Source organism: Paenibacillus aurantiacus, assembly GCF_042431225.1.
Classification (GTDB): Bacteria; Bacillota; Bacilli; order Paenibacillales; family Paenibacillaceae; genus Paenibacillus_Z; species Paenibacillus_Z aurantiacus.
This window is the reverse complement of record NZ_JBHMDO010000003.1, coordinates 229,101-286,771: the sequence shown is the minus strand read 5'-3', so window position 1 is coordinate 286,771 and position 57,671 is coordinate 229,101. Positions and strand designations below refer to the sequence as shown.

Genomic DNA, 57,671 nt, shown 5'->3' with positions numbered 1-57,671 from the left:
CTACTTCCGCAGATTCATCGAGGATCTGCTGCATCGATGAATCGTTGATCGCAAATCACCGGATTATGACCAACAACATTGCGCCCTTTCCGTCTGGAGGGGCGAGGGGAGCGGAATACATATGTACGAGTATAAGACCTTTTGTATAGGTTGCGGAAAACCGGAAGTGCGTGGACCGGAAAGGGAGGTTCCACGATAAAATTACGGTGAAACAGGAGGTCGATGAATCCCTTCTGCCGCTCAAGATTCCGAAGCTGATCGTACAGCCGATCGTAGAGAACGCGATCAAGCACGGGATAGAGAATAAAAAGGGTAAGGGCGTCATCTCGATCCGCGTACAGGAAGAAGCCGATCAAGTACTCATCGTTGTGCGCGATGATGGGATCGGGATCGATCGCGAGAAGCTGGAACGTATCTGCGCTTCACTCTCGGGAACGGGCAAGCATCGTAAAGAAGGTCGGGCTATCGGGCTTCAGAATGTACATGACCGAATCGTGCTGCATTACGGGGAAGGCTACGGCTTGACGGTGGACAGTACGGCAGACGATGGTACGACGGTTACGCTCCATATTCCAAGACATCATGAGCAGACGGAGGCGAGAAGTAATGTTTAGCGTGATTATCGCGGATGACGAATTCGATATCCGACAAGGGCTGAAGCACGTCATCGACTGGTACGGGGAAGGCTTTGTTAGCAAACGGCATCCCGACCTTTGTTGATGAGCTCATTGAAAAACATGGAAGGTCAGCGGGAGCTCGCGTCGATTGATTAACCCAAAGTGGCTCGTTCGAGCCGGATGAAGATCGCCATCGGAGGTCTTTTTTCGTTTAACGGGAACTATCCCTTCTCTTCACCCTTCACCTACTGGAGGATAATACCGATAAAATAGTAAAAGCTAACACGATCAGCGGCCCAATCTTTGGCAGGGCCTACCGGACCCCATTCCTCTCCGCTGCCACTATCCCAAGACTGGAGGTCTCATCTATGAACAACTATGTCTTCTTCTTTCTCTTGTACCTCCTGCCGGCCTTCTTCTCGTTCTACCTGGGCGTCGAGATTCTGTTCCGGGACCGCAATCTGATCCATCGACTCGCCGCGGCGATCGCGTTCATCACGACTGTCAGCTTCGTCATCGACTATTTCATGACCGTTCTTCCCCAGGCCGCGGTAGAAGTACTCCTGATTCAATGGAAGATGCCGCTAAGCATGCTGACGATCAGCCTCGATCTCTGGTTCTACATGGAGACGTTCCGGCCCAAAGCGACCCGGGTGGCGAGGAAGTACCGCGCGATAAGGTGGGTCGTGCCGATCACCTTGCCGCTGATGTATGTGCTCATGGTGCTGTACAACAACGTTCTGTATCCAGACCCGATCGCATATGCGATCGAACGCAACATTTTTTTTACGAACTGGCTCGGTCAGGTCGTCAACCTGCTTATGATCGCCTACATTTTGGCCATTCTTATCGAGCTGTACCTTGCATCCCGGAGGGCGGGCAAGGAGGAGAAGGATGAGAGGAAGAAGATCCGCATTTTGCTCGTCGGCATTCTGGTCATGCTGGCGGTGATCGTCTTCAGCAATGTGCTCCGGAATTTGCGCCTCGTTCCGCACGGCATGAATATCGAGGATTTCGGCCCCCTGTTCGAAATGATTTGCATCCGGTACGTCATGGTGAAATACAACTTCTTGCCGGCCTACCATATGCGGTTCAAAGTCGTGTTCCACAATTCGCCGCACGGCATCTTTATTATCGATGAACGGGGCATCATTCACGATGCCAACGAAGCCGCGGGCCGACTGGTCGGCCGCGAGGCTCCAGAGTTGAGGGAGACGCCGCTTGCCGGGTTGTTTGACGTCGAGCATTATGGTGAGTATCGGGAGCTCATGGGGATTTTCTCGAATAAGGCGCCAAGGAAAGAAAAGGAGACGGTATGGCAAACGCATCGCCGGGAACGGATCTACGTCGTCTATAACGTGGAGCTGATGGAGTTCGAGAAGGAGCGGCTGCTCTGCCTCAGCGTGCGCGACGTGACGGAATTCAAGCAGGTGCAGACGCAGCTCGTGCATCTCGCTTATCACGACCCGCTGACGGGTCTGTACAACCGCTTCTATTATCACGAGAAAATAACCGATGAAATCGCCCGCGCCGCAAAAAACGGACAACAGCTGGCGCTCGTTCTGCTCGATCTGGACAAATTCAAGGCGGTTAATGACACGTACGGCCATATGGCCGGCGACGATGTCCTCCGGCATGTAGCCAGAGCGATCGGGCGCGTCGAGAATCCGGATGTCTTCTCGGCCAGGCTGGGCGGCGATGAATTCGCCATCCTGCTGCGCCATGTAGAGAGCAGGGATCGAATCGTGGATTACATGAGCCGGGTGCTCGAGGGGATTCGAGAGCCGGTTTCAATCGAAGGGCATCTGGTCAGCGTCGGCACAAGTGCCGGCGTCAGCCTGTTCCCGGATGACGGCCAGGATCTGAATACGCTTTACCGCCGTTCCGATCTGGCGCTGTACCGTTCCAAAGGGGCGGAGGTTCGGGGGAGGCTGGAATTTTATACGAAGAGGCTGGAACTGACCGATGAGACGAGCGGGACCGACAGATGAATCCGCCGAGTCTTCCCTTGGCCAACATTCTACTGGATGACCTTGACAAAGAACTGACCAAGCGAGGACTGCAATTCGCCCGTTATGCGGACGATTGTAACATTTCGTGGGAAGCAAGCGCGCAAGCGAACGCGTGTTGAAGACGGTAACCGAGTTTGTGGAAGGAAGGCTGAAATTGAAAGTGAACCGAGAGAAAAAGTGCGGTCGACCGGTCATGGAACCGTCGTGCAGCAAGAGGTGAATGGACTGCTGACGGAATCCCGCGAGCTGAAGGTGCCGCTCGAGGTTGTACAAGAATTAAACCGTCCTAGATAAGGCGGAATGGAAGACGGCGATGGGATCTCCATTGCCGTCTTTTCGTTGTTTATTCGTGAAGGTCGATCCTTAAAATCGCTTTATTTAGTGCAGAATTCAGACCAAAACAGTAGAATCATGGAGTCCAACTAACAGCCGACTGAGGTAGGAGAATCCCTCGTTGTTGTTCGTCATAGTTGCCAAAGTAAAGCATAGCGTCTTGTTAAAAAGTTTAATAAAAGTTGAAATTTCATGGTGCATCGGGGTATAATTCTTCTATTAGACCAAGAGGAGTTTGGAATGATGAAGAAGATAACGCTACAAATGATAGCCGAACGAGTCGGAGTTTCGAAGGCGCTCGTCTCCAAAGCGTTGTCGCATGATCCTGCCGTGAAAGACGACACCAAAGAAACGATCTGGCGTACAGCCGAGGAGATGGGATATAAAGTGAAGTCCCTTCGTAAGCAGCCGGCTGTAAGGACGGGGAATATAGCGGTTCTCATGCCGCGGGCTTACTTAAGCGACTTCGAGTATTGGGGCAAAATTCTTCATGGCGTTGACCAGGAGTTGACGAATAACGGATTCAGCATGCTGCTGTCAGGGATTGATATCGAATTGCATCCGGCAGAAGGAATTCCGCATAGCATATCAGAAGATAAGGTTGACGGAGCGCTTGTACTTGGACATATGCCGGAGCCTTATGTTCAGATTCTAACAGGCAAACGTCTGCCGCTTGTCATGGTGGATTCCAACCATCTTGATCCTGCAGTTGATCACGTTTTGGCCAATAACTTTCTTGGTACCTACCATGCGGTAAGGCATTTGATTGCGGCAGGCCACCGAAGGATTGCATTCGTCGGCGACCACGAAACGGCTTGGAGCTTTCGGGAGCGAAAACGAGGATACGCGGAAGCGATATCGGATGCCGGCGATCGCTTACCCGCTCCATCTTCCGAACTTCTCATCAAGGGCATGGGCGTAAGCGGGAATGGAAACTACGTGAATCCCGAGTTTGCCGACAATTTGCGGCGGGCCCTGATGGCAGAAGAAGAGGCGGTAACCGCACTCATGTGTTCGAACGATATGATTGCTTTCGAGGCGTTGAAGGTTGTCGCAGATCTTGGGTTAAGATGTCCAGAGGATATTTCGGTCATCGGATTTGATGATCTCACGCTTGCAGAGATGCTGAGCCCCCGATTAACGACGGTAAAGGTACCAAAGGAATCAATCGGTAAACGAGCCGTTCAAGTATTATTCAGTCGGTTTGCCGAGCCGGATCGGGATACGGAGCATGTTCTGATCAGCACGGAACTGATCGAGCGTGCCTCAGTCAAAAAGCTGTAATCATTTCGCTACGGCCCTTATTTGCCAATAAAACCGTACTGAGAAACGTCGTATTCTTGTTAATCAAGAGTACGACGTTTTTGCGTTGTAGGCTGCTTTTATTACGCCTTAAAAACGAATTTCTTATTCAGTTTAATAAACTGTATAAGAAACTGTTGATTAAAATATTGGGCGGTGGTATAGTAACAACTGTAAGCGGTATCAATAATTCAAGCGGGGGTAGAAAGATGAAAAAGCAAACTTCAATCCTTCTGGCGACTATGCTGCTCGGCGGCTTGCTCGCCGGCTGCGGCAACAACGGCAATCATGCTAGCAATAGTAATGGCAGCAGCACGGACACGGCTAATTCGGCCAATCAACAGGAAAGTACCGGAGAAGAAATCAGCGGTACGATTACTTATCTAAGCAACCGTACAGATTTGATTGGCAATACGTACGATGAATATGCGAAACGTTTCAACGAAAAGTATCCAAACGCGCACGTGGAGTTCGAGGCGATCAAGGACTTCGATCAAAATGCTAAAGTGCGGCTGTCCTCCAGAGATCTTCCCGATGTTATGAACATTCCGACGATCTCGAATGCCGAACTGCCGAATTACTATGCGCCGCTTGATGATCTCGGGCTGAATGATCGAATCCGCTTCAAGGATTATAAATCGTTCGAAGGAAAAGTATACGGGATCGCCTCCGGTGTAGAGACAGTCGGCATCGTATATAACAAGAAAGCCTTTGCTGACGCCGGCATTACGGAAATTCCAACAACGCTGGATGCTTTCTATGCTGCGGCAGATAAGCTTAAGGCCAAAGGCGTCGTTCCTTTTGCCTCCAACTTCAAAGAGCAATGGCCCTTGTATCCGTTCTCCAAAGAAGTGCCGATCGCGATTGCGGGGGACGGCAACTTCTATAATGACCGGGTGAAGTCCGATACGCCTTACACGTTAGAAGGGCCGTTCGGAGAATCGATGAGTATCATCAGAACGATGTATGAAAAGGGATATCTGGAGGCAGACGTCAACTCTACGAACTGGGAACAATCGAAGAAAGATTTTGCAACCGGAAAATTTGCCATGATGTATCTCGGCCAATGGATTATTCCGCAGCTCATAAGCGCGGGAACGACTTCGGATAACGTAGGGTTCTTCCCATTCCCCTACAATAACGAGAGCAGCCATAATACCGTCCTGTCTCCAAGCTCAGGCGTATACGGCGTGAATAAGGATAGCAAGAACATCGCCGTCGCCAAGGCATTCGTGAAGTGGATGCTTGAAGAGTCCGGTGCAGGCGACGACATGCTTCCAATCTTCAAGGATGCGCAATCTGCTCTGCCGCAGCTTCAGGAATACGAGAGCTTCAAGCCGAACTACATCGAGTTGACCCCGGATACGATCGAGTCAACGGAAAGAACGAATAAGGCGCAAATTACGAAGGAAGCGATCGTGCAGGAGTTTGTGCTGGCGAAGAATCCGCAAGACGTGTTCGATGATTACAACAAGAAATGGACAGAGGCGAAGTAATTCGGAAATAGGAAATCAATCAGGCGAGAGCGAAGCGGCCGGCTAGCGAGGCCGGCTGCCGAGGTCTCGACGAAGGAATGGTGTGGAGCTAATGAGCGGGTTATCGTACCGGACACAGAGAAAACTCATACTGGGAACGTTTCTAGCTATACCGTTATTGATGTTATTGATCTTTACCTACTATCCGGCAGTTCGATTAGTCTATTTGAGCTTCACCGATTGGAACGGCACCAGCTCCGACTACTCGTTTCTTGGATTGGATAATTATAAAGAGATTTTCAGCAATCCTGATCTATTCGGCGTATTCGTTCATCAAATCCCATATGTAATCGGCGGCATTCTGCAAAACGCGATTGCGCTGTTGTTTGCGATCATTCTCAATTCGAAATTAAGGGGAAGAAACGGGTTCCGCGTTCTGCTGTTTCTTCCGTTTATTATGAACGGCGTAGCCGTTGCCTTCATGTTCCAGTATGTGTTTGACACTACGGAGGGCTCCTTAAATACGCTGCTTGGCTATCTGGGACTCGGATCGCTTCAACAAAGCTGGCTGGGCAACTCGGCGCTGGTCAATTATACGCTAGCATCGATCAGCGTGTGGCGATATATGGGGTACACGATGATTATTTACTTGGGGGCGCTTCAAGCGATACCGGGCGATATGTACGAAGCGGCACGAATCGATGGAGCCGGAAGATGGCAGGTGTTGTGGAACTTGACGCTGCCGAGTCTTAGCAAAATCATTCAGCTTAATATGTTCCTGACCTTGAGCGGAGCGTTATCCGTATTTGATCTTCCATTCGTATTGACGAAAGGCGGACCTGTAGGGTCTAGCGAAACGTTCCTCTTCAAGACGATACAAACCGCCTTCCAATTTAATAACTTTGGTCTTGCCTCTGCCATGAGCGTTGTTCTCTTGCTGTTGACGCTGCTCATACTCGCTGCCCAAAATCTAGCCTTAAGCAGAAAGGGAGCGGAGTAGCCCCATGAAAAAGTTTGATCTCCTGAATAGCTTGAAATATATGCTTGTATCCATTGCGGCTCTCGTTGTACTGTTCCCGCCCTATGTGGTCGTAGTCAACGCATTCAAGAGGACCGACGAGAGCTCTAGTCCATTCTCTCTTCCGGACAGCTTTCTGTATTTGGATAACTTCGTTGAAGTATTTGAACGGGCAGATATCCTTCAAGCATTTTCGAATACGTTTATCATTACCGCCGTATCGATTCTAGGCAATATCTTGCTTGGCACAATGGTGTCTTATGCGCTGGGCAGATTCGATTTCAAGGGAAAGAAGCTGGTCGTAGGCGCGTTTCTATTCGCGACCATTATCCCGACCATTACGACCCAGGTGGTCGTATTCTCCATCATTCAATGGCTGGGGCTATTTAATACCCTGTATGCGCCAATCGTTCTCTTCATCGGAGCCGACGTTCTGCAGATCTACATTTACCTGCAGTTTATACGCAATATTCCATACGAGCTGGATGAGAGCGCAATGATGGACGGGGCCAGCTTATTCCGCATCTATCGTTCGATTATTTTCCCTTTACTCGGTCCGGCAACGGCAACCCTCGTCATTCTCAAAACGATCAATATTTACAACGAGTTGTACATCCCGTATCTCTACATGCCGAAGAGGGATCTCGTTACCGTGTCGACGGCGATTATGCGGTTCGCCAGCAACAATCAGGCACAATGGTCCTATATATGCGCGACGATTCTGCTCATTATGATTCCGACCGTCGTCTTGTACTTGTTTATGCAGCGGTTCATTTTCAGCGGGATCACAAGCGGATCGGTTAAAGGGTAGCAGAGAAGGGACATTGAAAATCAGACGCAAGGGTTGGTAGCGACATGGAAATAAACCTTAATCATAGTCAATGGGAGTTAAAAGGCTTCTGGCCATGGGTACCGTGCAAAGGGACCAGTATGGAGATTGGCAACGAGCTAATGGGCGTCACGGAGTGGATTCCGGCAACGGTACCTGGAGGGGTGCATCAGGATTTGTTCCGGGCGGGACTAATAAACGATCCGTACCAGGACCTGAACAGCATGCAATGCGAATGGGTGGAGAATCGTTGGTGGGTCTACCGAACGCGCATCGCAATTCCTTTCCTCAATCCGGAAGAACGTGCAGAGCTTGTATTTAAGGGCTTGGACTATGAGGCGATCATAACCTTGAACGGGATCAAGCTTGGCGAGCATGCGGGGATGTACGAGCCAGCCGTATACGATGTGACGGAGGTTATCCGGGGACGGGAATTCGCCGAATTGCAGGTCATTTTCAAGCAGGCACCCGACGAAATGGGGCAGATCGGCAAAACATCCGAGACCTTCACCCAAAAAAGCCGGTTCAATTACAAATGGGATTTCTCCACACGGCTTGTCAATGTGGGCATATGGGATGATGTATGGCTCCGTATCCTCCCAACCAGCTCCCTTGGCGATATTGCGCTTCATACGGATGTGGATGAAGCCGGTACGGGGTGGATCCGCTTAGCTGCGGAAATCCGGCAGCCGGGATCGAGATCAGAGGTGCTAGTCACCCTATTGAATCCTGAAGGCCATTCTGTCGCATGCTTGGTAGAGCAAATGGATGATGGACGCGTTCATTTTGAAATTCCCATCACCTCTCCGCAGTTGTGGTATCCGAATGGTTACGGCGACCAGCCGCTTTATGAAGTCAACATTCGTTTAGTGTGCGATGACACCGTGATGGATGAACGAAAATTGTACACGGGGATACGCAGGTTGGAATATAGCCAGAATGAAGGAAGCCCTGCGGACGCCTTGCCCTACACGTTCATCGTGAATGGTCGAAGAATCTATATTCAAGGCGCGAATCTGACGCCGCTTGATCATCTCTACGGCAATGTGTGCGCCGAACGTTACGATTGGATCGTCCATTTGGCCAAGCATTCGAATCTTAATATGCTCCGGATCTGGGGCGGAGGTCTGATCGAGAAGACCTATCTGTACGAACTATGCGATCGGTACGGCATCTTGATCTGGCAAGAATTCATTCAATCGAGCTCCGGGATTGATAACGTACCCTCGCAGAGACCCGAGTTTCTCAAGCTGCTTGAACGGACGGCCGTAACCGCTTTGAAGGATCGTCGCAACCATGTCTCCTTGGCGGTATGGAGCGGCGGCAATGAGTTGATGAGCGAGCCGAACCGTCCCTCTACCTATGCGGATACGAATCTGTCCTTCCTTAAGGCGCTCGTGGCAAAGCACGATCCGCATCGGTTATTCCTGCCGACTTCGGCATCCGGACCCGTTCAATATATTACGAGGGAGAAGGGCGTGAGTCATGACGTTCATGGACATTGGAAGTTCGAGGGGAACCCCGATCATTACTCGCTTTATGGCGAAGCGGATCACTTATTCCACAGTGAATTTGGCGTCGATGGCGTAAGCTGTGTCAAAAGCCTGCGGAAATTCCTCTCTGAGCCCCATCTAAAGCCGGTTTCGATGAAGGATAGCCTTGTCTGGCGTCACCATGGGGAATGGTGGGATACGTATGACCGAGATAAAGCGTTGTTCGGTCAGTTCGAGAGTCTGTCCCAGTTCTCGGACGCCAGCCAGTGGATCCAGGCGGAAGGGCTGCGCTTTATACTGGAAGCCAACCGCCGTCGCCAGTTCCGCAACAGCGGCAGTATCATCTGGCAGATGAATGAGCCGTGGCCGAATGCCAGCTGCACCAATTTAGTGGATTACTATATGGAACCTAAAATGGCTTATTACTGGACGCGTCAGTCCTTCAGCAGGAATCATTTCTCGCTGGATTATCGCAAACTGCATTATACGGTTGGCGAGAAGCTGGAGGCAGATGTCTATGTGCACCAGGGTTTACAGCCGGCGTATAGATCTATTCTAGTTGAAGTTCTCGACACGAAAGGAAACGTGCATGACAGAAACACTTTTCGTTACGAGGCAGAGGAATGCTCGGTAGCTAAGGTCGGGCAGTTGCGCTTCATCGTACCGCAAACGGATGACGGATTATTCATTGTCAGACTGCGGGAACAGGGCGAGGGCAGCGCGCAAACGAATGATTACTTCTTCTCAACCCTTGAGCAAGCGATCTATGAGCCAGCCCTACGGATTGAGCCAGCATCGTTGCATATTGAAACTGTTGGCGATTGGGTGGGCGCTTCGATGCCGTACGGCATGAAATCTACGGTATGGACTAGAACGTTCACCATTACGAACCACGGCCAGTCCGTGGCGCTTCATATTCGTCCTGAAGAGCGGACGGATCAATATTGGATGGCTGCGGATGCGTCCTTCTTCTCCTTATTTCCAGGGGAATCGAGAGTGGTGAATGTATCTTGCCTTACGAGAACAGGAGAGCTGTTCAAGCATCTTCAAGAATCGGTGTCAACAGACATCAGACCTGACATCGCATTCCGTACGTTCGGGAGCGAGCAACTCGTCATATCGAATGGGGCTAAGGTAAAGACGTAATGGAACAAGCGGTGACAGAACGGTATGCACGCATACTGCTGTCGCCGCCTTTATTAAATCGATTTTGACAGCGCTTACCAAAGGGAGAGGAGCCGATTAAGCGAATTCGCGCAATAGAAGGATGAATTTAGACTACGCAGGGGAGTGTCCGACATGAGCAGAAAAAAAGTTCAACGAAAAATCTCGGCGATTATGGCATTCGTACTTACATTCAGTCTATTACTGTCATTTGGCAGCTTGAATCGCGTTTCGGCTGCAGAGGCAGGCAATCTTGTCGTTAACGCTGGCTTCGAGAATGATTTGGATGGGTGGAATGCAGGCGACAGCGGTAAGTTCTCGCGCAGCACGGAGCAATTCCGGACAGGAGCGGCTTCGCTGAAAATAACGAGCTCCTCGCAGGATTGGAACAGTTTCGCGTCTAATGCGATTACCGTTCTTCCCGATACCGACTACACGTTAACCTTCTATGGAAAAGGAAGCGGGAATGCCGTGTATAAGGTGTTGAGCGGAGATTGGTCCCAAGCGCTGGCAGAGGGGACGACGAGCAATACGGAGTCCGATTGGACGCAGGTGACGAAGTCTTTTCATACGGGCAGCCAATCGGCCATCGTCATTTACTTGTCCGACTCTGCATCCAATGCGTTCTTTGACGATTTTTCGCTGACTAAGGCGCCTACGGTTCCGTTAAACGGAGATTTCGAATCCGGTGATCTGACAAATTGGAACGCAGGCGCCAGCACCAAGTTTACCGTTACGCAGACGGAGAAGCATTCCGGGGAGTATGGCTTGAAGGTGACGAGCGCCTCGCAGGATTGGAACAGCGTGACGACTACGCTTCCCGTTCAGACCGATACGAACTACACGCTTGCTTTTTACGGGAAAGGATCGGGAAATTCGTGGATAAAGATCCTGACCTCGGACTGGTCGCAGACGCTGGCCGAGAAGGGAACCGAGAATACATCGTCCGAATGGACGAAACAAGAAATTAAATTCAACAGCGGCACCAATACAAGTCTTGTGTTGTACATGTCTGATACATCGGGCGATACCTACTATGATGATTTTGTTCTAACGAAAACAATGACGGCACCAAGCGCTGAAGTAGACCCGCTTAACGGCCGACCTGCAATCAGCATGGATGGTTTCGAACTAAACCCCGTTGATCTGGTAGACGGGAATGCAACCGCGGAGACACGCTCTCTCTATGCTTACTTAAGGAATACGGCAGGCAGCTATATGATGTTCGGTCATCAGAATGATATTACCGAGTCGGTTGTGAAGGATGCGCCTGGCGGTTCAGATACGTACGGAGCAGTAGGCGCCTATCCTGCGATTATCGGACTCGGTATGTCTATGAATACCGCTTCGTTAATCGAAACGGCTAAATTGATACATGCGAAAAACGGCATTATTACGATCGAGGATCATATGCCGAACTTTACCTCCGGCGGCTCGTTCAACGATATGACGCCGACTGTCGAGCATATTTTGCCAGGCGGGAAGGACAATGCCAAGTTTCTGGAGCGTCTGGATGCGCTGGCGGAAGTGGCCAAAGGGGCCGTGGATGGAGACGGCAAGCTGATTCCGATTATCTATCGCCCATTCCACGAGAATTCCGGCATGTGGTTTTGGTGGGGGGCTTCCAACACAACCAAGAGCGAATTCATTCGTCTGTGGCGCTACACGGTTGAATATTTGAGAGACGTCAAAGGCGTTAACAATCTTCTGTATGCCTATTCGCCGAACGGACACTTCACGGACGAAACCGATTACTTGAGTCGTTATCCTGGCGATGATTACGTCGATATTCTTGGTTTCGATATGTACAACGATAACCCGCAATACGGCAGCGGGTGGATGGAAGCGACATTGAAGGATGCGCAAATCGCTGTCGGCCTGGCTGAAGATCGCGGCAAAGTCGCTGCTTTCACGGAGGCTGGTCTCCGCTGGGACGGTGCGAATGGTCTGAAACTTAGCGGCAATACGATGCCGGACTGGTATATGGTTCTGCATGACACCTTAATGAAAGACCCTATCGCGAAGAAGATCGCTTATATGATGACTTGGCGAAATGAATATCCGGGCGATGGCAATGCGCCGAGTCATTTCTGGGTACCGTTCCGTAATCACCCTGTTTATGGTAATCACGAGATGTTGTTCGACTTCGTAAAGTTTTACAATCTGGATGATGTCCTGTTTGCCGATCGCATGGCTGGACAATATGGACTGAACGTTGAGGGGTTGGAGAAGGAGCCTTCAGGCTATCTGATGGCCCCGGGAACGAAAGAAACCGTGAAAGGGACCTACAAGTTGAAGACGAAAGTACACAACTATGGGGTCAACGTCACCAGCGTCCAATTCGAGCTGGGGGATGTAAAAACTCCGCTTACGGCAACGCTGACATCGGACGGCTACTACACCGCGGCATGGGATACGACAAGCCATGCGGAAGGACCGCTTACGGTTAAGACGATCATTACATTGGCGGATGGAACGGTTATTTCCGATCAGGCGAACGTAACCGTTCAGAATACGGATGCGCCTGCCGGGGATGCCGCTCTTGTAGACGATTTTGAAAGCTACGCTGGCGACAGCGGCCTGCTTCGAGAGGCATGGCTGCGCAACGGGAATGGCGACATGAACACCATTACCGTAGAACCTTCGCCGTTTCACGCCAATCAAGGTTCCGCGATGAAGTTCGTATACAACTTGGGGGCATCGGGCTATACCGGCGTAGCGAAGACCATTAACGCGGACTGGAGCAGCGGGAAGGGTGTTGAGCTGTGGTTTAAGGGTGACGGCTTGGAGCAGGACATTCTATTCCAGCTCTCTTCCGGCAGCGGTTCGTTCGAAGCTCACTTGAATGATTTTGAGCCGTTCGATAAAACATCCACCGAACCGCAGAAGCTGACCATTCCCTTCGATCAGTTCAAGCCGAAGAGCGGCGGCGTGCTGAATCCTGCCGATATGAAAGCCTTCGCCATCTATGTCAACGCCGTGAATGGAGCGAAAGTCACGAATAGCGCCTTGTACCTGGACGATATTCGCAACTATGCGGATCCTGTAGTTCCTGGAAACGGAAATTCCAACGGACAAACCAGTGGCAATAACAGCGCGGTATCAGCGCCTTCTATTACGCCGACTACGCTCGAGAATGGCGTCGTGGTTGCGAAGCAAGGGAAAGAACAGAAGTCGGTTACCGTTGAACTTGCACAGCTTGAGGGTCGTCCGCTCGAGGTTCAGGCCGCGAAGGTATCCGTCACGGTTCGTCCATCTGTTATTCAGAGTCTGATCAAATCCGCAGGCGATGTGAAGGATGCCGTAATCATCGTGGAGTCAAGCCCGGAAGCGGCAGTGCCGACGTTGAAAAGCGAGGAAAAACTTGCAGGTCCTCTCCTCAATATTACGGTGACGCTCCAGACGAAGGACGGTTCCCGGTATACCGCTGAACAAGTGAATGGCGGCATCGAACTTGCGATGTCTTATGAAGAAGATGCGGATCCGGAGCTTGTTGGCATTTACTACTATGATCAAAAATCCGGAGCGTGGGCGTACATCGGAGGTTCGGTAGACGCAGCGTCTCGCACAGTTTCGGCGTCGCTTAACCATCTAAGTCCATACGCCGTCTTGCAATACACGAAAGCGTTCCGTGACGTATCGGAGAGTCACTGGTCGTACCGGGCTCTGAAGGTACTTGCTTCGAAGCATGTGGTTACGGGAATTAACGAAGACGCCTTTGCGCCATCAACAGCGATATCGCGCGCAGAATTCATTGCCATGCTGGCAAGAGCGTTCAAGCTGCCGGTTAGCGAACTAGGGGATGCTGCATATTCGGACTTAAATCCCCATGCTTGGTACGCTGGATTTATGACGGCCGCAGCGGATGCTGGCTGGATTGTCGGCGATGCAAGCAAGCATGTGCAACCGGACAAAGCGATCACGCGGGCAGAAATGGCCGTCATTCTAGGCAGAGCGTTGAAGTTTGAGACAGATGGCACAACGGTAACCTTCATCGATTCGGCGAAAATCCCGCAATGGGCTATTCCATATGTTTCTGCTGCGCAAGCAGCTGGATTGATGCAAGGGATGGGCGGAGGTCGGTTTATGCCGGACCACGCCGCAACAAGGGCTGAAGCGGCGATGGTGATTTATAACGCATTGAGCCGTTAGTCCGACCAAGGATGAAGAGCGATTCGGGAGATTAATTCCCGAATTGCTTTTTATCAATAAAAAATCGAGAGGAAAGGAGAGAAGAATTGTAAGCGTATACAAAAATTCAAAGAGGTGAAACGCCAATGAAGAAGAGTATGTTGTATGTATTAGCCGTATTAATCGCCTTTTCCGGCGCCATGGTTTCAAAAACGGGTTATGCGGCAACTCCCGTTAATAGCAATCTGTCTAGTCAAGCCAGGCAAGTGCTCAATTATATAGAAAGTATATCAGGTACATCGACGCTGACCGGTCAGCACGATAAGCCTGGCGCGCCGACGTCGAGTTTCAACCAAGCAAAAACAATTACAGGGCAATATCCCGCGCTATGGGGAAGCGACATGGGCTTCACTTCCTCTGGACTGGATACGATGTATAACAGGCAGGGCGTTGTGAATGAAGCGAAGAGCAAGAGGGCGGCAAAGTCTCTCGTCACGCTCACCTGGCATATGTGCCGGCCAGATCAGGCGGCACCATGCAGCTGGGATGGGAATGTATACAATGCGCCTCTGAGCAGCCAGCAATGGAATGATATTGTCACGCCTGGGACATCGTTGTACAACCAATTTATCGCCAGAATCGATGAAGCGGTCCCTTACCTGCAGCAGCTCCGAGATGCGAATGTTCCTGTCCTATGGCGGCCGTTTCACGAAATGAATGGAAGCTGGTTCTGGTGGGGCGGCAACGCCGCCAATTCGAAAAAGTTATACCAGATTATGTATAATCGTTTTGTCCAAACACATGGACTATCGAACCTCATATGGGTATGGAACGTGGACCGTCCAAGTAACGGCGCGCCTGCTAACTATTATCCCGGCAGCAGTTACGTCGATATCTTATCGATGGATATCTACAGCGGCGACTTTAACCCATCCTATTACAATACGATGGTGAGTTTGGCGGCAGGCAAACCGATTGCTTTAGGCGAGGTTGGCGATTTGCCGACGCCGACGCAGCTAAATGCACAACCTAAGTGGGCTTACTTCATGGGATGGACGGAGCATCTTACCGGCTCGAATACGAATGCCGAAATCCAGACGACGTATTGGGATTACCGGATGATAACCCAGAATGAGGTAAACGTGAGCCGCGAGAATGCAGCATACAACAGGCCAGCTTATGCAAGCTCCACTGAAAGCGCTTCCTATCCAGCGTCCTTCGCATTCGATGCGAACGGAGGAACGCGCTGGGCGTCGGCCTGGAATCCACAGGAATGGATCTATGTCGACCTCGGAGCAACGCGTTCCATATCTGGCGTAAGACTTGCGTGGGAAGCCGCATACGCGAAAAAATATCAAATACAGGTGTCCAACGATCAGTCGAATTGGACTACGGTATATACAAATGAAAATGGCACGGGAGGCGAGAACAACATCGCGTTCCCGGCTACTACAGCCCGGTACGTGAAAATGTTTGCCTATGAACGTGCTACAACGTATGGATACTCCTTATGGGAGTTTGAGGTTTATTAATAGCGATGAATAACTAGAAAATATACAGCGGCAGACTGTGGTTCACTCGTGATCCAGGTCAGCCGCTGTATTTTTGCGTTTCATAAGACTGGTGAGCAAAAATTTTTCCTACAATCAGGTCCTTTGGCAGGTCTCTGATTAAACAACTTCATTTTCACGATTTCTGCCGAGGCACAACAAGGAGACGACCCAAAATTAAAGCAATCGTTGATGATTCCAAAAGAAACACTGGTGAAAACTTCGGGTTATATGGATTAGCCGTTACAACATAAACATTTCAAGGAATGCGTGCAATAGCAGCCATTTCGTTGAGATGGGCCTTTTATACTTGACGCTCAGGGTTGACGAAACGGTCGTCGTTGATTAAGGAGGTCGGGCAAGCACAAGGCAACACCGAGATTGCGTATGGCATCGACCGGGCACTAATGGTTTCCCGCTTGCGGCGAGAACGTTTCTTCCCGGCATACACGCAAGGTTACTGTGCCGTCATATGCCATCATCTTACAGCGGGAGGAAGTCAAATGGCACAAGAATCCGATGAGCGAGAGTTACAACAAATAAAACAAATGCAGCAGATGTTTCTGGAGAAAATGAAAACTCAACCTTATCCCATGTACCCTAATTACGGAAAAATCACCCGCTATGAAGAAATCCCGATTAATTTACCTGAACAACGTCAACTTCGTCATCCTGGTGTAGAAGGTTTAATGGTGCCGCTTCCAATCATTGAAAATCCGAACTATAAAGGGAGTGGTAAGTTATCAGGTAAAGTTGCTCTTATTACAGGAGGGGATAGCGGCATCGGTGCCGCAGCAGCCATTGCCTTCGCAAAGGAAGGTGCTGACGTTGCCATTGCATACTTAGATGAACATGAAGATGCTAATCGAACCAAAGCAAGAATCGAAGCACTAGGGCAGCGTTGCTTATTAATGCCGGGAGACTTGCGAGATAAACAACAATGTATCGCCATTGTAGAGCAAACAGTGAAAACCTTCGGATGTCTAGATGTTCTTTGCAACCACGTTGGCATCCAATTTCAACAACTAAGCCTTCTTGACATTACAGACGAACAATTCGATGACACCTTCAAAGTCAACATATACTCGCATTTTTACACAACGAGAGCCGCGATTCCTCACTTAAAGCCAGGCAGTTCTATTATCGGTACTTCTTCCGTCGTAGCGTATGTAGGCGAGCAGCAAATGATTGATTATACAGCCACAAAAGGCGCAATTGTTGGTTGGACCCGTGCTTTGGCTAAAAATGTTGTGAAACAAGGGATTCGAGTAAACGCCGTTGCTCCAGGTCGAATCTGGACGCCGCTTATTGCAGCAAGCTTCTCGTCAGACCAAGTGGCTGTATATGGAGCATTTAACCCCATGGAACGAGTTGCTCATCCATTTGAACTAGCACCAACATTTGTTTATCTAGCTTCGGATGATTCACGTTTTGTTACAGGTCAAGTGCTGCATGTTGACGGTGGGGAATCCACACATTCCTAATATAAGGTGGTCGTTGGATTGAGATATGAATTTAATCCAGAAGTAAAGTTATTGCTTGAGAATCGTTCTACTGAAAAAGTTACGATGATGTATATTGAGGATTCATGGCTAATGCCCAAAATAGGACGTAGACCGCCTTATTATTGCTTCCCAAAATATGAAATGAATTATCCGATCATATAAATAAATTGCAGACAAAAGACGCAGAAGCGAAGAAAGCCGGGGTCGCATCAGTGCGACTGCGACGTCCCATAACTACTCCCATAAGTAAATATAGAGGTTAGTTCTAATATAGAATAACGAAGAGGCCGTTTCAAAAGGGTTGGCTTCCACGTTCTCTTGTTCCTTCGAATACGTCTTTCATGCGCTCGGAACGAAAGCGATTAATGATGCAAAGAAGTCTGGGCACTGCCGCGCGGCCAGCCCATGAACATGATGTTTTCCCGGACGGCTTTGGCGATTTGGCGCGAGGAGTAAATCCGCTGCGTGTAGGCGTAGACGATGATCTACAGGCTTCTTTTTGTTTTGAAATTTTGCATAGGGTTACCCAGAACGGAGAGGGTGAATGCTGCATTCCCTTGCAGGGAACGCAAACCAATCACCCCAGGACGCATGATTCTGGAGAAGCTAAAAGCTTTCTATCAAGAAAGCTGCTTCGGAAGCATCGACTAGCGTTCGCCTTCGAATGAATGCTGCGCTCCATAACGGAGCGCAAACCAATCATCCTTTGTGAGCGAATTCCTACCTTAGCCAACTACCATTCAGGGAATTCGGGAACAACAGCGATCGGAAGAACATGCGACCGCGCAGTGGATGCGGCAACCCAAACATTGCATTTGAAAAAGGGGATGCCCCAACGTCATCTTTTTTGATGACTTTTGGGACATCCCCTTTTTATTTATTGTTTTCCGAATCCGAAAGCCGGATGAATATGCAGTCGGCAGACAAATCTAAAAATCGTGCTATTTTCAAAGAAAAGTGATACGTTCAGGTGCTAAAAATAGGTTATATTATTTGTTGTTAGCGCTTTCTTTTTGGGGGGATGGAGATGAGGACGATTATGATCGTCGATGACGAGGCGCGCCAAGTGAAAGCCTTGTCGGCGATTATTCGGAGGCTGCGACCGGATTATCGGACGTTGGAAGCGATGGATGTACAATCGGCCTGGGAGCTGCTCACGCGCGAACCGGTCGATGCCGTGCTCACCGATATCCGGATGCCGGACGAAGACGGTCTCACGCTGGCGGAAAGGATCGCCGGTCAGAAGCCCCATATCCGGACCGTATTAATCAGCGGATACGGGCAATTCGATTATGCGCAGAAAGCCATTGAGCACGGGGTGATCGAGTACTTGATCAAACCGATTGGACTTGCGGATATCGAACGCGTTATCGCGAAGCTCGAGACGCTGTTCACCCAAGATAACAAGCATCATGCGATGAACAAAGAGCGCTTCTGGCACGAGGTGATTTCAGAACCCTTAACCGACCGCAAGCGGCAGCTTATCGAACAATACGCGCCATCGAGCGGTTCGGGACTTGTCATCGTCTTCGAGCTGAGCGGTACGTCCGGAGCAGATCGTATGGCGGCTCTCAAAGGGAACTGGACCATCGGATCCGAAGCCCTTGGGCTTTGCGAGACTTTTCAGGAGGTGGCCGGATGCCGGATGGTGTCCTTGGTGTGGCTGAATCCGATCCTCGCGGTCAAACCTTCGGACACCGTCACGAAGATCAGCCGGATCCTAGAGCGCGTAAGAGCGGACGGCTTCGAAGACATGTCCGCTGGCGTTAGCCGCGTGAGTCCCGACTTTAAGCTGGTCGTGAAGGAAGCTTACGATGAAGCGCTGCTATCCTTGCGGCACCGGTTTTATGCGACGGAGGATGCGGTCTTCTGGAGATCGGATGTCCAGGCATTTGCCGAGAATGGAATACCGAGCGCAAAGGAAATGACGGAGCCGCTCGTCGCGGCGATTAAAGCGAGCGAGCGCTCGCGGGCGTTGGACCTGGTCAATGCGTTCTTCAAGCCAAGAGAGGTATTCCCGTATCCGGATCCGGAACTGATCCAAGATGAGGTCGGACATATGGTGTGGCAGTTGCTCCACAGTTTGCAGAGTCTGCTGCCTGCCCATTCTCCGGATTGGGATCATGCGCGGCTGCGGAAGCAATTCCGCCATTATCGGGATTACCGAGAACTGCGGCTGCGGTTCAAGGAGCTCGTCCTGCGATTGCTCGAGTTGGCGGAGAAGACCCAACTGGATAAGAACGGACTTCTGATTCTGCGCTGCCAGCATTATTTGCAGCAGCATTATATGGAAGATATTTCGCTGGAATCGGTCGCGGCGATGTTTCATTTCAATGCCTCGTACTTCAGCAATTTGTTCAAACAGCGGACGGGGCGGAATTTCTCGGAATATCTCTTGGACCTGAGGATCAACAAAGCCAAGATGATGCTCGAGCGATCGGACGAGAAGATCGCGCTCATCTCGGAGCGAAGCGGATTCCGGACGGCGACGTACTTTAACAAAATGTTTAAGCGTGAAACCGGTATATCGCCTAAAACGTTCCGGCAGATGCACGGCGGCGGCGCGGCAAAATGAGGATCTGGCTGCGGACGCTCAAAGAAGGCCGGCTGCATACGAAGCTGCTGCTGACCTATATTATGCTGCTCGCCGGCACGATCCTCATCTTCAGTATCAGCGATTATCGATTGAATCGCCATACCGTGCTCGAGATGGCGCAGAAGGACGTCTTCACCATCGTCCGCAAGAACAACGAAATCATCGACGCGAAGTTTGCCCGAATTCGAGAGATGATCTACGGATTCATGGAAGACGCGGATTTCTATGAGACCTTCTCGACGCTGGATATCGACAACAAAACGAAGGTGCTTGCCGCCGATCTGCGGATAAAAGGCATTCTTGATAAGTATTTCGCGCAATCGCAGGATATCTATTCCGTGCAAGTCGCGACTTCCTATTTTATATTTGGCACGGCTTCTTCGGCCAATAGCGAGCACGCCAAAAATTTCATTCCGATCAACGGCTTCGAGGGGACCGATCTGGACCGAACGGCGAAGGACGGGGAAGGCAAAATCCAATGGGTGCCGACATACAACTTCGCGGACATGTATCAAATCCCGTACTTGAAGAAGATGGACTTCGACTACAAGTATCTATTCTCGGCCGTCTCGATGATTCAAGGCTCCTATTATAAAGGGAAGTTCCGGACCTACACGGATCTAAAAGACAAGCCGGCGCTGCTTTTGAATTTCAAGGATTCCTTATTCACGAACGTCTTTGCCGGCAGCATTCCGGTCAGCGGCGCCTCTTACATGGTCGTCGATCGGAAGGGCCGGATCATTGCGCATTCCGACCGGTCTTTGCTGGCGACGAAAGCGGATTTGCCGATGCTCCCCGAGTTGATGGAGGAGAAAAGCGGGGTGCGGATGATGCGCATCCACGATAAGGAGCAGGTCGTCGCGTTCGCCCGATCGGAAATTACGGGCTGGCTCAGCATCGCCGTGATCCCGCCCGGCGAGCTGTTAGACCCTGTCACCAAGCAATATGTCCGCAACCTGCTCGTCTCCGTCGGAATCATCACCGTCGTCTTCATCGCGCTCTCTTATTTCCTGTCGAGGCTCATTACGAACCCGTTCCGCACGATGATCCGGGCCATCGTCAATACGGGAGAAGGACGGTTCGCAACGAAGTTCAAGCAGAGCGGCAGCTACGAGTTCCGCATCCTGATGAAGAAATTCAATGACATGAACGAGAACATCGTCAAGCTGATCCAAGAAAACTACGAAACGCAAATCCGCGAGAAGGAAGCGCAGATCAAAGCGCTGAACCTCCAACTGGATCCCCATTTTATGTACAATACGCTGAATATGGTCAGTCTGATGGCGCTCGAGAAAGAGGAGTACGAAATCAGCGATATCGTCGTAAGCTTGTCCAACATGATGAAATATATGGTGAAGCACGAGTCGACCTTAGTCCGCTTCCAGGATGATCTGACCTATCTGGAAGGCTACGTCACGATCATGAGCAAACGGTTCGAAGGCGCCTTCCAGGTCGAGTACGTCATCGACGAGCAGATGCTAAGCGACGAGGTGCCGAAGTTCTTTCTTCAACCTCTCGTCGAGAATGCATTCGTTCACGGCTTCAAGAAGCCGGGGGGCCGACAGGGGAAGCTGCGCATTTCGTGCCGCCGTACGGATGAGGGACGGGTGTATCAGGTCGAGGATAACGGCGAAGGGATGGATACGGCTAAGCTGGCTTCGCTGCTGGAAGGGAGCAGCCATGTCGGCCTCTCCAACGTCAACCGTCGCATTCATATTCTCTACGGAGAACCATACGGTCTTCGCATCGCGTCCATACCTGGCCAAGGCACGACCGTGACCGTCACGCTTCCGCCCGTCCATCATCAGGAGGTGCTATCTTGAGGCGCAGAGCATTCCTATTCACATTGACAGCGGTCATCGTCACCATGACTTATCTGCTAGGGAAGGCCTATCTGCACGAAGCCGACCCGGGCCAGATGCAGACGTTTCCGACTAAAGTGACGTTGAAATTTACGTATTGGGGCTCGATCGAGGAGAAACGAGCTATCGAACGCGCCCTGACGGAGTTTACGGAAGCCTATCCTTGGATCGCGGTCGAGCCGGTCCATTTTCCGAACTCCGACTATAATACGAAGATGATGGCGATGTCCGCTTCCAACGAGGATCCGGATTTGGCGTACATGACGACCGAGCTTGGCGAAATGTTCAGCCGGGAAAACAAGTTTTTGAATCTGTTTGATTTTTTGGCCGAGGATGAAGAGCGGAAGAAGGACGATTTTCTCGACTATATTTGGTACAAGTCCGCCGAGGACTACGCATGGGGCGTCAGCACGGCCGCGGAATGCTTCGGACTCTATTATCGGAAGGATCTGCTCGAGCAAGCGGGCGTCCAGGCGCCTTCGCCCAGCGCCGAGCAGGCGTGGAACTGGGATCAGCTCATCGATGCGGCCAAGAAGCTGACGCTCGACAACCAGGGGAGGAATGCCTACGACCCCGATTTCGACAACAACCACATCGCCCGCTACGGGATTATGTTCGAAACGTGGTCGGACCCGTTGAACAACTTTATTTTCAGCAATGGAGGCGACTGGGTCAGTCCGGATCAGAAGCGCTTCGCGCTGCAATCTCCGGAAGCGGCCGAAGCGATCCAGCGGCTGGCGGACCTCATTAACGTCCATCATGTAGCGCCTTCGCCGTACGAGTCGAAATCGCTGCCTGCGATGAGCATGGCGCTGCAAGCCGGTCTCGCCGCGATGATCGTGGACGGGCAGTGGATTAACCTTGATCTGGGCAAAGCAAAAGTCGATTTCGATATCGGCGTGCTGCCTAAGCTAAAGAAAAGCGTAACGGTCGGCCTGAGCGGCGCCACCGTCATATTCCGCTCGTCCGATCATCCGAAGGAGGCATGGCTGCTGTATAAGTGGCTGTCCGATCCGAGCAAATCGCTGTCCTTGTACTCGGATGGCCTATGGATGCCTGTCTTGAAGAAGTGGTATACGGACCCGGCCCTTGTCGGCAAATGGGTCCATGCCAATCCGGCGGCGCATCCGCCGGGATTCAAAGAGGCGATGATGAAACAGCTGTTAAACAACGGGATGCCCAGCGTAGGTTACTACCTGCAGAACCAGATGGAAATCTTCCCCGAGGTGACGCAAGGGCTGCTTCCCGTCTGGCAAGGAGAGAAGAAAGCCGAGACCGCCCTGCAGGAAATCGCCGATAAAGTAAGCGTTTTATATTCGCAAAAATAGTCGATAAAACCAAAAATACTGCAATTTCGGCCCTCCGCCGTTTCGGTATAGTAAGGGTGTGGTTATGAAAGCGCTGCCCAGCGGCGCATAACCGACACCATACCGAGCGTGGAGGGTCTTTTATATGAAAAAATGGTCAGTCGCAATCGCGTCGCTCGCGATGTTGGCATTACCGCTCGCGGCCTGCGGCGGCAACAATGCCGACAATGGCAAGGCGGCAAACAGCGTTCCCGGCAAGGAGGGAGAAAGCAAGGCGGAGCAGGTGACGTTGAAGTTCATGGGCTGGGAGGTCAGTCCGCTGGAGACGCAGAGCGTCAAGAACGGGCTAGAGCAGTTCATGAAGGAAAATCCAAACATTAAAGTGGAGTACACCACGATTCCGGGCGGAACGCAGTATGTGGCCAAGATGCAGGCGATGGTGCTGGGCGACGAGGCGCCGGACGTGTTCTTCCTGCAGAGCGACTATTATCACGATTTCGTCAAACGGAACAGCCTGCTCGATATAACGGATCGCGTCACGAATGAAGGCATTGCCGCCGATTTGATTGATTCCGCCGTCCAGCTCAGCACCGTGGATGGCAAATACTACGGGATCGAATCCTGCATCGTCGCGCCGGTGCTCTATTACAACAAGGACCTCTTCGATAAAGCGGGGATCGCCTATCCGCCGAGCGATCCGGCGAAAGCCTGGTCGTGGAGCGAGTTCGTCGAGACGGCTAAGAAACTGACGATCAAGAACGGCGATAAAGTCGAGCAGTATGGCGCATTCGGCATGGAGAACTACTACAACCTGATCGCGGAAGTGATGAGCAACGGCGGCAACTGGTTCTCGGACGACTTGAAGTCCTCATCGGCCAATACGTCCGAAGTGAAAGAAGTGCTGCAAGCGGTATCGGATCTTCGCAAGAAAGAAGGCGTAAGTCCGGAAGGCAAGCTGCTGACCAACAGCGGCATGAGCGCGGCGCAAATGCTGCAAACCGGCAAAATCGCCATGCTCGTGGACGGCTCTTGGGCGCTTCAGGAATTGTCGCAAATGAACTTCAAAGTGGGCGTCGGCGTGCTGCCGAAGTTCGATCAAGCCGTCACGCACGGCCAGGCGCATCTGCATGTGGCTTCGGCCAACACGAAGCATCCGGAGGAAGCATGGAAACTGGTCAAATTCCTCTCTTCCGAGGATTATCAGCTGCAGAACGTGAAGGCAGGTCTGTGGCTGCCTAACCATAAGTCGCTCTATACCGAAGAAGGGATCGGCAAGTGGCTGACGGAAGGCGTACATCCGGAAGGGTTCAAGGAACTGATTCCGTATTTCACCTCTTCCCGAACGTATCCGTACGCCCTGCTTAGCAGCCAGAAGATCCAAGAGGACACGACGGCGGAGCTCGATAAGTTCTTCCTGAGCGATCAACCGCTCGATCAGACCGTGCAGAACATCGAAACCGTCGTCAATCAAAGCTTGGCCAGACCATAAAAACAACAAGCGGCGCATCGGGAGGGAACATGGGGCCCTCCCAGGCGTTTGCTACGGGGTGAGATGATGAAATCAATAAAGCCGCTTCTCTACAAAGACGGTTTTTGGGCGTTCCTTATGCTGCTTCCAAATTTGATCGGTTTTCTGATGTTCTTACTGCTTCCCGTGCTGGCCACCTTCGTGATTAGCTTCTCGAGCTGGAATCTGACCGATTCCTTCGCCTTCAACGGAATCGACAATTACAAGGAATTATTCCAGGACCCCGTCTTTATCCAGGTCATGGGGAACACCTTATACTTTACCGCTGCCAGCGTGCCGATCGGCATCGCGGTCTCGCTGCTGCTGGCCGTGTTCCTGAACCAGAAATTGAGATTTATCCGGTTCTACCGCGCCGCTTTCTTCATTCCCGTGATCTCGTCGATGGTCGCGGTATCCGTCATCTGGCAATGGATTTATAACCCGGAGTACGGATTGCTCAACTATGCGCTCTCGTGGTTCGGCATTGACGGCCCTGCCTGGCTGACAGACCCGAATTGGGCGATGCCGACCGTTATCATAACGAGTATCTGGAAAAGTCTAGGGTTCAACATGCTCATCTTCCTGGCAGGACTGCAATCGATCTCGGACAGCTATTACGAGGCGGCCGATATTGAAGGCGCGAAGTGGTACGCGAAATTCCGGCATATTACGCTGCCGCTCCTATCGCCGACGACGTTCTTCGTAACGGTCATGTCCGTCATTAATTCGTTCCAGGTGTTCGACACCGTATATCTCATGACGCAGGGCGGACCGGCCCGCTCGACGTCGGTACTGGTCTACTATATCTTCCAAAATGCGTTCCAATATTTCCGGATGGGCTATGCGAGCGCAATGGCTTACGTCCTGTTCTTCATCGTGCTGATCATTACGTTCATCCAATTCTGGCGCCAGAAAAAATGGAGCATCTACTAAGGGGGAGGCTGTCATGAAGCCGCGTATCTGGTTGAAGCCGACCGCGCATGTCATCTTGCTGATCGGGTCCATCATCATGCTGTTCCCGTTTATCTGGTCGGTCTGCACGTCGCTCAAAAATGTCAATGAAGTCTTTACCTATCCGCCTCGTTTCTTTGGCGAGGAACTGAAGTTTACGAACTATACGAATATGACGGACCGCTTCCCGATCGTCCGATTTTTCTTCAACACGCTCAAAATTACCGTCATCGTCGTCGTCTTCCAGCTGATCACAAGCTCGATGGCCGGTTATGTGTTCGCGCGGCTGCGCTTCCGCTTCCGGGAAGGTCTATTCGGCCTGTATCTGGCGACATTAATGGTGCCGGCGCAGGTAACGATGATTCCGACCTTCCTGTTGATGAAATATTACGGGCTGTTGGACTCGCATTGGTCGTTGATTTTGCCGAGTCTCGTGTCGGCGTTCGGAACGTTCCTGCTGCGGCAATTTTTCTCCACCATTCCCGAGGCGCTGGAAGAGGCGGCAAAAATCGACGGCTGCACGCCATTCGGCATTTACTGGCGGATTTTCGTGCCGTTATCCAAGCCGGCGCTGGCGACCCTAGGTATATTCATCATGCTGGGAACGTGGAACGACTTCGTCAACCCGCTCGTCTTTATCAATTCGATGAGCAAGATGACGCTCACCCTGGGGCTTGCCAATATGCAGGGGCTTTATTCCACGGACTGGCCGGCCTTGATGGCCGCAACGGTCATCACCGTGCTGCCGATTCTGATCGTATTCTTAAGCGCGCAGGATATTTTCGTCCGCGGCGTTACGTTATCGGGGTTAAAGGAAGGGTAGTTTGGGCGAAGGTAAGGAATTGAAGGAGAAGGAGAGCAAACCATGACGCCAAAGACGATGAAAACAACGACGGGAGCGCTGCGCGATATCCGCATTCAAGATTCGTTCTGGTCGGACTATATCCGGTTGATCCGGGATGTCGTCATCCCCTATCAGTGGGAGGCGCTGAACGACCGTATTCCCGGCGTGGAGCCAAGTCATGCGATCAAGAACTTGCGCATTGCGGCTGGAGAAGACGAGGGATCATTCTATGGGATGGTCTTCCAGGATAGCGACGTGGCCAAATGGCTGGAGGCCGTCGCCTATTTGCTGGAGAGCGAGCCGAATGCCGAGCTGCAGCAGGTGGCGGACGCCGTCGTCGACCTGATCGCGAAGGCACAGCGCGAGGACGGGTATCTGAATACGTACTATCAGCTAAAGGAGCCCGGTAACGAGTGGACGAATCTATGCGAATGCCATGAGCTGTACACGGCCGGTCATCTGATTGAAGGCGCGGTTGCCTACTGGCATGCGACCGGCAATACGAAAATTCTCGACGTTGCCTGCAAGTTCGCGGATTATATCGGGACGATATTCGGGCCGGGACCTGGACAGATTCCCGGCTATGACGGCCATCAAGAGATCGAGCTGGCGCTCGTGAGGCTCTACCGGGCGACGGGCGAAGAGCGCTACCTGCAGCTGAGCCGTTACTTCCTGGATGAGCGAGGCAGCGAGCCTTCCTTCTATGATCGGGAGTATGAGGCGCGGGGCCATACGCATCATTGGGAATCGGATTTCATGATAAAGAAGAAATCGTACAGTCAGGCGCACGCGCCGATCAGGGAACAGCAGACGGCCGAAGGGCATGCCGTACGTCTTGTATACATGTGCGCGGCAATGGCGGATATCGCGTTGGAGTCTGGCGATGCGGGTTTGCTGGCGGCCTGCAGAACGCTATGGAACAATATCGTCACGAAGCAAATGTACGTGACCGGCGCGATCGGCGCGATGGCGCAGGAGGAATCGTTCACGCTCGATTATGATCTTCCGAGCGATACGGCCTATGCGGAGACTTGCGCGTCCATCGGGTTAATCTTCTTCGCGCATCGGATGCTGCGCGCGGAACCGGACAGCAGGTACGCCGATGTCATGGAACGCGCCTTGTACAACACGGTACTAGGAAGTATGTCCAGGGATGGCAGACACTTTTTCTACGTCAATCCATTGGAGGTATGGCCGAAAGCATGCGGCGTCAATCATGTGTACGACCATGTCAAGACGGTCCGCCAGGGCTGGTTCGGCTGTGCCTGCTGTCCGCCGAACGTAGCGCGCCTGCTCGCATCGCTTGGTCAATATATATACACAATCGATGATTCAACCGTTTATACGCATCTCTATATTGGGGGCGAGGCCGATCTCTTGGTTGGGGACAATCGCTTTACGTTAAAGCAGCATGCCGAGCTGCCATGGCAAGGGAACGTGCGGTTTGGCTTCAGCACAGAAGCCGGTACAGGCGTCATGTTTACGCTGGCGCTGAGGGTTCCTTCGTGGTGTAATTCTATGGAGGTTCTTATTAATGATGTACCGTGTGTGCCGGTCATGCACAATGGTTATGCCCTCATCCGCCGTACGTGGATGGACGGCGATCGAATCGACCTGAGCATGCCAATGGAGGTCATGCGCGTGAAAGGCCATCCGCTGCTTCGCGAGACGAGCGGCAAAGTCGCGATTCAACGCGGGCCTCTCGTCTACTGCTTGGAAGAGCCGGACAACGGCGAGCACCTGCATCGGCTATACGTCGGATCCGACCAGGCGGCAGAGACGGCATTCGAGCCGCATTTGCTTGGCGGCGTTCAGGTGATCCGCATGGAAGCCTCGCGGCTGTCGGATCGGAACTGGAACGGCGAGTTATACGCCTCGAACGTGGATTCGGTTTTCGAACCGGCAACGGCAACGTTCGTTCCTTATTACGCCTGGGCCAATCGCGGGGAAGGCGAGATGGCGGTCTGGGTGCGGGAGAAGTAGCGGCACATCGTAACGAGAATAACCTTGGCTCCGGCGATTCGGACCGAGGTTATTTTTTGGAGTGACGAACGTTTGCTTAAAGATGAGCATGAAGGCCAAATATACGACCATTATCCAAAGAAATTGTAATTTCCGACGTTTACCGATCTGGTATATTGAAAATGAAAGCGATACCAAATACCATGCGTGGAGGTGAAACGGCGAAGTTTAGGGATGCAATGGTTGACTATTATACGGAGGTGTTTGATGTGAAAAAAGCAATGATATCGAGCGTGGCAGCCGTTATGATCGGCAGCGCGCTATCCGCCGCACCCGCCCAAGCTGCTTCTAATCTGACGGTCGATCTATCCAGCGTCATCGGACCGGTCACCCATAGCTCTGCAGGTTCCCTGTATGGCGTAATCGAGAATAAACCCGACAATAATCTGCTCCTTCCTTTGCGTGCCAAAGCGTATATTAATCCCGCGGTTGCGGGCTACCAGCAGCCATGGGGGGCGGTTATTCCCGTCGCGCAGCGGTTGGCGCCATCCGGCAGCAAAGTCACGATACGGCTGGCAGACTGGTATACCGGCTGGTATAACTATACGAATCTAACGGATTGGTTCAACAAGCTGACCACAACGGTCAATGACGTGAAAGCTGCTGGACTTACGAATGTGTACGGGTATGAGCTGTGGAACGAACCCGACGGCACGTGGAAAGGCAAATATGTGGGTACGATCGACTACAGTGACAGCTACGTCGAATATACCGTCAACGTCCCGACGACAAAGTCCTATGCGGTTACGATTCGGTATGCGAACGGGACAGGCGCGGCTTCCACGCATCAGGTGAGCGTCAATGGCGGCAGTCCGGTAACGGTCTCGTACCCGAGTACCGGCGGCTGGTTCAACTCTGGCTCGGCATCCACCATCACGCTAAATCTGAATTTAACGGCTGGCAGCAATAAAATTCGATTCGGCAAAGGAAGCGCAGGGTATGCCGAATTGGATTATATCGACGTAGCGGGAGGCAGTCCGATCCGTTACGAGGCTGAGAACGGTACAGTTAACCACAGCGCTGTATTTAATGGCGGATATGCCTCTTCCAACCTTTCCGGGAACCTGACTTTCCGCGAGTTTTTCAGCGAGACCTACAAGAAATTGAAGCAGCTCGATCCTTCGGCCAAAGCCATCGGCCCATCTTTCGCCGGGTATTCGCACAATGCGATGGTTGATTTCATGTCCTATCAGAAAGCGCAAAGTACGCTCCCGGACATCACTTCATGGCATCAACTGCTTAACGAAAATTTTACGGCCAACCATAACGATTACCGTGCAATCGAAACCTCGCTCGGGATAACGGCAAGGCCGATCTCAATCAACGAGTATAGCGGTGCGGCTTGGTTGGAGGATGAAGGCAAGCCGGGCGTTGTCGCTCCGCTCATCGCCAAGTTCGAACGTCTTAAGGTTGACACGGCAATGCAAAGCTATTGGGATGTTCCGAATCCGGGCCGACTAGGAACGCTGCTCGCCAACGATACGCAGCGGAACGGCGGTTGGTGGTTCTATAAGTGGTATGGCGATATGTCCGGCAATATGGTCAGCGTAACGCCTCCGAACGTGAACGATATGCTTGCCCTTGACGGGTTTGCCAACGTGGACGCGAATAAAAAGGTTGCCAGCGTCTTGTTCGGCGGGGTAACGGATGGCTCCGTCAATGCCGTCATCAAGAACTTCCCGTCGTTCTTCGGCACGAACGGGAGCAAGGTTCATGTACGGGTGGACTGGACGCCGTTTGCTAATCGAAGCACGGTCGTCAACACGACCAAGACGCTGCTTGAAGGCGATTATACGATTAGCAACAATCAAATAACGGTCCCGATGACGGGGTTGTACAACAATGATGGCTATCGCATTTCTATCACGCCGTATGGTCAGGCAACCAACGTTTACGAGGCGGAAGATGCCGCGGTCAACAGCGCAAACATGGCTTCCAGCGGTACGGCATCGGGCGGCAAATACGTCGCGCAGATCGATCATAGCGACAGCTACGTCGATTTCTATGTCAAAGTTCCGACAAGCAAGAGCTATACGATGACCATCCGCTATGCCAATGGCACCGGGGCGAACGCGACGCATAACCTTGCCTACAATGGCGGCCCGTTTTCGACAGTGACATACCCGGCCACAGCCGGGTGGGGGCAATTCGGAACGGTGAACGTGAGCGTGAATCTCACGGCCGGCGACAATATTATCCGGCTGGCCAAAGGAAGCACCGGGTACGCGGAATTGGACAGCATCACGATCAACTAGCGAAAGAATGAGCACGAGAGCCAAAAGTTGCCGGAAGCGGGAACATCGCGCGATATCAAGATTGTCGACGTGTGACTGGAGGCTATAACCCGCAACCCATAAATAGTGCCTGTCTTGCTTATGCAAAGACGGGCCTTTTTTATTTGTTGCTTTTGGACCCGAGAGGGATGATTTTAATTGCTGTCTATGCTGCTGCTCGCTTGAGATAGGGCCCGGTAGTGTCTGGGCGAGTCTCCCTTCACCTTTTTGAACATCTTGGAGAAGAGCAAGGGGTCATGGTAGCCAACCGAACGCGAGATATCTCCGATCGATAGCTCAACATTTCCCATCATTTCGCATGCTTTATTCATCCGATACCGGATCAAATAATCCTGAATGCTCATATTCATCCGTTGATGAAATAACGAGCACAAATAGCTTCGATTAAGGCCGATCACACGAGCAATGTCCCCGACTGTAATTTTCTGCGCATAGTTATTTTCAATAAATAGCTGCACTTGTTCCACGTAAATTTCCGCGCGGCTTTCCGGCGGAGTCGGGAGCTTATTCGGACTGAACTCCATCAGCATCGCCAACATCGAATATAAGAGTCCCGTCAACCTTGTTTCTCTAGCATGACGATAGCTCTGCGACTGGCTCATCGACATGATCAATTCGTAGATGGCATCATCTCTCTCATAGCAAAGAATGGGAGAGGTTATGGAGAAGCCGGCATTCCGGAGGAGCGATTCCGCCAGCGTTCCGTTAAAACCAATCCAGCAATACGTCCACGGATTTACCGTATCGGCTTGATAGTAAGTAATGACGCCAGGGCAAATGAGAAATCCTTGTCCCTTCCGCAGCTTATACTTCTTGCCTCCGACCTCGAAAATCCCTTCCCCCTCCAAAATATAATGGAGCAAATAATGAGTTCGTACAGCCGGCCCGAAAAAATGACCGGGTAAGCAGTCCTCCATGCCGTATTGCGTCAGATACAATTCGGTATGCTGTTTGCTAGGGGACAAATACTCGATCACGGATAATCTCCTTATGATAAATTTCAAGCATTATACCATATTTACTGAGTACCAAACCATGTACGATCCCGTTAGCAATGGGCTAATATTTTCACTATAGATGAGCCAGAGTTCAGTAGAATGAACGAGTCTTAGGCCATGTTGTATCCTTGCATCTATACACGTCGAACAGTGGCCCTATCGGGGAAGCGAAATTGCAAAGAGAGGTTGGAGACAATGGGGATCATGGTTCAAGAGCATACGGGGTTGTTTCATTTAACCTCATCCGGCATGAGTTATCTCATTCAGATTGTGGACGGGTATCCTGCGCATGTGTATTGGGGAGGCAGACTGAAGCATCGCCAGCGGATGGACGATCTGTTGATTCATGCCCCGGAGCGGGCGGGACTGGACCGACTCCCGCAAGAATACCCGCAGTATGGGAGCGGGGATTTTCGTAATCCGGCGTATCAAGCAGAGCTTGCGGACGGCACGCGAATTACGGAACTCAAGTACGAAGGTTACCGGATTACGAAAGGGAAGCCTCCGTTAATCGGATTGCCGGCGGTGTACACCGAGGATGACGCCGAAGCGGATACGCTGGAGCTAACGTTGAAGGATGCTTATTCCGGGCTTCAGGTCACCTTGCTCTACACCATCTTCGCCGAGCGCAATGTCATCGTTCGATCGGTTCGTCTTCGGAATGACGGAGAGAAGAACCTTCGGCTTCGCCGAGCGCTGAGCGCCAACGTCGATTTGTCGGCGAAGCCAGATCTGGATATCATTTACCTCTCCGGCGCATGGGCTCGGGAAGGTAATATGACCCGTAGATCGCTCCGGCAAGGCGAGACCCGAATCGATAGCAAAAGGGGGATGAGCAGCCATCAGTTGAACCCGTTCGCCGCGTTGGTCACGCCCGAAACAACGGAATCCCATGGCGAGGCATTCGGCTTCAGTCTGGTCTATAGCGGCGGCTTCGAAGCGGGGGCGGAAGTGGATGCTTTCGGGTCTACGCGCTTTAATATCGGGGTGAACTCGTTCGACTTCGCATGGCTGTTGAGCCCGGGGGAGAGCTTCCAGACGCCGGAAGTCGTAATGGTGTATTCCGGGCAAGGGCTTGGAGACATGTCCCGGACCTATCATAAGTTGTACCGCACCCGATTATGCCGTGGACAATACCGGGACGCGGAAAGGCCGATTCTGGTCAACAACTGGGAGGCAACCTACTTCAACTTCAATGCGGATAAGCTGGTGGATATCGCGGAAGAGGGGGCCAAGCTCGGCATTGAACTATTCGTGCTGGATGACGGCTGGTTCGGGAAGCGCGATGCGGACAATTCGTCGCTGGGCGATTGGTACGAGGATCGGCGGAAACTGCCGGGCGGGCTGGCGGATGTCGCGGAACGCATTCATGAGAAGGGGCTTCAATTCGGGCTCTGGTTCGAGCCGGAAATGATCTCGCCGGACAGCGAGCTGTACCGGAAACATCCGGACTGGTGTCTCCATGTGCCGGGGCGGAGGCGCAGCGAGGCGAGATGGCAGTTGGTGCTGGATTACACGCGCAAGGACGTACGGGATTACATCTATGAATCGATCTCCTCCATTTTCAAGAACGTGCCGATCTCTTACGTGAAATGGGATATGAACCGGGGCCTGACGGAGATCGGTTCCGAAGCCTTGCCGCCGGAACGCCAATCCGAGACCGCTCATCGCTATATTTTGGGCTTATATGAGTTATTGGAGCGCCTTACAACCGGGTTCCCTCATATTCTGTTCGAGAGCTGCGCAAGCGGCGGAGGGCGTTTCGACCCCGGCATGCTCTACTATATGCCCCAAACGTGGACAAGCGATAACACCGACGCGGTGGAGCGGTTAAAGATTCAATACGGCACCAGCCTCGTGTATCCGGCGAGCGCAATCGGAGCGCATGTGTCGGCCGTGCCGAATCACCAGGTTGGCCGAATCACGCCCTTGGAATTCAGAGGAGATGTGGCCATGTCCGGGAACTTCGGGTATGAACTGGATCTCACCGCATTTACGGATGCCGAAAAAGAGATCGTCAAGCGCCAAGTCCAAACCTACAAGGAGTTCCGCGGCCTCGTCCAGAAGGGCGACTTGTACCGTCTGAAGAGCCCGTTCGAGGGAAACGACTCGGCGTGGATGTTTGTCTCCGAAGACAAGCGGGAGGCGCTCGTCTATTATTTCCAGATCATAGCCGTGCCGAACCCGCCGCGCCGCGCGCTGCGCTTGGACGGGCTTGATCCGGAGCTCGAATACGACGTGCGGCAGAGCAAGAACGAGGAACGGTTGGTTTATGGCGGAGACAGGCTGATGCAGCTCGGCTTGCCGCTCCATTGCAAGCAGAAGGACTATGAGAGTCAATGGTTTAAGCTCCAAGCTTTACGTCCGAGCCAGCCCTAGATTTATTGGTATATCAGCAAAGATGCCCGAAAGCGCACGGAACCCATAGAAAGCAATGCCCCTTTATGGTTGTGAAAAGGGGCATTTTGCGCGTGAGAATGATGCTAAATCATTAATTCGTGTGTGCGACGGCGCTGATTTCGATCAATTGCTCGGGAGCCGCGAGGTAGCTCACGCCGATGCAGCTGCCAGCTGGCCGATGTTGTCCGATGTATTCCTTGAACAGACGAATGCATGGCTCGAAATGCTCTTGCGCGTTTGTCAGATAGACCTCTACATAAGCGAGATTCGACTTCGTGACACCAAATCCCGACAGCACGCGGTCGAGATTTTTCAGCGTCTGCCGGGTCTGTGCCTCGATATCTCCCTCACCAACAAACACTCCTTCTGTATCGTGGGAAAACTGTCCCGAAATGTAAATGGTGCCGTTGACGCTATAGCCCTGTGCGATGCCGTGATCCCAGAGATCGTGATTGTAAGTTCTCGCATTGATCATATTTTTCACTCCTTTACTTCAAAGTAAGGCTAGTATAAGATGAGCGAAAATAAAAATATAGTACGCACTTTATTGATAGGTACTGTAAGAAAGGATAGTGGAACTATGAGCATGGCTGAGTATAATGGCAAAGTTAAAAATATTAAGGATACGCCTTTTGGCTACACATTGTCAGTTATCGGCGGCAAATGGAAAATGGTTATTTTGTACCTCCTGGCAGAAAACCAACCGGTTCGCTTTAATGATCTGAAAAGACGGATCGGAACTATAACGTATAAAACATTGAGTACACAACTTAAAGAATTAGAAGCGGACGGTATGGTGAAACGAAAAGAGTATCCTCAGGTCCCCCCTAAAGTCGAGTATAGTCTTACAGATAAAACGAAAACGCTCTTGCCTGTTTTGGAACAGTTATGCGAGTGGGGAGTCAAAAATCAACCATGATTGGCTTTCAGTTGGAAAGCCGCCTGTATCCGGTAATCTAGGCTAAAGCGCGGTCATCTTGTTATAGTTAGAGGTGAACCTGAGCAGGATGTTCGCGGGCGGCATACGGCCTTGGCGAAAGAAGCGATATAACTTAAGGAGGAGCTATGCAACGAAATCAACTTGGACAATCCGATCTGTACGTCAGCGAGATCGGTCTTGGCTGCATGTCGCTTGGAACGGACGAGCGGAAGGCATTATCCATCGTGGATGAGGCGCTGGCGGGGGGCATCAATTTTCTGGACACGGCCGACCTTTATGATAACGGTCATAATGAGGAGCTCGTGGGCAAGGCCATCCGTCATCGCCGTTCGGAAGTTATCGTGGCGACGAAGGTGGGCAACCGCCGGATACCCGGACAAGAGGGATGGGTATGGGATCCTTCCAAAGCCTATATTGTGGCCGCTGTTAAGGAAAGCCTGCGCAGACTGGGTACCGATTATATCGACCTTTATCAGCTGCACGGAGGGACGCTGGACGATCCGATGGATGAAACGATCGAAGCCTTCGAAGAGCTGAAGCGGGAAGGGCTGATCCGCTGCTATGGCATATCCTCGATCCGTCCGAATGTCATCCGGGAGTACGTCAGGCGGTCCGCTATCGTTAGCGTGATGAATCCATACAGTCTCTTGGACCGGCGCGCGGAAGAAGAGGTGTTTCCTTTGCTAACCGAGCATCGCATTGGGGTGATCGCGCGAGGACCGCTTGCAGGCGGGATCCTGAGCACGCAGGGGGAGCACAAGGTCGCCCGGGACTATTTGGATTACGCCAAGGAGGAGCTGCCCGCGCTGCGCCGACAACTCCTTGAGCTTGCCGGCCCTAACCGAACCTTAGAGCAGCTCGCAATTCGATATGCGCTGAGCGAGCCTTGCGTAAGTGTCGTGATTCCGGGCGCAAGCAGTCTGGAGCAGCTCAGAAGCAATCTGACCGCTGCTGACGTTTCCTTATCCGCGGATGAGGTGAAGACATTAAAGGAAATAACCAAGCAGAACCTCTATACGGCTCACCGATAACCGAGAGCGATCGGCTAAAAGAACGAACGATTTAAGACTATATGTTGAACAAGGTTCGGAAAACAACGAAAATAACGGATGAAAACCATTGACTCTCCCGATAGAATCGCGTATTCTTGGAAAGTCGGTTTTCGCCCGTATATCCCCATTAAGACGGTTTGGGGGTCTCTACCAGGAGCCAATTAATCCTGACTATGGGTATGGAATGCACGGGAAACGTGTATCCCATACTTATAGCCAGGTTTTTTTATTTTCAGTCGATTGATATGGAGGATGACGAAAGAGATGGAAAGATGGTTCAAACTGAAGGAGCGGAGCACGACTCCGGGGATGGAGGTGCTGGCCGGCATCACGACCTTTTTCACAATGGTCTATATCGTAATCGTCAATCCCGGGATTCTGAGCCAGGCGGGCATGGATTTCCACGGCGTCTTCATCGCCACCGTGCTTGCCAGTATCGTGGCGACGCTAATTATGGGACTCGGGGCCAATTATCCGATCGTCATTGCGCCGGGCATGGGGTTAAACGCATACTTTGCCTTCACCGTGGTCGCAGGCGGGGGTGTTCCGTGGCAGGCGGCGCTCGGCGCGGTGTTTGTCGCGGGTATCCTGTTCATTCTGCTGTCGCTCACGTCCTTCCGTTACATGCTGCTGGACGCGATCCCGCCAAGCCTGAAGCACGCCATCACGGCGGGCATCGGCCTGTTCATCACGTTCATCGGGCTGCAGAACGCCAAGATAGTCGTCGACTCGCCGTCGACGCTGCTGACGCTGGGCAAGCTGACCGAGCCGATGACGATGCTAACGGTTGTCGGGCTTGCGGTATCGCTGATCCTGATGGCCTACCGGGTGAAAGGGTACCTGTTCATCGGCATGCTCGTCACGGCGGTGATCGCCTGGTTCACGGGCCTTCTCGAGCTTCCGGACACGCTTGTCGCATGGCCGTCCGGCCTGTCCGCGACCGCGATGCAGATGGACGTAAGCGGCGTATTTACGCACGGACTGTATGCGGTTATTTTTACGTTCCTGCTGATCACGCTCTTCGACACGACCGGAACGATGCTCGGCGTGGCGGAGCAGGCAGGACTGATCAAGGACGGCAAATTCCCGCGCTCGCGCGGCGCGCTGCTGGCGGATGCCGTCGGCACGACGACGGGGGCGATGCTCGGCACCAGCCCGACGTCGGCGTACATCGAGTCGAGCGCAGGCGTTGCGATCGGCGGAAGAACCGGCCTGACCGCCGTCACCGTGAGCGTGCTGCTCGGGCTGACGCTGTTCTTCTCGCCGCTCGTCTCCGTGCTGGCCGCCATTCCGGCGATTACGGCGCCGTCGCTCATTATCGTGGGCTTCCTGATGATCAGCGTGGTGCAGAAAATCGAGTGGAACGACTTCGAGGTCGTCTTTCCCGCGTTCCTGATCATCGTCCTGATGCCGCTGACGTACAGCATCGCGACCGGCATCGGCGTCGGCTTCATCGCGTATCCGGTGCTGAAGGCGGTACGCGGCAAGTGGCGCGATGTCCACCCGATTTTCTACCTGTTCGCCGTGCTGTTCTTTATCCAACTTGTGTTTTTCAGTCATTAACAAGTTTGTCCGCAGCGCCGGGGCCGATGCCCCGGCGTTTTGTCTTGCCGTTCGGTGCCGGCATTCACAATTCCCAGGAGCGGAATGAACGAGAAAATAACGATAAACTGGCGTGGGCTTTCAATCTATGAATAGGGTTTAACATTTGGTAGACTTTTCATATAAGATGGTCTGCCAGAAGTTAAAGAATGTACCGAGCGCATTATCCAATCGAATAGAACAGGAGAGATCGTATTGCAGCTCTCGGATTCCACTTATTCCGCCATTAGGGCTCTATGCAAACAAGGCGATGACTTGGTGAAGATAGGCGATCTTGATGCCGCCAAGCAAAATTATATAGCCGCAATCCGTTTATTGCCTGAACATCATCAAGAATGGGAGGCCGCTACCTGGATCTATGCAGCGATTGGGGATGTCCACTTTCGTATGATGAATTACGATAAGGCCTTCAAGTGCTTTTTTAATGCCGTACAGTGTCCGAAGGGGTTGGGTAATCCGTATATTCATCTTCGGCTGGGGCAGTTATATTACGAACAGCAAAACTATGAAAAGGCAGCTGACGAGTTAACCCGGGCTTACATGGGCGCCGGTATGGAGATCTTTATGGAAGACGACCCCAAGTATCTGGAGTTCTTGGAGACAAACATAGAGATGTGAACATTCAGGTTACGCAGCCGCTGATTGCGAATTATAAAACTTCTACGGCACCACTGAGAACCGACGCTGGAATAACGATTGCGATTGAAAGTACCGGAGACAAGTCTCTTCCGTTCGGAAGAGGCTTGTTTGCGCCTGCAATCACGTCGCGACGGGGGCTCGACTCGTCAGTTGGAAGGTGGCCGGAAGCGTAGACGGAACCTGTAGCAATCTGCGCATTCGCCCATACGATGTAGAGAACATCAGATCGTTACAAAGGGGAATCGTATGTATCCTTTTTTTAGGGCGCTCACAGGCAACCCAATCGTTGTCTCCTCTGCCTTAGGAGACGTAACCGGCGACGGAATCGCCGATCATGTCTATCTTACGGGTATCCGAACGGAAGATAGTCCTTTTATTCAGGAGATCACGCTGGTCGTACGAGATGGCGGCACCGGCCAGGTGACCTCTGTACCGCTCAAAGATAACGCAGGATATAATCCGCGATTATTTTTAGGCGACTTTACCGGGAACAAGATCGATGATATTTTGATCAGCATTGATTCCGGGGGCAGCGGGGGCATGATGTACCACTATATTTATTCGTTCGTCCATAATTCGCCGCTAGTGATTTTCGATTTTAACGTATACAACGAGGTCTTTAAGTACGAGGTTACTTATAAGGATGACTACAAAGTCGAGGTCGTCAGTAAGGCGAACAACATGAAATATATCATTGATCTGTCCTATAAAGGCGCTGATTATTTGGGTGAAATCTATGATGCGAACGGGAAGCTCAAGCAGCCTATCAGCGGGTTCGTGAATCCGCTGAGCGGACTGTATCCCGTCGATTTCGATGCCAACCAAGTCTATGAGCTGCTGGCCTACCAGAGAATCGCCGGGAGATATAACGCAGACTCCTTAGGGTACGTCTTGAACACGCTAGCTTGGAGAGAGAATCGGTTTGTTCTGGCGAACCAGAACGTCGCTATTTTTGGCTCGTAGCATGCGGAAGCTGCAGCGCACGACAAACGGCGTTACAGGGTTTAATCCCTGTAGCGCCGTTTGTCGTTTGACTAACTGGTGTTAGACTGGTAACGATGCGATTGAGGACTCGTGGAGAAGCTTGCGCTATCAAGCTAATGGCCAGGGTAGTTCCAGTTTGTGGTAGAATGTTATTAATAGTCAATCTTAAAGAGGTGGAGGGTACATGAATGGAACAGGAAAAGGAAAAGGAAATAAAAGAACTTAAAGAGCGATTAACGATTGTTGAAAATAAACTTTTAAAGCCTTCGCGACCCTCTACTGGTATCAAATTTTTACTGGGATTTGTAATCGTATTTGTAATCCTGCTGATCACGATCGGCATCCTTCAATTTATAGGGGCTTCTTCTACTTAATTAGTAACATATTTAACGGCAGCCGATCGGTTGCCGTTTTCTCAAGTATACAGCGATAAGTAAAAAGGCGGCGCTATATCTAAGCGTGGCTCGAGTTGCATCAATGGTCTGCGTCATCTGCTCGAAGCGGATCGGCGAGTATCCCAGCTCCACCGCAAGGCTGTATTCAAGTATCGTCGCAAACTGTTTATCTCCCGGCATGAGGTAGTGTCGAAAACGCGCATTGAGATCACCGTGGGGTCTGGCAATAGTATCGATATAGATCGTTATGTTATCGGTGTAGTCGTGTATAATGATCCCGTATACCCAATATTCCCCGTTAAGGAGCTGCCCCGTATGACAACAACTTCCTTCCGTATTCGCCGACCCTCAATGAATGATGCCGCAGCAGTTTGCGCCCTTGCGGCCGCCTGTGACACTGAAGACCTCGGAGCGCCCGACATCGTGCTTGACGATGTGCTGGACATGTGGTCCCGATTTGATCTTGAGCACAACGTTTGGGTCGTAGAAGACACAGACACCTGCTTAATCGGTTACGCCTTCCTTGAGGAGGACAGCGAGGAGAAGCTATTCAGTTATGGCTGCGTGCTGCCCGCCGCCCGAGGGCGGGGCGTAGGATCAGCGCTAGTGGCGGCGCTTGAAGCGCGGGCCGTATCGCTTCGGCAGGAGTCGGGCGCTTCGAAGCGTCTGCAAAGCATGATCCCGACGCTGTGCGAAGATGCCGTCCAACTGTTCGAGACTAGAGGCTTCGTGCCTGTCCGGTACTTTAAGCGAATGGAAGTTCGATTGGAGGCCGCGCCAGCCACAGTCATCCCGCCGAATGGATTGACCATCGAACCGTTCGTGAAGGGGCGCGACGAACAAGCCGTCTATGAAGCTTACGTGGAGACGTTCGCCGATCATTGGGATTTCGCGGCACCCCCTTTCGATAAATGGGTTGAGAAGACGCAGCTGCCTACCTTCGACGAACAATGGTGGATGATCGTCCGAGATTTAACAGATACCATAGCGGGCTTTGCGCTTTGCCGGATGCGTGAAGATCTGCTCTACATCGAGCAGATTGGCGTACGACGTCCGTTTCGCGGACGCGGTCTTGCGCTCATGCTGCTGCAGCACGTATTCGAAGCCTCTTACCGCGCGGGGCAGACGCTCGTCTCGCTTGGCGTCGATTCCGCCAATCCTTCGGGTGCTTACCGCCTCTATGAGAAGGCCGGCATGAGGCCTGCATACGAAATCAGCATATATGAAAAGTCGTTTCCTTCCGTTTAAAGCCCCTTCATGCGATCATAATCGGATGAATTGTATATGAATCTAAGCTGAATAATGGCCCGAAGACAGCCGACCACAGAAATCGGCTGCCTTCGTTGTGTTTATAGGCAGGAAAACGCAACGAGACAGGCACTCCGGCCAATCCGGATGAACGCAATATCTATGCCGAAAAGTTACGTGTTTGGATAAAGGAAAACGTTTCATGCACGAAGGCAGCCGAATCGGCTGCCTTTTGCGCGTGGGGGTCTTACGGGGAAAGGAGGGCAAAGCGGGGGATTGCGGAGCTAGTGGAGGGGGCGTCTTTCGCGCTGCTGGCGAGGTCGGCAGTCTGCCGGACTTTCGGGCTAATCGAACAACCTGACCCCGCGCGCGGCGAGGAAGACGAGCGATTCATGAAGGACGGCGGGATCGAAGCGGAACGTCGTCCGCATCATGGCGATCCAGTCGGCTTCGTCCGTGTACGCGTGAAGCTCCGTGCCGGAATCCTTCTTCACGAACAGCTTGTTATTGATGACGGTATAGGCCGCGTTGTCCTGAAACCGGGTAGCCGTAATTCGGCGCATGAACGGATTATCGGCTTCATCCCGAAGAGAGTGGGTAATGATGTCGTCGAAGCGGTCCAGACTGACCGGCTGCCACTCGATCGTTTTGGTTACGATGCTCTGACCGTTCGTCCGCCGATCGATCATGAACTGCCGCGGGGCCAATCGCCGAATGTCCACCTCCTCGCCGTATCGGGCAAAGCGGGGCTCTTCCTCCAGCCGCAACGGCTCGAATAAAGGAGCGCCGTACCCAACGTCTACATAATAAGGCTGACCGTCCAACGCCAACGTCACCATAAGGGCCAGATGCGTATTCCCGCCCGAAGCCCGCACAAGGTCGACCTGATAACCCAGTGCTGCCAGCAGCTGTCCGAAATGATAGTTCAGGATGTAGCAGTTGCCCCCAAGGCCGTGCTGCTCGAAATGATGGAGGAACGTGTCGATATCCGGCAACCAGTGAAGGCCGGACCTGCCGCGATGCTCGTAATAGCGGAACTTGCTGATGTTCTCGAAAGGAAATACGTGCAGGTGGCGCCTGATCAAGGACCGCAGAGCGTCCAGCGTCGGGGTTGACGGGGAAGTCTGCAGAGCGGCCAGGTATTGCTGCTGCCAACTGTTCATCGGATATCGCCGCCTTCTGTCATTGTGGTTTCATGACCATCAGGGCAAACAACAACAGGCTGACGATGCATGCCCACAAATGCAAATGCCGAACTCTGGCGTACAGCGACGAAAGGCTAACCGTGCCGCTGTAGGTACCGGCTGCCTGCTCGCTGTCAGCGAATGCCTGATGCCATTTCTTGACCGCAGGCTGAAGGAAGCCGATAATGATCACCTCGATGACCGTATACACCGCCAGCGAGCCGATGATCCACATCTGCGTGAACGGTCCGTATGAGCCGACCCAGAATAGCAGCAGGCCGGATACGACGGCAAGCGTGCCGAATAACTTGGGGAAGATCTCCAGCCGCGTCACCAGATCGAGCGTCTGCTTCATCTGCTCTGCGGAAGCATGATTCCGCATCATGAGCGGGAATGCATAAGCCGGACCTAGACCTAACATGGCTGATAGTACATGAAGCAAAACGAGCCATTCCAACAACAAGCACCGCCTTCAGTGGTAAGTGATTTGCTGTCCTTATCGTAGCGGGAATGGCAACCTTGCTGTATCGGTAGAAATACGTATTTTGCTACATAGGGGGATCGGAATCGCAGAGCAGGAGCCCATGTTCCATGACGCAGCGGGTGAGAGCCGCCCTGGAGGTCACCTGCAGCTTCTGGAAGATCCGTTCCACATGCGTCGTGACTGTCCGTTTGCTGATGAACAGCAGCTCGGCGATTTCCGCATTCGTATGGCCTTTGGCGGCATAAGCGGCGACCTGCCTCTCCCGCGGGCTCAGCGCGTTGAAGACCGGGTCCGCGGATCGTTCCTGCTCCAATTGAATGCGCGCGATGAGCTGCTTGAAGAGAACGGCTGGCTCGCTGCCGTCTGCTGCAGCCAAGGATGCCAGCGCTTCCCCAAGCTCGGCCGACAGCTGCATCAGCAAAGCATCCGTGAGCCGATCGAATGAAGCGGCTTGCGTGCCCGTCTCTTCGCAGCAGACAAGACCGATGAGGCGGCCCGATGAGACAACGGGGAATCCGAGGAAGCTTGTCGGCGCCTGCGGGGCTGCCGGCCGCTGAGCCCCGGCATGAGCCGTCCCCATATAGTTGGCTTGCGAGCGGATGTTCCGCATGCGGATAACGCCACCTTCGTTCTCCACCAATGCCGCAAGTCTTCGCATGGGCTCAAGAGCGGCGTCCTCGACACCGGCGTTCGGTACGTTGCGGGAGGCTAACAAGCGGGATGTCTGTCCTTGGGATTCGCCGCTAGGCGCCCAATACGACAGTCGGTTCAGATCCAGCTGGTGGGCGAGCGCAGCTAACAGGTCCCCGTAAGTCTCCGAAGAGGGGAGCGGGCGAGGGGATTCTTCCTGACACTTACGCACGGACAGCACGCGGAAAATAACGACCTCTATCACCTGAACGGGCTCCGCAACGCCTGCCATCCAGGAGACGGTCTGGATGTCCCTGACGATGCGCTCGAATAAGGCGCCCTGCTGTTCGGCGCGGATATAGGAGACGCCAAGCTCCCACGGCTGAAGCGTGCCCGGATCCGACAGCTTGATAAGCGCGAGCGGGCTGGCGGCAAGGTTCTGCCTCGTTTTGTTCAGGAATTGATTGGCTGCCGCGATGTGCGAGGCATCGATATACCACAGTCTCGACAGATTGATGACATTGGGCGTTCCATCGGCGGAGGCCGTGACGAGCAGGGACGGGAACACGCCGTCGAAGGCGGGCATCAGTTCAGCTGGCAGCATCCGCTAGCTCCTTCCCATCAACAGCGTGCCCGCTTGCGGACCGGGTGTCTGCAGGTAGATCCGTTCGACGTTCATGCGGACGGTCACGCATTCGGATGCACGGACCCGATGCAGCGCGGCCAAATGGGGGAAGCAGCGGGCGGTCATCCTGCCCTGCCGCTCTAGCATCTCTTGGTCATCCGGCGTGACGGGTTCGCTGCCGACGGCAATCCCTTTCAGCTGCAGCGATTGGTTCGTGATGCCGGAAGTGAGCAGGACGGCAAGCCGCCCCTGCTCCGCAAGAAGCGGCTCAAGCCGCGACCGTTGACTTCGCAGAATCATGACCCGGACCCTGTGCGACGCTTCATCCACACGGATGCCAAATCCGCGGCATGTGAACGGGATCGCGCCGGCCTGCGCAGCTGCTAGATGAATATATATAGGCTCGGGCAGCTCCAGAAGACGAGTTAGTTCACTGGCAATCATCTGTTAAGAGAACCCCCTGTTTTGTGTTATTTTGGCAAAGTCATTATAGCATAACGGGGGCTGGTCGAAGCGCAGTGTTTCCACCAATAACCGAGGCACTGGATAAGCAGCGAAGGGGATGTTCATAGCAGATTTAGCGGCCAACAAACTTAGCCATTGCACGCTTCTCCAATTCGTCCCAATGGGGAGTCGCAGCAGTCGTTTGGTTTTTCAGCTTATTGAACGAACCGAACAACGCCGCAATTTCACTGAAAGAACCATCCACTAATTTCATGAACGGCAATTTGTGAGTGATAGCAAGTCCATAGTACAAGAGCCGTCTATGCTTTCGAACAAGGTTAACCTGACTGGCAGGCGTAATCGTATAATTCAGCCCCTCCAATAGCCGAAACCCATCGGCCATCACATCGATGGCTAGCTTCAGCAGTTTCTTGTCCTTCGAGGCTTTGTTTAAATCGCCATCGTGAAGAAAACCAACCGAGCTCAAGGCGACGATCGTAACGATATGGCTTTTGAGCCAGGCATCGATATCCGCATGATACACGACTTTATACCTCACATGCTGGAACGCGCGCTCCAGAACCGGCTTTATGGAGACATCGCCGTCTAAGCTGCCGACGATCATTTGTCCGCCTCCGCGTATGCAGATGATGCGTCCGCTCGCCTCTCGGCGTCCAGCGCTAAGCTGAAAGCCGAAGAGGACGTTTTTCTTCACGTTACTCTTCGCTTGCAGTTCCTTCTGCATCCCCGCGGCGTCTGCATTGTTACCTACAAGCACAATATTGGAAGACCGATTCTCGGCTAAGATAGATAGAACGGATGGGAAATCATTGTACTTCATGACGACAAAAATAAGATCATAACGATCGTCCGGCGCCAGCTCCTGAATGACGTTGACGGTATCGACCGTGCTGCGGCGCTGAAAGTAATGGCGAATGACAAGTCCGTCCGTCTCCAACTGCTCGGCTCGCTTGCCTCTTGCCAGCACCGTAACCTCATTCCCGCCGCGCGCCAATACATGGGCAAGATAGCTGCCTAGAACGCCTGCGCCGTATACCAATACTTTCATCCTGAAATCTCCTTTATCCAACATGCTTTGATTTTCAACCAGGCTTTGAATAAAATCAGGATAGCAGTCGCTCCAACAAGCAGCAATCGCTAGATGCACCTAGTTTGTTGGTTTTTCAACAGACGGGAGAGGATTGTTTAAGAAAAGGAGAGCTCTTTCGTGGATAGAAGAATCAAAAAAAATCAAACCGCCATCATGCATGCACTCCTGCAGCTGATCCTGGAGAAAGAGTTCGAGAAAATAACGATCAACGAAATCGCGGAGCGTGCCGATGTCAATCGAGGCACCGTGTATTCGCATTACGCGGACAAATACGACCTACTGGACAAATGCATCGAGGATCAGCTGCGCCATTTGATGGAAACCTGCTACGCCATAGACGCGGCAGAGCCTTTCCAGACGAAGGCGCCCTTGCTCCTGACGATCAAAGAAATCGAAATCAACGCCCGATTGTATAAAGCGTTGTTACGCATCAAAGACGTTCCTTCGTTCCGGATTCATCTGAGCAGCATGATGAATAAGCAGATCATGGCGCAGCTGAAAGCAAACAGCCATCTATGTTTGGATGATCTGGGCCAATCGATATTCGCGCAATTCATGAGCTCGGCGATCGTCGGCGTGATCGAATGGTGGTTCGCCCAATCGATGCCCTGTTCCGCGGAAGAGTTGACGGACCGGTTATGGTCCCTTCTGGAGATGAACCTGATGACCGGCTAAGTAACGGAAATTTCGGCGCGGAAAAAAGAAGCAGGCCCCCGATCGGCGATAGACGATGGGAGCCTCTTTGTGCTGCGGTACATCTAATGCTAGAGCGAATCACGCATACAGCTTCCGGAAGGAATGCGGGGTCATCCCGATATGACGTTTGAAGCAGCTGGAGAAATACGGCGCATATTGGAAGCCGACCTGCTCGCTGACTTTGGCGATCGGCCATTCGGTCTTAATCAGCAGCAGCTTGGCCTGCTCTAAGCGGTATTGCAGCAGGTACTCCATGGGCGTGCATTGATAGATTTCCTTCATACACCGAACGATGTAATTCGAGTGAAAATGAAGCGACGCCGCCAACGTCTCATTGGTCAGGTCCTGCTGATAGTGGCGGCGCAGATACGCCTCTGTCCGCTCGGCTAGCTTCACGACCGAGCTTGCGGTCGAATCGTCCTGCTCTTCCTCTTCGAGCAGCTGGATCAAATCCATGAACCGCTGCTGCTCCTTCCAATATGCCGTTGCCCCATTCGCGGTGGTCTGCTCGCGCATCAGCTCGAGCAGACGCACGATGCTGGCGAACTGCCGCGGCGTCGAATGCTGCGCTACTTTGAGGTAGTAAGGATTCGCCCATGCATGCCGGATGGGGAGGGGAGTGCGGGTATCGCTAAGCTCGCGATAGGCGCCGTGGTGCTCAAAATGGAGCCAATAAAAGATCGTCTCCTCCGTGCAAGCGTTCGTCGTGTAATGATACCGGTCGGGAAGGAGCAGAAGCGACTGGCCTTGTCGGACCTGCCACTGCTTCTCGTCTTCCCCCATGAAGAGCGTCCCTTGAAGAACGAACAGAAGGTCGAACACGCCGAGATTGCGCCGGTTCGGATGCTGCTGTCCGGGCTCATAATGCGTCTGACCAATCGTAATATAATACGGCATCGGCGGCAGCTCGAACAGGATCTTACTCATCCGATCTCCCTTTCATTTTGTGTGAAATCGCATAAAAAATTAGTTGGATTTATTCGTAGGAACCGATTATTTACAAGGATACACTGGTGGAAGTGAACAATCAAATTTCATATAGTGGGGCGATGAAATTTATGGTGGGAACTTCCGCGCAAGCTGCGAGCAAGACGATCCTGCTCGATGGCTTATTCAAGAACTCGCAAGATACGGGAAGAGATTATTTGCTGCGCATGGATGTGGATCGCCTGGCGGCGCCTTGTTATGAGGCGGCCAAGCTGCAGCCGAAGAAGGAACGTTATGGCGGTTGGGAATCGACGGCGATATCCGGGCACTCTATCGGACACTGGCTGTCGGCCGCCGCGGCCATGGCTGCCGTCACGCAGGACGAATCGCTGCTGCGGCGGCTGAATACGGCCATCGACGAGCTGGCCTTCGTCCAATCGCATGATCCGGACGGATATGTCAGCGGATTCCCGCGCGATTGCTTCGACCGCGTCTTCAATGGCGACGGCGATTTCGAGGTGCACAACTTCGGCTTGGGCGGTTCGTGGGTGCCGTGGTATAGCATCCATAAGATCTATGCCGGGTTGATCGATGCCTACAAGCTGACGGGGAGTCGGAAAGCACTGGAGGTCGTCATTAAGTTGGCCGACTGGGCGAAGAAAGGCACCGACCGGCTGACGGAGGAGCAATTCCAACGCATGCTGATCTGCGAGCATGGCGGCATGAATGAAGCGATGGCGGATCTCTACCTCATCACGGGGAACCGCGATTACTTAGAGCTTGCGGTCCGCTTCTGCCACCAGGCTATTCTGGAGCCGCTCTCCCGCGGCGTCGACGAGCTGGAAGGCAAGCATGCGAATACGCAGATTCCGAAAGTGATCGGAGCGGCCAAGCTTTACAATATTACCGGAGAAGAGAAGTACCGGAAGATGGCCGAGTTCTTCTGGCAAGAGGTGACGCAGGGCCGATCCTACATCATTGGCGGCAACAGCATTTTTGAACATTTCCGGGCGAAGCATTCGGAGAAGCTCGGCGTGGAGACGGCAGAGACGTGCAACACGTACAACATGCTCAAGCTGACCCGCCTCTTGTTCCAATGGTCGCCGAACGCCGAATACATGGATTTCTATGAGCGAGCGCTGTACAACCATATTCTGGCCTCGCAGGATCCGGACTCCGGCGCGAAAATGTATTTCATCTCGACAGAGCCTGGCCACTTCAAAGTGTACGGAACCGATGACCATTCCTTCTGGTGCTGCACCGGCACCGGCATGGAGAACCCGGCATTGTATACGCGCGATATCTACTATTCGGATCACGAAGCGGTCTACGTCAACCTGTTCATCAGCTCCAAGGCTGTCTTGAAGGACGGGAAGCTCGTGCTGCGACAGGAGACGGATTTCCCCCGCTCGAATGAGACGCGAATCACGCTGGAGGAAGCTGGCGGCGAACGCTTCAAGCTTCACATCCGCGTTCCCTATTGGGCTGCAGGAGCGGTTACGGCCGTCGTTAGCGATACGGAGACCTATTCTAGTTCGGAGCAAGGTTATCTGGAGATCGATCGGATATGGAATACGGGCGATGTCATTGCCATCACGCTGCCGATGGAGCTTCATGTCTACCGGTCGAAGGAAGACGCGAAGAAGGTTGGCTTCATGTACGGACCGGTCGTGCTTGCCGGCGCATTGGGCAGAGATCATTTCCCGCAGTGCGATATCGTCGACAATCATCTCAAGCTGCACCAGCATCCGCTCATTGACGTTCCAATTCTGGTCACGGAAGAGAACGATGTGAAGCAGTGGATCATGCCGGTAGAAGGGAAGCCGCTCGCCTTCGTGACGGACGCGGTCGGCGAGCCGGGCAGCCAGCAGATAACGCTGATTCCTTTCTACGAGCTTCATCACCAGCGCTACACCATCTACTGGACGCTGATGAACAAGGAGCAATACGGGAGCTATGTGGACCATGAGAAGGCGGAGCGGCAGCGGCTTCATGCAATAACGGTCGACGTCGTGAGTCCCCATGAGCAGCAATCGGAAGTCGAGCATGCGATTGCGTCACAGGAGTCGAGATCGGGCTATTCCGCTTATGCCCAGCAAGGCTATCGCATCGCGGAGAGCGGCGGTTACTTCAGTTATCGCATGAAGGTCGTCCCTGGGCGGCGGATGGCGCTTCAAGTGACTTACTATGGCAGTGATGGTTCATTCCATAATGAGCGGGGACATCAACAACGGGTATTCGACATCCTGATCGATAATCACGTCATTGCGCGCCAGAAGCTGGAGGCCCAGCATCCGGAGCAGCTGTTCAACGTGCAGTACGATCTTCCGGAAGCGCTTCTTGGCGGCGCCGATCACGTAGAAGTGAAGTTCGCTTCGGCGGATGGCGGGGTAGCCGGCGGCGTGTTCGGCATTCGGGTGATTGATCGGTTGAAGCTTGCGGAGTGGGACGACTAACGAGCGGGGATTGCAAATAAACCGATGACTGTCAGATGACGGTCGTCGGTTTTTTCGCGCTATTAGGCGAGAATGGCTCGTACATAGGTAACAACCTGATTATAAAACGGAGAACTTGTGGGGATCTCACCTATTACTATGGCATTCCTCGCGCTTAAGTCTAGTGACTTCGCATGATCAGTTAAGGCAACGCCATTCAATGTTGTGTAGGATACTCCTGCTAAAGCACCGTTGATATCAATTCCTACAGGAACAGGTACATGGAAGGGGTAACCTGGCTTTGTTGGGCTTGTCACAGGAACGACAAAGGCTAAGTCAGAGTGTGCTGGATCAATAAGTCCGTCTGATATTACAATTGCGGGGTGATATCCGGCTTGTTCGTTTCCTCTTTGAGGATAGAAGTTCAACCAGACTACGCTCCCGCGCGCTACAGTTCCCGTAATAGCCATTAAATCATTTCATCCCCCATTGGCTCGTAAAATTCTTCCTCTTCGCATTTTACGCCGTCTGGTGCAGAGCCGCGAAGCGATAGAAATAGAGCGCGAAGCCCCTTTTGATTATCAGCCGCAGGTAAAGTTGGACGAAGCACAATTTCTCCTTCATCGGAGACATGGAATCCAACCTCTACGCCTTCGCTGAACCCAGCCATTTTTAACACCTCGGTTGGAAATCGAAGAGCAAGACTGTTTCCCCACGGACGAAATGTGGCTTTGGCAATTGGATTAGCGGGTGCCGACACGTTAATCAGCTCCTTGGATGGTTTATGTGCCAATTGTACCACCCTTTCTTCTTTTTGTATATACTATGTATATACAGAAAGAAGGGGTTTGATACTTCTTTCGATAAAAAGACATATATTGCATCGGGAGGCATCGGCGGCGCTGTATTGCCTTATGCATCTGGCTGGAGCATGGATTCGATGTCAGCGACTGGCACGGTATGGCTCCTTATCGGCTGCGCGTTCTTGCTGGTGTGTTTGCTCCGAATTCGGACGTCTGCCGGGAGACGTCCGAATTCGGAGCTGTGCCGAGGGATGAGTTATCGGTGGGGATGAATGTGCTGAAGATGTAACCAATCAATAGTCCCAAACTTTGCTAGATGGCAAGGTTGGGCACTTTCTTTGATGCTTTATTTGGATCAGGGTGAGGTCGCCGGTTCGTTGGTATAGCACTAAGCCTGTAGCATATATAACCTGCGGAAGAAATGGCGAATGTCGCTGACCGATCGGATCGGCGTGGAAGGGCTATGCCTGGTATTTATACGCTTACTGCAGATTGCGCAGAGACTATAGGACCTTCCGACTCTCCAGAATAAGCGACATACGCATTCACTTGGAGCATTTCGCCAGCCGCAGGGTTCGCATGGAGGAACTGGACGCGCGGTGGGGCAACAATGACACCGGCCCTTTGATCCATCTTACGCTGCGATTCAGCTCTCGAATGAGAGCGAGGGTGGAGGAGGCTTTCGGTCTCGACAAAATCGACAACTAAGAGGACGGCTGCAACATCCGCTGCTAGGTCGCATGCAGTGGTCGAGACCCGTTGCGATTAAGTTTTTTCTAACCTGCTTATGTGATCTTTACTTTTCTGAAAAACCATAAATAGTATCCGTACGAGAGTAATAAAGTTGCAGTCATCGTGAGGTAGCTCCAGTACCATGCCCAATGCAAATACTTAATGAGCTCCGTGTGTTTCTCAAGATAAACCTCACCTGCAGTCATGAGGCCCGGGATCCCCAGGATGTACAGCGTTTTAATGACCCAGTGCTTCTTTCTCGGAAAGTAAGTATTAAATATGGCGCTTACAGCTGGAAATACGAAAAACTCAAATGTGAAACTTGCTCGATATGCTATTTTAAGAAAGCCTACAGGGTACTCAATTAATCCGCCCTGCACAACTAAAGAACCAAACAGCCAACTAGGCACCTGCATAAATAAAAAGCTAATTTGTGCCTGGATCCAGTTTGTTCGATTGATGAATACAATCAAAAGTATAGTGGTTAGTATCCATACACCATAGAGGATGACCGTATCCATTCCGCAACCACCTTAATGAAGGAGTAAATTGAGCTATGTTCAAGTATTTGTCATGTATTGCAATTCAATTCAATGAACAGTAGGGCTGGGCCATGCAAGCAACATAAATGCGGCTGAATACGTCTGGTTGTATAAATCCGCCAAATGAGGTGTGGTCATGATAAAAACCGGACTAAAGATTGCAATCTCCATGCTATTACTTTCGTCCACAGCCGCTCCTGCCTTTGCAGCATCCACGGGGAAAGGGATTACGACGGTTATCAACGGTACGATCATCCAGCCGGATGTGAACCCCGTCATCGAGAAAGGGCGCACGCTTGTCCCCATTCGCGCACTGGCTTCGCTCGATCTCGAATTTCTGTGGGACGGCCGAGATAAGATCGCTACGGTCAAAAATAAAGACGGAAAGTACGCCATGCTGCGCCTTGACGAAACAATGGCCCGGGTAAACGGTCAAGAAGTGAAACTGGATGCACCTGTTACCGTCATACAAGGACGCGTCTTCGTGCCTCTGCGTTTTATTAGCGAAGCCTTTGGTTTCCAAGTGCAGTATGATGCTGAACGATCCATGGTCACGATTGACCGACCAGCTTTCGCGCCTGGGGTATTCATCGACTGGGAGTCTGCAAATGACCCCATACTTAACGATGTCATCAAAGAGAACCTCCAGAATACCTTGAAGTCGATGGCAAATAAGGACCAAGCGGCGTTCAAGAGCGTGTTCATTCAGAATACTGCCTCTAGCGCATTCTTATATTTACTTGATAATGAATACCGGTTTGAATCATTAGGCGAAGTTCGTGATAACGGGGAGGGAAGGATTGAGGTTCCTGTTGCCGGTAAAGTGAAAAATAGCGAAGGTACAGTGAAAACCACGAATCTAATATTCTACTATATGAAGAATAAGCAGGGGGAGTGGAGGCTCGCTTCTATAGATTAGACAATAAAACCGCCCTTGTAGAGGCGGTTTTACTTTTGTCTGCAATAATGGAGCAACTATCGTTTTCGTGCTTTAATTACAAACGTTACAGGAAGCATCATTGCTTTTTTGGCAAAATCGCTGTTATCGCCCCGCGATTGCAGCATGTCTTCATCCGATTGCTCAATCATCTGCTCGATGACAAATCCCGCTTTGGCCAGCGCATTCACATAGGTGGATAGTTTGCGGTCCGACAAGGTTAGCGTGCCTTCATCAAGCGATACCGAATACCAAGATTCATCGAAATAGCTTTTTTTAAAAGTAAGCCTATCTTGTTCCGCAACCACGCATTTGTGTATAGGGTGGGACCAGCTGAAAATAAATACGCCGTCTTTCTTCAGGTAAGAGGCGATCCGGCCAAAAGTACCCTCAAGGTCGGTGGTCCAGCCTATGGCATAAATCGAATAGACAACGTCAAAATAATCCACGGGCAGGCCGCATTCCTCTTCCATCGGAGAACAGATCAATGTTGCGGCGAGACCGCATGCCTCCAAATGCTGCGCGGCCTTTTCGATTTGTTGTTCGGATATATCTACAGCCCATAGTTCGGCTGCTTGGCGTTCCCCGTGATACTGCAAGGATTGGCCGTTCCCACAGCCGATCTCCAGCAGCTTTTTCCCCGTGACGTCGCCAAAAAGCCGGCATTTTTCTTCGGAGACAAATGCTCCATAAGAAGGAAGCACGATTGCCCCTAAGAAATCATTGCCGTTGATATCCCAATAGGAGCGGTTGGTTGTATGAACAGATTGAATGTCCAAGTCGACCGATTTGGCGCAGCCCACCTCGCCAGCGCCTATAATGTTGGTTGTATAGACAGGATTGTTGCTGTTGCCCATGCCAACGACCACCTCAACTATTAATAATAAGAGCTAGAACGAAAGCCCGACTTGAACGTTAATTCAATCAAACCTATCGAACATGGGCACGCATCGCTATAAACTCATACATAATATACCGTTTATGGATGAACAAAACCAGCTATATTCATCAATCTCGCGTCAGTCTACCGCCGAGGGAGCTGCTGCTGTCTCATGAAGCACTCACGCCGCATCGTTGAAAAGTTAACTACGACATGTATTGTCGTAGTTAACGGCTATAATGGTAATAAATCAACGAAAGGGGCAACAAATGATGACACGCAAAATAATTTTAGATTTAGCCGTTACGTTAGATGGTTTCATTGAAGGGAAGAATGGAGAAGTAGATTGGTGCATCATGGACGCTGAGATGGGGTTTGATCTTTTTTTGAATCAAATTGATACGATATTGTACGGCAGAAAAAGCTATGACTTATGGGGACAATTTACGCCGGATGGTTCACAATCCGATGCGGAGAAAGAAATTTGGCGGCTGGTTCATCCTAAAGAAAAGTATGTGTTCTCCAGAACGCAAAAAGGAACGGATCATAAGGCCATTTTCATAAACGATAATATTCCCGAAGAAGTCAACAAGCTGAAGAATAAACCTGGCAAAGACATCTGGTTATATGGTGGGGCCAGTCTAATTACAACATTTCTCCATTTAGGGCTCGTTGACGAACTTAGATTATCGGTTCACCCTGTTATTTTGGGAGAGGGAAAGCCGTTGTTCGTTGATATTCATCAGCGGATAAATGTAACAACGGTTCGTACAAGAACGTTCTCTTCCGGTGTCGTGCAGCTTATCTATCATTTGGAAAGCAGACCGGAAGCGTTACGCTAACGTTAACACAACAATGCCCAGGGGCTGTAACGGGTTGCATGGCGGCAACCTGTTACAGCCTTTTTGGATTGACGGATTAGGACGATCGTGCTAAAATCCAATGGAATTGGACGATCGTCCTAATTTTATTGCGAAATCATTTGAAGGAGATGTGATCGTGATGTCAAAAGACTTATTTGAGCCTGTTCAATTAGGTGATCTGACACTAGCCAATCGGATGGTCATGGCACCGATGACTCGTAATCGCGCCGATGCGAATGGCGTCGTTACGCCCATGATGGTAACCTACTATCAACAGCGCGCCAGTAGCGGTCTTATCATCGCGGAGTCTGCCCCCGTTTCACCGGAGGCGGTCGGCTACCCGTTCACCCCGGGGATCTATACGGATGCTCAAGCCATTAGCTGGCGCGGCGTGACCGATGCGGTGCACGAGGCAGGCGGCCGAATCTTCCTTCAATTGCAGCATTGCGGGCGGATATCCCACCCGAGCTTTCAGCCAGACAACGCGACACCGGTAGCTCCATCGGCGCTGCGGCCGGAGGGGCAGCTCTATACATATACCGGTAAGCACGACTATGTAACGCCGCGTGCACTGGAGACATCGGAGATCCCGGGGATTGTAGCGCAGTTCAAACATGCCGCCGAGCTGGCCCGACACGCAGGCTTTGATGGCGTGGAGGTACACGGTGCGAATGGATACGTGATCGATCAGTTCCTCCGCGACGGCAGCAATCGCCGCACCGACGAGTATGGAGGCAGCGTGCAGAATCGGATGCGCTTGTTGAACGAAGTGCTCGATGCGGTTTGCACGGTGTGGCCAGCTCAGCGCGTAGGCGTGCGGTTGACTCCCGAGAATCGATTTAACTCCATGTCCGATTCCAACCCGCAGATGCATTTCTCTTATTTCGTCGAGCAGTTAAGTCCGCGCGGGCTGGCGTATGTGCATGTGCTCGAAGGCGATATGATGACGAAGAACAGCGAGCTCGACTACCGCGCCTTGCGTTCGAAGTTCTCTGGTCTGTATATCGCGAACAATGGTTATGACTTGGCGCATGCTCAAACGGCAATACGCAGCGGCGACGCGGACTTGGTTGCTTTTGGGACGCCGTTCTTGGCCAATCCGGATCTAGTAAGGCGCTATCGGGAGAACCTGCCTTTAAATGAGGCTGATCAGGCCACGTTCTACCAAGGCGGCGAAGCGGGTTACATCGATTATCCCTTTTACCGCGGGGAGGAAACATAAACAAGCCGACTGATATGGTGAGGTGCGGTCGGCTACGGAGGTGTTAGACATGAAGGGGAAAATAACTCGCAAGCACATCGTCGAGATGGCCGACCGGCTGTTCTATGAACGGGGTTATGAGCATACCTCCTTAGCGGATATTGCCGATTCGGTTCAAATTTCCAAGGGGAACTTCTATTACCACTTCAAATCGAAGGACGAAATTTTGGCTGCCGTGATCGAATTGCGATTGGAGAACACCCGGAATATGCTGCTGCAATGGGAAGATGGAGGCGAGCGGCCCGAGGATCGGATCAAGCGCTTTATCGATATTTTGATTGCGAACCAAGCGGATATTAAAATGTATGGTTGCCCGGTAGGCACGCTCTGCACGGAACTGTCGAAGCTGAATCATGCTTCGAAGGCGGAGGCGAGCGAACTATTCACCCTATTTCGGACCTGGCTGAGCCGGCAGTTCGCGCTGCTCGGCCTCGAAGCGGCCGCCGACGAGCTGGCGATGCATCTTCTCGCCCGAAGCCAAGGGGTCGCCACATTGGCGCAAGCGTTCCAGGATGAGAGGTTCATCCAGCATGAGGTTGAGCAGATGAATGATTGGTTGAACAGCAAGGTGAATGCCAAGTAGTCTGGCAATCGGTAGTGACTTGAGGTCTAGATATGGCGTGATATTCATACCCTGCAATGAGAGACTGCACTAAAGGGTAACAAAAGTTGAACCAAACCAGGGAGCAGTTTGCCGCGGCAGCTGCTCCCTGTTTTCATTAAGTTAAAGAGCAGGATAGTTCCAATATGTGGTATGATTCACTTGTTGAAATCACATAGTTAGATGCTCGAGTTCAGCTAACGGATTAAGGGAGGAGTATACATAGAGCTTAATATCCCAATGATTCTGAGAACTTATCTTTCACATATGTTTGTGAAAGACTGTCTTGTTTCAGAAAAGTCGTTAGTTATTGAACTCCATAGTGGTTTCCAGAGCTTTAATGTCTATGTTGAATGTCATTGGAATTTTGTAAGAGACGACGAAATGGTAGTCTCATCTGATGAGGTACAATGGGGTACCGATGTAAGTTTACATTCGGAATTTATTAAATCATTGCAGGGTGAATATCTTCAACAAGTTGTGATTGAATCGAAAACCAACGATATTTCTTGATTGTTCAAGTTTACTCTAAAAATTGAGGTAGACAATTCTTCTGATTTTCCATTCACTGCTACTCCAGATGGAATTTTACTAATACAGATATAGGCATTTCTGATTGAAGTATCGGGAAACGTTAGCTGAATTCTTTATTAAAACAGAGCTACAGGACAGAGAACATGAATTTGGGGGTCAACAGATGGAAAAGCGAGCATTAGAACTATACAAGGAATTCATTGATGATTTGGTAGAACTTCGTCCATGTTTGTATCCTCGTTGGATAATGGGTAACGGCTGGCCGAACACGGTAGAGAATGAAAAAATCAATAAAGTCATGAGTGAATTAACACCAGAACAAAAAGAGGTAATTGCACTAATTGCCCAATCTGCTCGAGACGGCGGGATGCATGATGTACTTGTCTATCTGACAGATCAAGTCAATATTGAAGGGCTCGAAATTGTCAAGAATGGCATCAAGATGGCGAATGAACCATTTGACTCCGGTATGCATTATGATTGGGTTTGCCGAAGAGAAGGAGATTCATGGCCGGATCAGAACAGTTAATTAACCTGATCGCTCTTTGAACTAACAGACGGACAAAACAATTCCAATATGTGGTACTATAAATCAAGACGAAAATTAATATTGAGGTGGTGTTAATTCTGATAGCTAGAACTTGGCATGGCGTTGTACCTTTACATAACAAAGAGGCTTTTTAGCATACGAGAATGAAACGGGTATTAAAGACACTACTTCGTTACCAGGGAATAGAGGAGCATTTCTAAAAGTTGTGGAGCAGGATGAATATGCTCACTTTTTCTTGTGTACCTTTTGGGATAACATGGAGTCGGTAATTAGTTACGCTGGTGAAAATCCTACAATAGCTGTTACTTATCCAAGAGATAAAGAATTAGGGTTAATATCCGACCCAATTGTAATCTTGCAAG

Annotated in this window: 47 protein-coding genes, 2 pseudogenes and 1 riboswitch (1 of these 50 only partly in view); of the genes and pseudogenes, 36 read left to right on the top strand and 13 right to left on the bottom strand. The window is 51.8% G+C overall.

Annotated elements, in window-relative coordinates:
• The first annotated feature begins 206 nt into the window (after positions 1-206).
• The 11 genes and pseudogenes from ACFFSY_RS02175 (at position 207) to ACFFSY_RS02125 (ending at position 17,408) form a co-directional block, all read left to right on the top strand.
• Entirely contained in the window at positions 207-614 is a 408-nt protein-coding gene (locus tag ACFFSY_RS02175) for a sensor histidine kinase (protein WP_377489196.1), read from the top strand.
• A gap of 371 nt (positions 615-985) precedes the next feature.
• Complete coding sequence (locus ACFFSY_RS02170; protein ID WP_377489193.1) at positions 986-2,608, top strand: diguanylate cyclase domain-containing protein; 1,623 nt, start codon at positions 986-988, stop codon at positions 2,606-2,608.
• An 8-nt stretch (positions 2,609-2,616) separates the two neighbouring features.
• A pseudogene (locus ACFFSY_RS02165) lies at positions 2,617-2,835 on the top strand (reverse transcriptase domain-containing protein); the annotation flags it as partial.
• A 367-nt stretch (positions 2,836-3,202) separates the two neighbouring features.
• Positions 3,203-4,246, top strand: coding sequence for a LacI family DNA-binding transcriptional regulator (locus tag ACFFSY_RS02160; RefSeq protein WP_377489190.1), 1,044 nt, complete (start codon positions 3,203-3,205; stop codon positions 4,244-4,246).
• Positions 4,247-4,473: 227 nt separating this feature from the next.
• The gene (locus tag ACFFSY_RS02155) at positions 4,474-5,760 is read left to right on the top strand and encodes an ABC transporter substrate-binding protein (RefSeq protein ID WP_377489188.1); all 1,287 of its coding nucleotides are present in this window, start codon (positions 4,474-4,476) and stop codon (positions 5,758-5,760) included.
• A 91-nt stretch (positions 5,761-5,851) separates the two neighbouring features.
• Positions 5,852-6,739, top strand: a complete 888-nt coding sequence (locus ACFFSY_RS02150; protein ID WP_377489185.1) for a carbohydrate ABC transporter permease — start codon at positions 5,852-5,854, stop codon at positions 6,737-6,739.
• Positions 6,740-6,743: 4 nt separating this feature from the next.
• Positions 6,744-7,568, top strand: coding sequence for a carbohydrate ABC transporter permease (locus tag ACFFSY_RS02145; protein ID WP_377489182.1), 825 nt, complete (start codon positions 6,744-6,746; stop codon positions 7,566-7,568).
• A 119-nt stretch (positions 7,569-7,687) separates the two neighbouring features.
• Positions 7,688-10,225: a glycoside hydrolase family 2 protein gene (locus tag ACFFSY_RS02140; protein WP_377489179.1), complete on the top strand. Its 2,538-nt coding sequence runs from the start codon at positions 7,688-7,690 to the stop codon at positions 10,223-10,225.
• A gap of 153 nt (positions 10,226-10,378) precedes the next feature.
• Complete coding sequence (locus tag ACFFSY_RS02135) at positions 10,379-14,395, top strand: glycosyl hydrolase (RefSeq protein ID WP_377489176.1); 4,017 nt, start codon at positions 10,379-10,381, stop codon at positions 14,393-14,395.
• 125 nt (positions 14,396-14,520) lie between these two features.
• Complete coding sequence (locus ACFFSY_RS02130) at positions 14,521-15,906, top strand: glycosyl hydrolase (RefSeq protein WP_377489173.1); 1,386 nt, start codon at positions 14,521-14,523, stop codon at positions 15,904-15,906.
• Positions 15,907-16,427: 521 nt separating this feature from the next.
• Positions 16,428-17,408, top strand: a complete 981-nt coding sequence (locus tag ACFFSY_RS02125; RefSeq protein WP_377489170.1) for an SDR family oxidoreductase — start codon at positions 16,428-16,430, stop codon at positions 17,406-17,408.
• A 346-nt stretch (positions 17,409-17,754) separates the two neighbouring features.
• On the opposite strand, the pseudogene ACFFSY_RS35105 reads toward ACFFSY_RS02125, so the two are convergent.
• Positions 17,755-17,914 (bottom strand): annotated as a pseudogene (locus tag ACFFSY_RS35105) (transposase); the annotation flags it as partial.
• Positions 17,915-18,456: 542 nt separating this feature from the next.
• Here ACFFSY_RS35105 and ACFFSY_RS02115 point away from each other — a divergent pair.
• The 8 genes from ACFFSY_RS02115 (at position 18,457) to ACFFSY_RS02080 (ending at position 30,773) form a co-directional block, all read left to right on the top strand.
• Positions 18,457-20,004 carry a response regulator transcription factor gene (locus tag ACFFSY_RS02115; RefSeq protein WP_377489167.1) on the top strand — a complete coding sequence of 516 codons (1,548 nt, stop codon included), beginning with the start codon at positions 18,457-18,459 and terminating at the stop codon, positions 20,002-20,004.
• Positions 20,001-21,848, top strand: a complete 1,848-nt coding sequence (locus tag ACFFSY_RS02110; protein WP_377489164.1) for a sensor histidine kinase — start codon at positions 20,001-20,003, stop codon at positions 21,846-21,848. The genes ACFFSY_RS02115 and ACFFSY_RS02110 overlap by 4 nt, the downstream gene beginning before the upstream one ends.
• Entirely contained in the window at positions 21,845-23,215 is a 1,371-nt protein-coding gene (locus ACFFSY_RS02105) for an ABC transporter substrate-binding protein (protein WP_377489161.1), read from the top strand. The genes ACFFSY_RS02110 and ACFFSY_RS02105 overlap by 4 nt, the downstream gene beginning before the upstream one ends.
• Before the next feature lie 124 nt (positions 23,216-23,339).
• A complete protein-coding gene (locus ACFFSY_RS02100) occupies positions 23,340-24,683 on the top strand; it encodes an ABC transporter substrate-binding protein (RefSeq protein WP_377489158.1) in 1,344 nt (447 codons plus the stop codon).
• Positions 24,684-24,746: 63 nt separating this feature from the next.
• Positions 24,747-25,634: a carbohydrate ABC transporter permease gene (locus tag ACFFSY_RS02095; RefSeq protein WP_377489155.1), complete on the top strand. Its 888-nt coding sequence runs from the start codon at positions 24,747-24,749 to the stop codon at positions 25,632-25,634.
• 13 nt (positions 25,635-25,647) lie between these two features.
• A complete protein-coding gene (locus ACFFSY_RS02090; protein WP_377489152.1) occupies positions 25,648-26,475 on the top strand; it encodes a carbohydrate ABC transporter permease in 828 nt (275 codons plus the stop codon).
• Between the two features lie 42 nt (positions 26,476-26,517).
• Complete coding sequence (locus ACFFSY_RS02085; RefSeq protein WP_377489149.1) at positions 26,518-28,479, top strand: glycoside hydrolase family 127 protein; 1,962 nt, start codon at positions 26,518-26,520, stop codon at positions 28,477-28,479.
• Between the two features lie 248 nt (positions 28,480-28,727).
• Positions 28,728-30,773: a carbohydrate-binding protein gene (locus ACFFSY_RS02080; protein ID WP_377489146.1), complete on the top strand. Its 2,046-nt coding sequence runs from the start codon at positions 28,728-28,730 to the stop codon at positions 30,771-30,773.
• Positions 30,774-30,946: 173 nt separating this feature from the next.
• On the opposite strand, the gene ACFFSY_RS02075 is transcribed toward ACFFSY_RS02080, so the two are convergent.
• A complete protein-coding gene (locus ACFFSY_RS02075; RefSeq protein WP_377489143.1) occupies positions 30,947-31,789 on the bottom strand; it encodes an AraC family transcriptional regulator in 843 nt (280 codons plus the stop codon).
• A 216-nt stretch (positions 31,790-32,005) separates the two neighbouring features.
• Here ACFFSY_RS02075 and ACFFSY_RS02070 point away from each other — a divergent pair, with 216 nt between their 5' ends.
• Complete coding sequence (locus tag ACFFSY_RS02070; RefSeq protein WP_377489140.1) at positions 32,006-34,189, top strand: alpha-galactosidase; 2,184 nt, start codon at positions 32,006-32,008, stop codon at positions 34,187-34,189.
• 112 nt (positions 34,190-34,301) lie between these two features.
• On the opposite strand, the gene ACFFSY_RS02065 is transcribed toward ACFFSY_RS02070, so the two are convergent.
• A complete protein-coding gene (locus ACFFSY_RS02065) occupies positions 34,302-34,685 on the bottom strand; it encodes a RidA family protein (RefSeq protein ID WP_377489137.1) in 384 nt (127 codons plus the stop codon).
• Positions 34,686-34,790: 105 nt separating this feature from the next.
• On the opposite strand from ACFFSY_RS02065, the gene ACFFSY_RS02060 reads away from it, so the two are divergent.
• From ACFFSY_RS02060 to ACFFSY_RS02030, 7 genes are all read left to right on the top strand, one after another.
• Positions 34,791-35,129, top strand: coding sequence for a winged helix-turn-helix transcriptional regulator (locus ACFFSY_RS02060; protein ID WP_377489684.1), 339 nt, complete (start codon positions 34,791-34,793; stop codon positions 35,127-35,129).
• A 146-nt stretch (positions 35,130-35,275) separates the two neighbouring features.
• Complete coding sequence (locus tag ACFFSY_RS02055; RefSeq protein ID WP_377489134.1) at positions 35,276-36,181, top strand: aldo/keto reductase; 906 nt, start codon at positions 35,276-35,278, stop codon at positions 36,179-36,181.
• A 115-nt stretch (positions 36,182-36,296) separates the two neighbouring features.
• A riboswitch (purine riboswitch) is annotated at positions 36,297-36,396 on the top strand.
• A gap of 70 nt (positions 36,397-36,466) precedes the next feature.
• Complete coding sequence (locus ACFFSY_RS02050; protein ID WP_377489131.1) at positions 36,467-37,765, top strand: NCS2 family permease; 1,299 nt, start codon at positions 36,467-36,469, stop codon at positions 37,763-37,765.
• Positions 37,766-37,999: 234 nt separating this feature from the next.
• Positions 38,000-38,422, top strand: a complete 423-nt coding sequence (locus ACFFSY_RS02045; protein WP_377489128.1) for a tetratricopeptide repeat protein — start codon at positions 38,000-38,002, stop codon at positions 38,420-38,422.
• Positions 38,423-38,689: 267 nt separating this feature from the next.
• Positions 38,690-39,406 (top strand): YybI family spore inner coat protein, encoded by a 717-nt coding sequence (locus ACFFSY_RS02040; RefSeq protein ID WP_377489126.1) that lies wholly within the window; start codon positions 38,690-38,692, stop codon positions 39,404-39,406.
• A 209-nt stretch (positions 39,407-39,615) separates the two neighbouring features.
• Complete coding sequence (locus ACFFSY_RS02035) at positions 39,616-39,801, top strand: hypothetical protein (RefSeq protein WP_377489124.1); 186 nt, start codon at positions 39,616-39,618, stop codon at positions 39,799-39,801.
• A 444-nt stretch (positions 39,802-40,245) separates the two neighbouring features.
• Entirely contained in the window at positions 40,246-41,070 is an 825-nt protein-coding gene (locus ACFFSY_RS02030; RefSeq protein ID WP_377489121.1) for a GNAT family N-acetyltransferase, read from the top strand.
• Positions 41,071-41,414: 344 nt separating this feature from the next.
• On the opposite strand, the gene ACFFSY_RS02025 is transcribed toward ACFFSY_RS02030, so the two are convergent.
• From ACFFSY_RS02025 to ACFFSY_RS02005, 5 genes are all read right to left on the bottom strand, one after another.
• Complete coding sequence (locus ACFFSY_RS02025) at positions 41,415-42,233, bottom strand: arylamine N-acetyltransferase (RefSeq protein ID WP_377489118.1); 819 nt, start codon at positions 42,231-42,233, stop codon at positions 41,415-41,417.
• 19 nt (positions 42,234-42,252) lie between these two features.
• Complete coding sequence (locus tag ACFFSY_RS02020) at positions 42,253-42,711, bottom strand: DUF2269 family protein (protein WP_377489116.1); 459 nt, start codon at positions 42,709-42,711, stop codon at positions 42,253-42,255.
• A gap of 91 nt (positions 42,712-42,802) precedes the next feature.
• A complete protein-coding gene (locus ACFFSY_RS02015; protein WP_377489113.1) occupies positions 42,803-43,972 on the bottom strand; it encodes a response regulator transcription factor in 1,170 nt (389 codons plus the stop codon).
• A gap of 3 nt (positions 43,973-43,975) precedes the next feature.
• Positions 43,976-44,437: a hypothetical protein gene (locus ACFFSY_RS02010; protein WP_377489110.1), complete on the bottom strand. Its 462-nt coding sequence runs from the start codon at positions 44,435-44,437 to the stop codon at positions 43,976-43,978.
• A gap of 133 nt (positions 44,438-44,570) precedes the next feature.
• Complete coding sequence (locus ACFFSY_RS02005; protein WP_377489107.1) at positions 44,571-45,506, bottom strand: ketopantoate reductase family protein; 936 nt, start codon at positions 45,504-45,506, stop codon at positions 44,571-44,573.
• Between the two features lie 159 nt (positions 45,507-45,665).
• Here ACFFSY_RS02005 and ACFFSY_RS02000 point away from each other — a divergent pair, with 159 nt between their 5' ends.
• Positions 45,666-46,223: a TetR/AcrR family transcriptional regulator gene (locus ACFFSY_RS02000; protein WP_377489104.1), complete on the top strand. Its 558-nt coding sequence runs from the start codon at positions 45,666-45,668 to the stop codon at positions 46,221-46,223.
• Between the two features lie 99 nt (positions 46,224-46,322).
• Here the strand turns inward: ACFFSY_RS02000 and ACFFSY_RS01995 are convergent, their stop codons facing one another.
• Positions 46,323-47,171, bottom strand: a complete 849-nt coding sequence (locus ACFFSY_RS01995) for a helix-turn-helix domain-containing protein (RefSeq protein WP_377489101.1) — start codon at positions 47,169-47,171, stop codon at positions 46,323-46,325.
• 131 nt (positions 47,172-47,302) lie between these two features.
• Between ACFFSY_RS01995 and ACFFSY_RS01990 the strand changes: the two genes are divergently transcribed.
• Positions 47,303-49,627: a beta-L-arabinofuranosidase domain-containing protein gene (locus ACFFSY_RS01990; RefSeq protein ID WP_377489098.1), complete on the top strand. Its 2,325-nt coding sequence runs from the start codon at positions 47,303-47,305 to the stop codon at positions 49,625-49,627.
• Between the two features lie 62 nt (positions 49,628-49,689).
• Here ACFFSY_RS01990 and ACFFSY_RS01985 read toward each other — a convergent pair whose 3' ends face one another.
• On the bottom strand, positions 49,690-50,076 hold the full coding sequence (locus ACFFSY_RS01985) for a type II toxin-antitoxin system PemK/MazF family toxin (protein ID WP_377489095.1): 387 nt from the start codon (positions 50,074-50,076) through the stop codon (positions 49,690-49,692).
• Positions 50,076-50,399: an AbrB/MazE/SpoVT family DNA-binding domain-containing protein gene (locus ACFFSY_RS01980; RefSeq protein WP_377489092.1), complete on the bottom strand. Its 324-nt coding sequence runs from the start codon at positions 50,397-50,399 to the stop codon at positions 50,076-50,078. Before ACFFSY_RS01980 ends, ACFFSY_RS01985 begins: the two co-directional genes overlap by 1 nt.
• Before the next feature lie 451 nt (positions 50,400-50,850).
• On the opposite strand from ACFFSY_RS01980, the gene ACFFSY_RS01975 reads away from it, so the two are divergent.
• Positions 50,851-51,117 (top strand): WYL domain-containing protein, encoded by a 267-nt coding sequence (locus ACFFSY_RS01975; RefSeq protein WP_377489681.1) that lies wholly within the window; start codon positions 50,851-50,853, stop codon positions 51,115-51,117.
• Positions 51,118-51,194: 77 nt separating this feature from the next.
• On the opposite strand, the gene ACFFSY_RS01970 is transcribed toward ACFFSY_RS01975, so the two are convergent.
• Positions 51,195-51,662, bottom strand: a complete 468-nt coding sequence (locus ACFFSY_RS01970; RefSeq protein ID WP_377489089.1) for a CBO0543 family protein — start codon at positions 51,660-51,662, stop codon at positions 51,195-51,197.
• 157 nt (positions 51,663-51,819) lie between these two features.
• Here ACFFSY_RS01970 and ACFFSY_RS01965 point away from each other — a divergent pair, with 157 nt between their 5' ends.
• Complete coding sequence (locus ACFFSY_RS01965; RefSeq protein ID WP_377489086.1) at positions 51,820-52,602, top strand: copper amine oxidase N-terminal domain-containing protein; 783 nt, start codon at positions 51,820-51,822, stop codon at positions 52,600-52,602.
• Between the two features lie 56 nt (positions 52,603-52,658).
• Here ACFFSY_RS01965 and ACFFSY_RS01960 read toward each other — a convergent pair whose 3' ends face one another.
• Positions 52,659-53,477, bottom strand: coding sequence for a class I SAM-dependent methyltransferase (locus ACFFSY_RS01960; RefSeq protein ID WP_377489083.1), 819 nt, complete (start codon positions 53,475-53,477; stop codon positions 52,659-52,661).
• A gap of 295 nt (positions 53,478-53,772) precedes the next feature.
• Between ACFFSY_RS01960 and ACFFSY_RS01955 the strand changes: the two genes are divergently transcribed.
• The 5 genes from ACFFSY_RS01955 to ACFFSY_RS01935 form a co-directional block, all read left to right on the top strand.
• Positions 53,773-54,342 carry a dihydrofolate reductase family protein gene (locus ACFFSY_RS01955; RefSeq protein WP_377489678.1) on the top strand — a complete coding sequence of 190 codons (570 nt, stop codon included), beginning with the start codon at positions 53,773-53,775 and terminating at the stop codon, positions 54,340-54,342.
• A 160-nt stretch (positions 54,343-54,502) separates the two neighbouring features.
• Positions 54,503-55,585: an alkene reductase gene (locus tag ACFFSY_RS01950; RefSeq protein WP_377489080.1), complete on the top strand. Its 1,083-nt coding sequence runs from the start codon at positions 54,503-54,505 to the stop codon at positions 55,583-55,585.
• 49 nt (positions 55,586-55,634) lie between these two features.
• Positions 55,635-56,207 (top strand): TetR/AcrR family transcriptional regulator, encoded by a 573-nt coding sequence (locus tag ACFFSY_RS01945; protein WP_377489077.1) that lies wholly within the window; start codon positions 55,635-55,637, stop codon positions 56,205-56,207.
• Between the two features lie 715 nt (positions 56,208-56,922).
• Entirely contained in the window at positions 56,923-57,288 is a 366-nt protein-coding gene (locus ACFFSY_RS01940; protein ID WP_377489074.1) for a DUF6547 family protein, read from the top strand.
• Positions 57,289-57,514: 226 nt separating this feature from the next.
• Positions 57,515-57,671, top strand: the 5' portion of a protein-coding gene (locus ACFFSY_RS01935) for a hypothetical protein (RefSeq protein ID WP_377489071.1). It continues 38 nt past the right edge of the window; only the first 157 of its 195 coding nucleotides appear in the window; its start codon is at positions 57,515-57,517; the stop codon falls past the right edge of the window.

Bases quoted from the DNA above. Each gene is read 5' to 3' on its own strand.
- ACFFSY_RS02170 (WP_377489193.1), top strand. From the start codon at position 986: ATGAACAACTATGTCTTCTTCTTTCTCTTGTACCTCCTGCCGGCCTTC.
- ACFFSY_RS02160 (WP_377489190.1), top strand. From the start codon at position 3,203: ATGATGAAGAAGATAACGCTACAAATGATAGCCGAACGAGTCGGAGTT.
- ACFFSY_RS02155 (WP_377489188.1), top strand. From the start codon at position 4,474: ATGAAAAAGCAAACTTCAATCCTTCTGGCGACTATGCTGCTCGGCGGC.
- ACFFSY_RS02150 (WP_377489185.1), top strand. From the start codon at position 5,852: ATGAGCGGGTTATCGTACCGGACACAGAGAAAACTCATACTGGGAACG.
- ACFFSY_RS02145 (WP_377489182.1), top strand. From the start codon at position 6,744: ATGAAAAAGTTTGATCTCCTGAATAGCTTGAAATATATGCTTGTATCC.
- ACFFSY_RS02140 (WP_377489179.1), top strand. From the start codon at position 7,688: ATGGAGATTGGCAACGAGCTAATGGGCGTCACGGAGTGGATTCCGGCA.
- ACFFSY_RS02135 (WP_377489176.1), top strand. From the start codon at position 10,379: ATGAGCAGAAAAAAAGTTCAACGAAAAATCTCGGCGATTATGGCATTC.
- ACFFSY_RS02130 (WP_377489173.1), top strand. From the start codon at position 14,521: ATGAAGAAGAGTATGTTGTATGTATTAGCCGTATTAATCGCCTTTTCC.
- ACFFSY_RS02125 (WP_377489170.1), top strand. From the start codon at position 16,428: ATGGCACAAGAATCCGATGAGCGAGAGTTACAACAAATAAAACAAATG.
- ACFFSY_RS02115 (WP_377489167.1), top strand. From the start codon at position 18,457: ATGAGGACGATTATGATCGTCGATGACGAGGCGCGCCAAGTGAAAGCC.
- ACFFSY_RS02110 (WP_377489164.1), top strand. From the start codon at position 20,001: ATGAGGATCTGGCTGCGGACGCTCAAAGAAGGCCGGCTGCATACGAAG.
- ACFFSY_RS02100 (WP_377489158.1), top strand. From the start codon at position 23,340: ATGAAAAAATGGTCAGTCGCAATCGCGTCGCTCGCGATGTTGGCATTA.
- ACFFSY_RS02095 (WP_377489155.1), top strand. From the start codon at position 24,747: ATGATGAAATCAATAAAGCCGCTTCTCTACAAAGACGGTTTTTGGGCG.
- ACFFSY_RS02090 (WP_377489152.1), top strand. From the start codon at position 25,648: ATGAAGCCGCGTATCTGGTTGAAGCCGACCGCGCATGTCATCTTGCTG.
- ACFFSY_RS02085 (WP_377489149.1), top strand. From the start codon at position 26,518: ATGACGCCAAAGACGATGAAAACAACGACGGGAGCGCTGCGCGATATC.
- ACFFSY_RS02070 (WP_377489140.1), top strand. From the start codon at position 32,006: ATGGGGATCATGGTTCAAGAGCATACGGGGTTGTTTCATTTAACCTCA.
- ACFFSY_RS02065 (WP_377489137.1), bottom strand. From the start codon at position 34,685: ATGATCAATGCGAGAACTTACAATCACGATCTCTGGGATCACGGCATC.
- ACFFSY_RS02060 (WP_377489684.1), top strand. From the start codon at position 34,791: ATGAGCATGGCTGAGTATAATGGCAAAGTTAAAAATATTAAGGATACG.
- ACFFSY_RS02055 (WP_377489134.1), top strand. From the start codon at position 35,276: ATGCAACGAAATCAACTTGGACAATCCGATCTGTACGTCAGCGAGATC.
- ACFFSY_RS02050 (WP_377489131.1), top strand. From the start codon at position 36,467: ATGGAAAGATGGTTCAAACTGAAGGAGCGGAGCACGACTCCGGGGATG.
- ACFFSY_RS02040 (WP_377489126.1), top strand. From the start codon at position 38,690: ATGTATCCTTTTTTTAGGGCGCTCACAGGCAACCCAATCGTTGTCTCC.
- ACFFSY_RS02035 (WP_377489124.1), top strand. From the start codon at position 39,616: ATGGAACAGGAAAAGGAAAAGGAAATAAAAGAACTTAAAGAGCGATTA.
- ACFFSY_RS02025 (WP_377489118.1), bottom strand. From the start codon at position 42,233: ATGAACAGTTGGCAGCAGCAATACCTGGCCGCTCTGCAGACTTCCCCG.
- ACFFSY_RS02015 (WP_377489113.1), bottom strand. From the start codon at position 43,972: ATGCTGCCAGCTGAACTGATGCCCGCCTTCGACGGCGTGTTCCCGTCC.
- ACFFSY_RS02010 (WP_377489110.1), bottom strand. From the start codon at position 44,437: ATGATTGCCAGTGAACTAACTCGTCTTCTGGAGCTGCCCGAGCCTATA.
- ACFFSY_RS02005 (WP_377489107.1), bottom strand. From the start codon at position 45,506: ATGAAAGTATTGGTATACGGCGCAGGCGTTCTAGGCAGCTATCTTGCC.
- ACFFSY_RS01995 (WP_377489101.1), bottom strand. From the start codon at position 47,171: ATGAGTAAGATCCTGTTCGAGCTGCCGCCGATGCCGTATTATATTACG.
- ACFFSY_RS01990 (WP_377489098.1), top strand. From the start codon at position 47,303: ATGGTGGGAACTTCCGCGCAAGCTGCGAGCAAGACGATCCTGCTCGAT.
- ACFFSY_RS01985 (WP_377489095.1), bottom strand. From the start codon at position 50,076: ATGGCTATTACGGGAACTGTAGCGCGCGGGAGCGTAGTCTGGTTGAAC.
- ACFFSY_RS01970 (WP_377489089.1), bottom strand. From the start codon at position 51,662: ATGGATACGGTCATCCTCTATGGTGTATGGATACTAACCACTATACTT.
- ACFFSY_RS01965 (WP_377489086.1), top strand. From the start codon at position 51,820: ATGATAAAAACCGGACTAAAGATTGCAATCTCCATGCTATTACTTTCG.
- ACFFSY_RS01960 (WP_377489083.1), bottom strand. From the start codon at position 53,477: ATGGGCAACAGCAACAATCCTGTCTATACAACCAACATTATAGGCGCT.
- ACFFSY_RS01955 (WP_377489678.1), top strand. From the start codon at position 53,773: ATGACACGCAAAATAATTTTAGATTTAGCCGTTACGTTAGATGGTTTC.
- ACFFSY_RS01950 (WP_377489080.1), top strand. From the start codon at position 54,503: ATGTCAAAAGACTTATTTGAGCCTGTTCAATTAGGTGATCTGACACTA.
- ACFFSY_RS01945 (WP_377489077.1), top strand. From the start codon at position 55,635: ATGAAGGGGAAAATAACTCGCAAGCACATCGTCGAGATGGCCGACCGG.
- ACFFSY_RS01940 (WP_377489074.1), top strand. From the start codon at position 56,923: ATGGAAAAGCGAGCATTAGAACTATACAAGGAATTCATTGATGATTTG.